The following is a 57671-nucleotide window of genomic DNA, read 5'->3' on the forward strand; positions in this document are numbered from 1 at the left end:
TGTCAGGGCGACGCTGCAGGCCGCCGCTGCGCTCGCGCCTGCCGAGCATCGATGAGCGCGTAGCAGCGGCCTGCAGGCGTCCATACGCAGACATAGGCATACATAGGTCAGTTATCTTCCGCCTGCGCCATGGCGCGAAGCAGATACACGATAGCGACGCGCTCCGCCGGATTCAGCCCTCCAAAAGTCTGCTCGCTCACCTGCTTCGCAAACGGCACGGTCTGGTCGATCAACGCCAGGCCTTCCGGCGTCGTGCGCACGAGCAGCTTGCGGCCGTCGAGCGGGTCGGGCGAGACCACGATCAGCGAACGCGCCTTCAAACGCTCGACGACTCCGCGGATGGTGGCCTGGTCGATCGCGGTCGCCTTGACGATATCGTTGAGCGAGCACGATTGCTTCTCCTTGACCGCGCATAGCGTGACGAACTGGGCCGCGGTCAGGTCGGAATCCGGTATGGCCGCCTGGAAGATGGCGACGTGGCGCTGATAAGCGCGTCGCAGCAGATGGCCGATCTGCGCGGAGAAGTGATACTCCTCGCTGTCTGCAACAACCGGCGGTGGGAAGGGCTTTTTGGACATGGGAAGAATTGTAGGGCACACGTCATATTACGCTGCGATCAGCGTGGCGCACCGTTTTCTTCAGTCCTGCCATGCCGCCCTTTTCATCATGGTCCACGCGGGTGTTCCGGGGCGTTGTGAAGCCCGCGAGGAGCCATCGCCCATACCCTTCCCTGATCCTTACCCGGGCGTCCGGTGCGTCGAAGGCTGTCCTCACGCATCTAATCGCGTTGGCGGCTTCGTTCCATCATGACGCGACCGGCCAGATCGGAAGCGAAGGTGTCGCGCCCGTCCGCGTCCGCATTGCAGCCGTTGGCGACGCACCAGTCCAAAAACACATTCGGATCGATATATGCCTGGATCACGCCAATGCCCTGGCGGACACACTGTTCACGGAAGCGCTCGACCTGATTTTTCCAGTCCATGTACGAGGCTGGCAACACCTCCCCATCGACGAACATGGCCCGGCATCGGTCGTAGTGCTCTTGCGTGTACCACGCCACGCCCAACAAACGGAACTGCGAGTTCATGGATTCCTTTTATACATGCGAGCTCGCGAGGGAGCGGGAGCGCCGGGCGCGAGTCATGCGCGAGTCATGCGCGAGTGATGCCCGAGTCATGCGCGCGGATCGACGCGAAGGCCGCCGCCAAGGATGAAACCGTATCGGCCATACCAGGGATGCACTCGACAGGACCGGATGGAGAAACAGCCGGTGGATTGGACTACCAGACTGACACCGGGCAGCCGCGCTCAGCGAAGCTTCTTAAACAAGCTGCTTGACTGCGTAGTACAAACTCCTGCCGAACCTCACGCTCATCTTCGCTTGCAGGGTCCTGAGGAACTCACTGCGGAGTATCTCCACTTCGCGGCTTGCCCGCGGAGGCAGAAGACCTACCGCCTGAATGAAGTCGTCCACCTCATGCGTACCCATGTCGTCTTCGAGCACGATCATTCGATGCCCAGGCTCCGCCGACATCTCATCCGCATCGCGAGCATCTGCCGCGCAAGGCAGTGACCGCGATGCCCCGATGTCGCCCGCCGGCATGAGCAAGACATCGGCGGCGTCGAAGTCGCACGCGCCGTTGGCGCACGCGCCCATGATCCGTACCCGCCCGGGAAACGTTGCCGACAAATCGGCGAGCCACGCCGCCGCCGGTTCGTTACCGACTCCGGCTATGAGTAACCGCGAGCTTGGAGCCTGCATCAATGCGCGAATTAATGCAGCTTGCCGGGCGATGCCGGCAGATGAAATGTCGTCACTGACCACCGCCAGCGCGAACTCGTTATCCGACACGTTCATCCTTGCGCGAGCGCGTTGTCTTACCGCGAGCGGCACCTCACCGCGGCGAGGGTCCGGTAAGACTTTGACTGCGGCCGCTCCCACTGCCCCCGCATCGAAGCGCGAATCGAACGTAAGCAAGGTCGCACGCGACGCGAGAGAACGGCGCGTACTCCATTCGCTGTCGACAGGCGACGCTTGAGGATTCTCCCGGCGCATGTCCAACGCGAACACGGAAGCGGGCCCGAACCATCGCCTTAGCGCGAACGCACATTCGGCGAACGCTTCGGCATAAGCCTCGACACCCACGAAGACATAAAGATTGCCGGCAGCGCCCGCATGACTGCCCGCATGTGCCCGTTGCACCATCGCAAGCAGGTGCGCCGAACTGATGAGCGTTGCGCTTTGCGAGCCCCCGCGCAGCTCGGCGTTGATGAATTCGACTCCCGCAAAGCTGTCGACTCCTACGCCCCGCCATAGCTGCATGGACCTGGTCAGAGGGGCGACCACCTTGATGCCAACGCTCGAAACAGAGCGAATTCCCTTTACCGAATCGCAAAGGATTTTTATCGATGCGGGATGCATCACTGGAGTTAACAAAACGATAGACGAATGCAATGCCGTCTCAAATAGTATGATGAATTATCACCAAGCTGAATGGTGGTTTAGCTCTTGATAAACAGTGTAATTAGAGGATTTCTTATTGCTTATCAATGACCAATTATTTACGATTTTTTTCTGATTATAGATACATATTCTTAACTAATTCGGACAATACATATCCTTTTTTAGACAGTCGGTAAAGGAGCTTTTCTTTGTTAGCTAGAATGTTTTTAGGGCACACACTAACGAGAAAAAAATGAACTTAGAGGTTGCAAGATCCTGGGAGAACTCGAGGCGGGTAGTCTCCATCGAGCAAGGGCATCGTCGGCATGGGCACGCGACCAACAAGCGGATCGCCATCCTGGTCTACGAGAACTGCTCTTTCGTGGAGGTCGGACTGATTGTCGAGACCTTCGACCTCGCCAATCTGGCCACTGCGACCCAGTACGGTCAGGCCCCACATTATTCGATATCCTTATTATCAAGCCGGGGAGGCCGCGTCCAGTGCTCCAACTCCATCAGCATGGACACGGACTCTGTCGACTCGTCGAATCCATCCGGATACGACGCCCTGTTCATCGCGGGAGGCGAGGGTGCATCGGCGGCGGCCAACGACGGCCGGACAACCGAGTGGCTCAAGCGCGTGTTCCAGACCGTGCGGGTGGTGCAGGCGGCGGGCAACGGCACGTTGTTGCTCAAGGGCGCTGACCTGCCCAACGCGCGCGGCATGATCATCCCGATACGGCCGTCGGGCAGGCAGCACATCCAGGGACCGGGAAACGATGTGGTGATTGACGTCAATGCCGGTTCGCCGGTCATCACTGCCCTCTCTCTCATCAAGAGCGACTTCGATTATGAAACAGCAGAGGGCATTGCCGAACGCCTCATGCCCTTTCCCGGACGCTGGCTCGAACCGCTGCTCGGCGACCCGCCCAACGCAAACGTTGCATCAACAATCAAGGAAGCGACTCGCTGGATAGAAGAACATTGCGCCCGCCCGATCACGGTCGACGACATTGCGCAGAGCGTGTCTATGGGCGAGCGCACATTTCTCCGGCATTTCAAGGCGGAAACCGGAATGCCGCCTTCCGAATACTTACTGCGTACCCGCCTTGATATTGCGTGCCGGTTATTGATCACCACGACTTTACCGATCGATAAGGTGGCGCGGCGATGCGGAATGCGCAGCGGCACCCGGCTGGCGAAAATCTTCAAGCGGCGCCTGGGTATTTCCGCCAGTGACTACCGTAACTGCGCGCGAGCCGACTTCGGCAATACCTGAATCCCCGGAGTCCAGTGCCGAGCCCCGATCGCGGGCTTCGGCACTTTTCAACCCGCTGCGCTTTTCAGCCCTGATTCCAGGGTTATTTCTTGAATACCCCGACAATGCCCGCGTGATCGACTACGAGTAGTGACGTGATCTTGTGCCGCTCCAGCAGCGCGAGCGCGTCTTCCACCCTCGTGCCGATCCGCGTGGTAACCGGGTTGCGCGACATGAACTCGCTTGCCGATTTGCTGAAGGCATCTTGTCCATGCACCTCGATCACGCGCCGTATGTCGCCATCCGTCACGAGACCATGACCTTCCCCGGTCCTGACGATCGCGATTCCCAGCTTGCTCTTCGTCATGACCGACACGACTTCCATCACCTTCGCGGCAGGGTCGATGAACGGCAACGCGTCGCTGATCATTTCATCCTCGACCATCCGCAAAAGGCGCCGGCCCAGCGACCCTCCGGGGTGAAACCGGGCGAAACTCTCGGGCCGGAAATCGCGGGCTTCCATGAGCGTGACGGCTAATGCATCGCCCATTGCGAGTGTCGCCGTGGTGGACGCGGTCGGAGCCAGCTGCAACGGGCATGCTTCGCTTTCCACCGCCACATTCAGGTGGCAATGCGCCGCGTTCGCGAGCGTCGAGCCAGGCTTGCCGGTCATCGCGATCACGGCATTGCCGTTCTGCCTGAGGAACGGCAAGAGCTGGATCACTTCATGCGTCTCGCCCGAATTCGAGATTGCGACGAACACATCGTTGTCCTTCACCATGCCCAGATCGCCGTGATAGGCCTCGCCGGGATGCATGAAGAAGGCCGGCGTGCCGGTGCTTGCCAGCGTGGCGGCAATCTTTCGACCGACGATGCCCGACTTGCCCATGCCGCAGACGATCACCCGCCCGCTCGACGCCAGGATGGTGCGCACCGCCCGCGAGTAGTCCTCGTTCAGGCGAGCCGACAGTGCGGCCACCGCGCGTGCTTCTATGTCGAAGACGCGTCCGGCGGACGCTATGAATGTGGCATCGTTCATGAATGTGCTCCGTTACCGGCAATTAGAAAGTCGGATACGCGCTTCACGTCGTCCCATGTGTCAACGCCGTGCGGGGGCGCTTCAGGCCAGGTCATCACCTTGATCGGAATGCCGAGCCAGATCGCGCGCAACTGCTCGAGCTTCTCCCATTGCTCGAGCTGGCACGAGGGCTCCCGCGCAAGCGCGCCAATCACCGAGCGGCGATACGCATAGATCCCGATATGGCGCAGGAAAGCAGGCAACGGCCATTGATCTGCCGGAACATCCCGGCAAAACGGAATGGGCGAGCGAGAGAAAAGCGCCGCGTCACCCGCTGCGTTGACGACAAGCTTCACGATGTTCGGATCGCGCAGATGCGCCGGGTCAGTGACGGACGTGGCGACGGTGGCCATGCGCAATTGCGGATCGGCGTTGCAAAACGCGATGAAGCCGGTGAGCAGCGCAGATGGCAGGAGCGGTTCATCGCCCTGTACGTTGACGACGAGATCATCGGCGTGCCAGCCGAGACGCTCCGCCACTTCCGCGCTTCGATCCGTACCTGAGCGATGTTCCGGGTCGGTCAGCAACGCCGGCACGTTGTAAGCGTCGAGCACGGCGGCGATGCGGTCATCGTCGATTGCCACGATCACGTCAGTCTGCTCATTCTCATCATCCAGCGCCTCCAGCGCGGCCCTGACACGCCGGTACACGCGCACGATCATGGGCACGCCCGCGAGTTCGATCAGCGGCTTCGCGGGCAGCCGCGTCGAGCCGTAGCGTGCGGGAATGACTACATGAATCCGCGAGCGGTCATTGCCTGACGTCATGTCGGCTCCATTCATCGATAAGAGGCGCGTAGGCGGCGTCCAGCGACAAGCCGCCCAGCGCGAGGAGATGGTCAGCCACATCGCGGGCGACACCGTGACCGCCAATGCATGGCGTGACGTAGGCCGCAGCACGCCGCACGAGCGGATGGGCATCGGCCGGTGCGCAGGAATAGCCTGCGATGGCCATGGCCCCGAGATCGATCACGTCGTCGCCGACAAACGCAATCTGCGCATCTTGCAGTGCGCGCTGCGAGCGGATGCGTTCGTAGGCGGAGCGCTTGTTGTCGCATCCGGCGACCACGACATCGAACTTCAGTTGCCGCGCGCGCAACGTCAGCGCCGGGCTCGAGCGCGCGGACACAATGCCGGTCGCAATGCCGTGCGCGCGCAGCAACGCGACGGCGACACCGTCTTTCACGTTGAACGGCTTGATGCATTCACCTTCGCCGTCCAGGTAGATCGATCCGTCCGTCAGCACGCCGTCGACATCGAACAAGACGAGCCGGATGGCCCCGCGATAGCCGCTGTTCACAGGAGACCTTCCTCGATGGGCGCGAACGACTTGACCAGGTCATCGACCGCTTTCATCTGAACCAGGAACGCTTCGAGCAGCGCGAGCGGCAATGCGCTCGGACCGTCGCAGCGCGCCTGGTCCGGGTTCTCATGCGATTCGAGAAAGAGTCCGGCCACACCCGCGGCAAGACCCGCGCGCGCCAGTTCAAACACCTGTTCGCGGCGCCCGCCAGACGCTTCGCTTCCGGCGTCGCGGCGCTGCAGGCTATGCGTGACGTCGAAGATCACGGGGCTTCCACCCGACGCTTCACGCATCGTGCGAAAGCCAAGCATGTCGACGACGAGATTGTCGTAGCCGAACGAACTGCCGCGCTCGCACAGCATGACGTTGTGATTGCCCGCCTCATGGCATTTGTTCACCACATGCCTGACCTGTGCCGGACTCATGAACTGCGGTTTCTTGATGTTGACGGCGCGTCCGGTCCGGGCGATAGCCACCACGAGATCCGTTTGCCGCGCAAGGAATGCGGGGATCTGCAGCACGTCGACCACTTCCGCCACCGGCTTCGCCTGTTCGATCTCGTGCACGTCGGTCAGCACGGGAACGCCAAAGCGCAGCTTGACCGCCTCGAAGATCCGCAAACCCTCGTCGAGACCCACGCCGCGGTATGAATGCATCGACGAACGGTTGGCCTTGTCGAACGATGCCTTGAACACAAATGGAATACCGAGGCGTTCCGTGACGTCGACATAACGCGCGCAGGCGGCCAGCGTCGAATCGAGGTCTTCGAGCACGTTGATGCCGCCGAACAACACGAACGGCGCTTGATTGGATACGGTGATGTCGTTTGAAATCACTAACGGTTGTTGACTGGCAGTCATGGCTGTTGTCCAGGTGGCTTGGCATCGGGACCCGTCGTGGTGACGGGCAGGATTGACGGGCAGATTTGACTCAAAGGCATAACGTCGAGCAGCGTACAACGCACAATGTGCATTTCGTTCACCTCACTTGCTTAAACAACCGGCCTCTTGCGTGGAGCCGCACACCAGGTTCGCGGCCGACGTCGCTTGCCATACATCGACGCAGCGTACGGTCATGGGCTGCGCACTGCCGCTGCCGAGAATCAGCACGAGGTGATCCTTGTCGAGCACGCTGAAGCCGGCGGTCTTCATCTCGGTCTCAGGCGATCCGTCACCGGCGCGCACCCAGGTCATGGGTTTGCCGACCGGCTTGCCATCGAAGAAAAATTGCGCTTTTCCCGGCTGATTGGCGTTCGCCGGAATCCACAAGAATCCGTATCGGTGATAACGGCTGAAGTCCGTGCCGGCAGGCGTGCGCATGCGCACATCGAGGTTCGCGGTCGAGCGGGCGCAATAACCCGAGGGGCAGGTATGCTGAAACACGCCGTACCAGTCATGCAACGCGCTTCCGTACAAATCGCCCGGCAATCCGAAGCGCCGCAGATCGTATTCAAAGATGTCCACTTCAATGAACCGCCGGTAACCCTGCGGCTGCCCCGGCCACTGTTCGCCGGCCAGGCCTGCGAGATGCTCGATCGCCATGCTCCAGAACGCCGGCCATCCGCGCTGCGCTGTCGAGCGCGAGGCCGCGGGGTCGAACTTGAGCTCCGCCTCCATGTACGCGCCGCCGCCAAATGCCGTGCCGATCCATCCGGGCCCGCTCAAGGCGGGTGCAGCAGTCGCCACGCCATAGTTCGCGCGGCCGCTGTCGCCGAGCGTAATGCCCTGCTCGCCCGAGTCCGGCTTTGATAGCGCAGAGCGCTCCAAAGGCGGGTAGCCAAAAAACCGTCCGCGGAACCATTGGAACTTCGCGTTGCGCTCGTCGTTCCAGTCCACGCTCACCGGGTCGAAGCGGCTGCGAAACGTGTGCGTCGTGTAGCCCGCGCTGCGTGCCTGCGCAGGCACGGTATCCGTGGTCGTCTGGGCGGAAGTTTGCACGGGCTGCGCTGCGGCGAGCGCAAACACGGGCAGGAAAGCCAGCCCGGCGCACACCCGTGCGATCATGGACATCACACCCGTTCGCTTATTTTTTTGCATCGCTTTCATACGCGTAGGCCGCATAGCGATAGGCGCCGTACTTCGATCCATAACCGTATTTCACATGCTTGAGGTTCAGGCCGTTGAACAGCACGCCGGTGGGCTCGACACCCGCCTGGGCCAGCCGTTTCACTGTCTCCGTGATTTCGCCCATCTTGGTCACCGTGGCCCAGGCGACCAGAAACACCGTGCCCGCGGCCGGCGCGAGAATGCCGGCGTCGGCGGCGACCAGCACGGGAGCCGTATCGATCACGACAATGTCATACGCTTCGGACACGTCTTTAACGAGCTTGAGCAAGCGGTCGTTGAGCAGGAGTTCAGCCGGGTTGCGCGGCTGCGCGCCCGTCGAAATGAAGTCGAGGTCCGGCACGACGCCGCGATGCACGGCCGCCTCCACGCTGGTTTGGCCCGAGATGATCTCCGACAGTCCGACACTGCGTTCGAGCCCAAAATACTGGTGCAGATAACCCTTGCGCAAGTCGGCGTCGATCAGCAGCACGCGTTTTCCGGCCGTCGTCAGCACGGTCGCGAAGTTCGCCGAGACAAATGATTTACCCACCGATGGCGCCGGTCCCGTGATCAGCACCACGTTGTTCTTTGCGTTGAACATCGTGAACTGAAGCGCGGTTCGAAGGCTGCGGAAACTCTCGATGGAGGGATCCTCCGGTGCATCCAGCGCCAGCAGCTTCACACCCGGCGACTTGGCGCGAATGCGTTTGGACAACGCCGTTTGATGCTCGCTCAACGGAATGGTGGAATACACATGCAGTCCGCTGCGCCGCTCGATTTCATTAGGATCACTGATGCCACGGAACAGCATGTTCCGGACGAACGCCACCACAACGCCCAGAAACGCGCCAGCGAGGAATGACCCGAGCACGACCAGCAGCCGTTTTGGTTTCACCGGATCTTCAGGCACGATCGCCGTGTCGACCAGGCGCACGTTGCCGGTCTTGCCCGCCTTGACCAGTTGCAACTGCTGGAAGTTGTTCAATAGCGACGTATAGAGATCCGTATTCACCTGGACTTCGAGCATCGTGCGGACAATGTCCTGCTGTGCGTCCGGAAGCAGCTTGAGCTGCGCCGCGGTGTTGTCGGTAAAACGCTGCAAGCTCGCCAGTTGTTCATCAATGGCGCGAATGGCCGGATGCGTCGGGCTGAAACGCAGCAGCAGCTCTTCGCGGCGCTGCTGCAACTCGAGCAAGCGCGTCTTGGCATCGGCGGCCTGCCCGAGTGAGAGCTTCGCTTCCTCGGTCATGTCAATCGATCCGCGACGGTCACGCATCGCGGTATAGCGCGCCTGTGCTATCTCGAGCCGCGACTTGATCTGAGGCAACTGGGTATCGAGAAACTTGAGCGACTGCGCCGCTTCCGCGGACTTGCGCTCGACGTTCTGGGCAACATACTGCGTGGCGATCGCGTTCAACAGATCCGACACGCGCCGCGCGTTCGTATCCTGCAATGCGGCGATCAGGATGCCCGACTGCTTGACCTTCTCCTGCACGTCGAGATTGTCCTGCAGGTTTTCGATGGTCTTGACCTTCGAATAACGCTTCAGGATGAACTGCGCGCCCGGGTTGCCGCGCACGCTGTTGACCAGCAGGCTCAGGTTGCCGTACGGCGAGGGAATGGTTTCGAGCCGGCCGACCTGACCCGTGAACGGCTGGTCCAGCTCGCTGCCCGACAAACGGTAATGGGTGGCATCCGCGACCGTCAGCGTGAATCGTTTGCTCTCGAGGTCCTGCGGCACATCGAAACGTTGGACGTCGATACGTTCGCCGCCCCATCCGTAACCGCCGAATCCGAGCAGCCCCGGTGTGGACAGATCGTCGTTCTTCCTTGCCAGCCAGTTGCCGATCACCGGAAAGCGCTTCGGACCCGCATCGATATAAGTCCGCAGCTTCTCGACCGCCCGCGTGACCACGAGCCGTGACGCCAGGATCTGGCTCTCGGCGGCGGCGGTCGACTTCACGTCGAAGAGGGACGATACATCGCCGAGCATGCTCTTGGCCGCCGAAGAGTCGGGACTTTCCTCGACCTGGATCATGATGTCCGTCTGATAGACGGGCTCGGTGGCGAACGCGTACAGGAGGCCGAGCGCCAGGCAGGCGCCGGTCACGAGAGCGATCAGCCAGCGGCTCTCGATCATGACATCCAGGATCGTGACGAGATCGAGATCTTCTTCTTTATCGACCGGAGGCGATGGAGGACGTGTCATTAGATTCATTCAATTGCGCCAAGGTAAGCAATGCGCCAGCAAGGAAAAAGTACCTGACGAATCAGGCCGTGAGGGCGATGCGTTGCGCCCATTCGTCGACGCCCGCTTCGATCAGCGCAAGGCATTGCTCGAAGTCGGCACGGCTGCCGCCGTAGGGATCGAAGATGTCGCGATCCTGGAACTCGCCCAGGCGAAACACCTTGCCGCGGGTCGCCCGATAGGTCTCCTGGATCACGCGCTTCTGGTCCGCATCCATGACGAGGATCATGTCGACGCCGGAGCAATGCGATGCGCTTAGCTGGACCGCGCGATGCGCTTCAATGTCGATGCCGCGCTCAAGCAGCAACTGGCGGCCCAGCGAATCTGCCGGCATGCCCGAGAGCGCGCCCAAGCCCGCCGACAGCACCTGGAACTCGGGCAGGCGCGCGCGCAGGAGGCCTGCGGCCATCGGGCTGCGGCAGATATTGCCAATGCAAACAGTCAGGATCGAACGGATCATGCGTCAGTCGCCTCGTGCCGTGCGTTGCAGGTAATAGGCGCCAGTCGTGCTGCCGACGAGCGGAGTGATGAAGCGATCCCAGCGGATCACGCCCGGTGCGTCGACGTACACCACGTCGTCACTCCTGAGCTGGAAGCTGCTCGCGAGCGACATGGCGGAGGGCGACTTGCTGTCGAGGTGATACACGACCGGCAGCGCGCCATCCACGTGGCGCCGGATCACATAGATCTCGCTCGCGTCGGCGGTGACCTGGCTCACGCCGCCGGCGTCGCCCAGTGCGTCGCTCAACGTCAGGCGGCCGTCGCTTCGGAACGGCACCGGGCTCGGCTTGCCGACTTCGCCCATCACGACCACGCGGTGTTCGAGCAACGGCGGCACGCGGATCACATCGCCATTGCGGATCGCAATGGCCGTCGTGTTCAGCCCCTTCGCGTGGAGCTCGCCCAGGTCGATGTCGTAGGTGGTCTCGCCGCGCGTCAACTGGATGCGTGACCGGTCTCCAGTCGGTGCGATACCGTCGGCCTGGTTCAGCATCTCCGCGAGCGTGGCGGGAATGTCAGTGATCGGCTTTACGCCGGGCGTACGGACTTCACCCTCCACGTACGCTTTCTGGCTGCGAAAACCGACCACTCGCACCGTGACTTGCGGATCGGTGATCACGCCGGTCAGCTTGCGGGTCACCGCGTTCTGCAGATCCTGTTCGCTGAGCCCTTCGGCACGCAGACCCTTGACGTAGGGAAACTGCAGCAGCCCGTTCTCATCGACGACATAACCCGGCACGCTTTGCGATGCCATGCCGGCGCTGCCGGGCATGGCGCCGTTGGTGCGCTCGATGTCGTAGGTCAGGTTCGGCATGACCAGTTCCGGGTGATCCCATACGATGATCGACAGCACGTCGTGCCGCCCGATCCGGTAGGGTTTCGGTTTGCCGAGCAACGGCGCATAGCGGGTATCGGCCGTGAGCTGTTCACGCTGGTCAAGCAGGTCCCGCTGGATCAGCGCGAACGTGATCGGCGTGACCACCGGGACCGAGTTCGGATCGCTCGGATCGACCGGTTTGGACGCGTCGAACTTCATGCCGGGAGCGAGCATGCAGCCGCCGAGCAACATGCAGGCAGACGACAGGACCGCGATCAGTTTCGACGACACAGCAAATTTTTTCATAGTCAACAAATTGGATGGTGCAACCGATGCACGCGGCCGATCGACCGCGCCTCGCATCGGCGATCGAACCACGTGCGCTCTATTCCGGACCAGTGGTCGCGGGCGTTGGCGGTGAGAACCACAAGTTGCGTGGGTTGCTCTCGTCCGTGAGGTCATACAGCGGGAACTGGCGCGCGAGCTTGGCTCCGCCATCGCGGGTAAGCGGCGACCAGCGGATCGCCGCGACCCCGGACGTCGAATGCGTGAACAGCGCATCGAATGGAATCGTCACGTAGATGCCTTTGTCAAAACTGCCTTCACCGAACTCGCTGCTCGACACGTTGGTCTTGGTTGCATAAGCCCCTATGCGCACGCCGTTGCGAAACACGCGGCTGATATCGAGCGTCGCGCCGCGGTCCTTCGCCAGGTACTGTCCAACGCTCAGGTCGACCTGCACGCCGTGCCAGCCGGTGTCCCAATACAGCGTCACGTTGCCGGTGGTCACCGAGTAATCGCGCAACGCAAAGTCCTGCCGGAAATCGCGCTGCCGGACCCGGTTCACATCGACGCCGAGTGCCAGCGGACTCGACCATGGCCGATACAGCCACTCGCCGCCTACACCGGCGAACATGCTCTCCAGATAGCCGCCATAGACGCTGTAGTACTGGTCGCGGCCAAGCGCGCCCACGTGCGTCAGTTGCAGCAGCGGCATGGTGAAGCGCGATGTCGTCAGGTACTCGCGAAGGTAGGTCCGCACCCGCGGCAGCGAACTCGGCGCCGTGTAGGTGAACTTGTCGTAGTTGTCGACGAGCCCCAGGTTCAGGTCACCGGCAAGCCACGTATCGCGGCGCAGGCGTGCTTCGGCATACGCGTTCAACGACAACTGGTACAGCACGAATCCATTCGGGCCGCCGAGCGTCTGCTGATACGCCGGCCCGACCGACAAGGTGAAGCGCCTTGGCTCCTGCCGGTAGATGTCCGTATACATGTCCCTGGGCGCCGGACCATCCGGCATCGCGGCAGGCGGCATCTTGAACACGGCCTGCTGCCGGTCGACAGGCGCGAGCAGGCTCGCGTGGTTGCGCACCCAGGTGTCGCGCTCGATCGCATAACCGGTCACGGCCAAGCCGCGCGACACGAGCGTCACGCGAAACGCGCGAACCTCCGGCGGTGCATCGCGGTTCAACACGGCGGCGATGCGGTCAATCTTGTCCGCGAGGTAAAACGCATCGATCTCGTCGAAAGCGACGATGAGCTGCGAACCGTCGCGATAGATGCTCTGTACCCGGAAGCCGGTTTGTTGCTCCAGGGCTTGTGCGGTTCCACGCCAGTCGGTCACAGCCACCGCGGGCGCTGCTTGCTCAATCAAGGGCTGCACAGCGGGCTGTGCGACAGGCTGCACCACGGGCTGCATCAAGGCCGGCAACGGCGTTGGATCGCTGACCTTCGGCGTGCCGATATCCGCCAGCTTGCCGTGCAGCGTGATACCCAGCATTGCCCGGTTGCCGCGTTCCAGCGCGGCGCTGACATCGATGTGGGACGACACGCGATACACCGCGCCAATGTTGAAACTCGACCGTGTCGTGAAGTGCTGGTGAAACGGTTCGTCTTGATAGTTGTTGCCGTCGTACTCGAGTTTCAGCACGAGCGGCGTCCAGGGCGTCTGGTATTGCACGCCGCCAAACAACGACATCGGTCCGCGAAAATACGCCTTGGAAAAAGTCCCCGAGTTGACCACGTTCGAGTCCGGCGCGGGACGGGTCTTGAATTTGTCGCTGATGATCGACAAGGGGTTATCGATGTTGCCGCGCGCCCCCAGGTAACCCCAGCCCAGACCAAGGCTCCAGTCGAAGTCGCCGGTGCGTTTGTTCGCCACCAGGTACTCGCCCGAAAACAGGCCCGTGCCGCCAATATCCCTCATCCCCAGCGCAACCGCCGGCCGCATCGCCGTCTCGGCTAACAACCGGACCTTGAAATCGATGCTCTTGTCCTTGTAGCTCTGCGATCCGCTCAACGACGCCGGTCCATACTTCTCCGAGCTGATGTCTGTATAGCGGAAACCAAACTCCAGCCAGTCGAGCGGCTGCAGCATCACATTCACCCGCGTGTACGGCGAGGTCGTGGAGATACCGATCGACGCTTCGCCCGCCTCGCCCATGCGGGCGGTCGGGGTCTGCAACAAGCCGATCGTGCCCCAGTCGCTTGCGGTAACGGGCAGATCGCGGTCATGAAATTGCGCCGCGGCCGGCGACAGCTCCTCGTGTGAGTCAGGCAGCGGCGCAGCATCGCGCCCTGCGTCGTCGAGTCCCGACGGGCCCTGCGTCGCAAAGAAGCTCGCAAGACGCACAGACAAGGATTCAGGCCACCCCGCCGACCTGTCCGGCGCCCAGATCCATGCGCCGGGCGCAGGCGGCTGCTGCGCCGTCCGGTTCCACAACCCGACATTCACCTTCTGCACCACGCCGTCGGGCTGCACGACCCACGCGTCGTCAGGCGCCGCATGCGGATCGCAGCTTCGGATGTAATAGCTCGCTTCCGCTTGCGCCACATGCTTTACTTTGCATAGCGAACCATCTCCACGGATCACGGTGACGCTTGACGGACGTTCGGGAATCGCCACCGCGTCGCCCGCATTCAACACCGGGTCCTCCGCAGGATTCGCCTGCAGCCAGCGCGGGTCCGCCTCCTTGAGCACCACGCGCCCCGTTGCCGGGCGCGCGGCAATCAGCGCGCTCACCCCATCCCGGTCCGGTTGCGAGGGCGCAGCCGGACCGGCCAGGTAGCGGATCTGGTCCAGCAGCGTTTGACGTGCGCCCTGTTGCAACGAACGCTCCCGGGCCGACTGCCACTGAATACCTGTGACATAGATGTCCCGTTCGCGCTGGGCAGGCAAGGCCAGTTGGCTCGCCAGCCAATCGCCCAGGCGCACAGGTGCACCGATGGTCACGGCCTGCGCTCCAAAAACATGTACCGGTGTGCATGACAGCAAACAATAAAGCGCATAACTTCTTCCGCGATCGAGCGCGTCCCTGACTCCAGTCGCCATAACGTCAGACTTCGGCCGGCCAGCGCTGCCAGCTCAGACAGAGCCGGTCATCGAGACATTGTTCGCCGTAGACGACCACCGCGTGGCCGTCCCTTTGCAATACGCCATAACGCGAATCGCGTAAGCCGATGCGTCCCTGCGTGCGCTCCGCAAACCAGCGCAAGGCCGATGCTTTCGGCCCGCTGTAGCGCGTGTTCGCGGGCATGTCGATGGGCGTCACGGTGACGACGTCGGCTTCGCCGAAGTCATAGGCCGGCATCACGTCACGGCGGCGTGCATACGATGCCGGCGCGCTGATCGAGAGCCAGTCCGGCGGCGCCGAGAGACGCACATTCAACCACTCGGTCGCCGTCCCCGTCGCACCGATCAGGCGGCCGTTCTGAATCCGCAGGACTTCGCCCGCGCCCGAGTACCACACCTCGACCGGGCCGGCCGCGTTCTGCTCCACGTTACCCAGCACGAGCAGTGCAGAGCGGCCTCTGGACGACACCTTCAGGTACTGATGTTCCTTCGCGAGAACGGTGCGATCGATCTGCGCGTCACTGTTCTGACGCACAAAGGAATAACTGTCGGAGAGCGCCCGCATCGGTTCCGAGCACGCACCCAGCAGGGTCATCGCGGCGCAGGCGAGGCAGCGTGCGAACGCCGGTGAAAACAGCCGATGCGGTGCATGGCCGCGATGGCTGTCACGACGCGAGTGGACACGGGACACGGAATCGAGCGCGCGCAAGGGTTAGCGAACCGTGCCGCTGGTTCCGGTCGTACCGGTGGTGCCGGTCGAGCCCAGCCCGTTGCCACCCCCGCCGGATACCGCCGCTACCACGAGCGCTGTCGCCACCACGCCGCCCACCACAAGCGCGGCCGTACTGATGCCACCGGCGCTCGCGGCCGCCACCGCGGCAGTGGCGCCCTCTTCGCCCTGCGCATGCGACAGCGAAGGCATGGCCAGCGCTGCTACCGTCATCAAAACAGGAAGAGCTTTCATACGTCACCTCGTCAGGGCGCGGCGCAAGCCGCATGAGAGAAGCAAGACCTGTCCCGATGCCCGGATCCAAACCGGGGCGATGGCCGACATGCTCTTGAGAAATCGATAAATATCTCAATGGCAAATCACGACAGATAAAGCTGGCTAAATTCAAGGCGGATAGTACATTTGCTGCATCGCAGTGACTGCCCGTGACTTTAAACGGCACGACTTTGACGCGAATGGGAATGCGCTATTGAATTGACATGAATGTCGTCTGATCAATAGCAGCCCCGGCTGGTTCTATTTATTGACCCGCTCCGTCAACATCGTGTTCTTTTACGCCAGACAGGTACCGTCCGCTTTTCGCCTATGTATGATGCAACGCAAAAGACGGGTGGCATGCCTCTGGTTATTTGTTCTGGTTATTTGTTTAAGGCATTGCCAGGTAATTAATATTTTGAAATTCGCGTTTCGAAGCGAATGCCGCTGCATTTCCTGATTCGCATCATCCATCGGGCGTGGCGAGGCGCTTTTTTAGCACCGTGCCAAAGACGGTGTGCGGAGCCTTGCCCGCTCTCCGGGGAAGAGCATCCAGCAGATGTAAACGATAGCACCGATTAAATAAAATGCGGTTGAAGACCAGTCACGCTATTCATTGGGGAATAACATGCAATCGGCTCGGCTTCTTGAAACGGACGTCACTACGTACCGGCTTGGATTCTTATCGCGCACAGTAGACGCCTGCATGATTCTGATTGGTGCGGCGATAGCTTTTGCGTTGCGTTTTGAGGATTTCCATTCCTGGAGCGCGCCTATTGTCATTTTGGTCGCATTCAACGCTTTAATGGTCGCGAGTTTGTTCCCGGCACTCGGATTTTATCGCACATTCCGGCGTGATTCTTTTCTCAAGACTGCAATGCGCGTGACAGCCGGCTGGACCACCGTATTCCTGCTTGGCATTGCATTCATGCTGTCCGTCCAGCAGATGTCCCTGATCTCGCGCTTGTGGTCCGGTGCATGGTTCCTGATCTCACTTGCGCTGCTGATCGCGGCGCGCACGGGAGGGTACCGGTTGTTCGGCGTCGCGCAATCACGGCGCGAGCGGGCGAGGTCCGTCGCCATAGTGGGGGCCAGCGCCTACAGCATGCGGTTGATCGAAAAACTGCAGCGCTCGGCAAGCGGCGCTCTTCAGCCCGTCTGCGTATTCGACGAACGCCCGGACGCTGCAACCTTCTCCTGCGGCTTGCCGGTCGTACGTTCGCTTGGGGCACTCGCGGAAGCGGTCAAGCATCGGGCTATCGACGAGTTATGGCTGGTGCTGACCTTCAAGGAAGAAGAGCGGATCCACGCAATCTTGCGCGAGTTCAAGCACGAGTTCCTGAATATCCGCTTCATCCCCAACGTCCACAACTTCGCGCCGTTCACTCACGCCATAGACGGAATTGTCGGTGTACCCGCGATCAACCTGCTTGCTTCGCCGCCTGCCGACCACCGTTTCGTGCCCAAGGAAATCTTCGACCGTCTGTTCGCTGCGCTGGTGCTCGTGTGCATTCTGCCGCTGATGCTGGCAATCGCGGTCGCGGTCAAGCTGTCCTCGCCGGGGCCCGTGTTTTTCAGGCAATCGCGCAAGGGCGTCAACGGCACGCCGTTCCAGATCTACAAGTTCCGGACCATGGTCGTGCATACGGAAGAGCCCGGCCAGCTCACGCAGGCGAAGCGCCGCGATCCGCGCGTGACGAACGTGGGCGCGTTCCTGCGACGCACCAGCCTGGATGAATTGCCGCAATTCCTGAACGTGTTGCGCGGCGAGATGTCGGTCGTCGGCCCTCGTCCTCATGCGCTGCAGCACGACGAACAATACAAGGATGTGGTCCACGGCTACATGTGCCGGTACCGGATCAAGCCGGGCATTACCGGGTGGGCGCAGATCAACGGCTACCGCGGTGAAACCGAGGCTATCGACAAGATGCAGGGCCGCGTCGAGCTCGACCTGAACTACATCGAGAACTGGACCTTCGGCCTCGACCTGAAGATCGTGCTCATGACGATCGTGCGCGGATTCGGGGGGCTGCATGCGTATTGACGAGATCGCATGCGAGCGGCAATCGCCCCTCCGTTGCGGGACCGAACCCACTCGCCCACACCACGCGGGCAGTCCGGCATCGCGTGTTTTTCTTGAGGCATTTCCCAGCATGAGAGTGACATGACCGTCCCAACCCGCGTTGCCCGGAAGGGTTTGATCCTGGCCGGCGGCACCGGCTCGCGCCTGCATCCGCTGACACGTTCCGTCAGCAAGCAGCTCATGCCCGTGTATGACAAGCCGATGATCTACTACCCGCTCACCACGCTCATGCTGGCGGGCATACGAGACATCCTGATCATCACCACGCCGCAGGACAGCGAATCCTTCATTCACCTGCTCGGCGATGGGTCGAGCTGGGGTCTTAACCTGTCGTATGCAGTGCAGGCGCGTCCCGAAGGACTCGCCCAGGCGTTCCTGATCGGCGAAGATTTTCTCGGCAATAGTCCGGCCGCGCTGATCCTCGGCGACAACATCTTCTATGGCACCGGTCTTTCAGTGCTGCTGCAAAACGCGTGCTCGCGCGAGGACGGCGCAAGCATCTTCGGGTACTACGTTCGCGACCCGGAACGCTACGGCGTCGTGACGCTCGATCAGCACGGCAATGCCGTCGACCTGGAAGAAAAACCCCGTCATCCGCGTAGCCACTATGCGGTGACGGGCCTCTATTTCTACGACCGCGATGTCGTGCCGATGGCGCGTGAGATCAGGCCTTCGGCACGCGGCGAACTCGAGATCACCGACCTCAACCGCGCCTACCTGGAGCGTGGCGACCTCAAGGTCGAACTGATGGGCCGCGGCTACACGTGGCTCGACACGGGGACCCATGAATCGCTGCTGGACGCGGCCAACTTCGTCCATCTGATGCAAGTGCGCCAGGGTCTGCAGATCGCCTGCCCCGAGGAGATTGCATGGCGGCTCGGGTGGATCGGCAGCGAAGACATGCAGCGTCTTGCGTCGCCACTGCTGAAGAGCGGCTACGGAAACTATCTGGTGGACTTGCTGCGTCGCGAGGTAGCGCTGTGAACCTGGTCGAAACGCGTCTTCCCGGCGTCCTGATCCTGCAGCCCAAAGTCTTCGGCGACGAGCGCGGCTTTTTCGTCGAGACCTTCCGCGAAACCTGGCTCGCCGATGCCGGCGTGAACGCCCGCTTCGTCCAGGATAACCAGTCCCGTTCGGCGCGCGGCGTCTTGCGCGGGCTCCATTACCAGCGGCGCAATCCGCAGGGCAAGCTCGTGCGCGTATCGCGCGGTGCGGTCTTCGACGTGGCTGTCGATGTCCGGCTTGGCTCGCCCTCCTTCGGCCAGTGGGTCGGCGTGACACTGGACGACGTGCGCCACGAGATGTTGTGGATACCACCCGGCTTCGCCCATGGCTTTTGCGTGATTTCTGAACAAGCGGACTTTGTCTACAAATGCACGACTTACTACGATCCCGAGACCGACGCGGGTGTTCGCTGGGACGACCCGGCCATTGGCATCGAATGGCCCGAGCTCGGCGGCGGCGCAGCGACGGCAATGTCCGCCAAGGACTTTGCGTTACCGCTGCTGCACGAGCAGGAACCGGCCAGGCTGCCGCGCTTCGGGGAGGTCGCGGCATGAGCTTGCGCGACTTCGCAGGGAGCGCCACGCGATGACGATTCTCGTAGTCGGAGCCGGCGGCCAGGTGGGCCGCGAGCTCGTGTTGCGCTCTCACGGCCGCGAACTGATCGGACTCGACCGGCAAGCGCTCGATATCACCGATCACGACGCGGTCGATCGTGCCCTGAGCGAGTACGACGCGGAGCTGGTGATCAACGCCGCCGCGTACACATCCGTCGATAAGGCGGAGAGCGATGCCGAACAGGCGTTCGCGGTGAACCGCGACGCCGTCGAGATCCTGGCTTGCGCGTCTGCGCAAGCCGGCATCCCGTTGTTCCATCTGTCCACGGACTATGTATTCGACGGCAACAGCGCGACGCCCTACGAACCGGGCGATCCGGCTTCGCCGCTCGGTGTGTATGGCCGCAGCAAATGGGCCGGCGAGCAGGCCATTCGCGCGCTGCTTCCGTCGCATCTGATCCTGCGGGTGTCGTGGGTGTTCGGCGCGCACGGCAACAACTTCGTGAAGACGATCCTGCGCCTTGCGCGCGAGCGCCGCGAACTTCGGATTGTCGGCGACCAGTACGGCGCACCCACGCACGCCGGGGCAATTGCCGAGGTGCTGCTGTCGCTCGCTGACCGGTACCTGCGGGCGCCCGGCAACCGCTCGCTGCCCTGGGGCACCTACCACTACACGGGGAGCACCGTGACCACGTGGTGCGCTCTGGCGCAGGCTACGGTCGCGCAGGCGGCGTCGCGCGGCATGCTCGACCGGCCGCCGACCGTGCGGCCGATCACCACGGCCGAATACCCGTTGCCGGCGGCCCGTCCCAGGAACTCCGCACTCGACATGCAAACGACCCGCAACCTGCTTGGCCTCGAGCCCCGGCCGTGGCAGGAAGGCCTCGCCGAAGTACTCAACTACTGGGCTGCAAACTGATGGACTATCGACCCTCTACCGTCCTCGTCACGGGCGGCGCCGGATTTATCGGCTCGAACTTCGTGCATCACCTGCTGCGCGCCGATCCCCGCGTGCGGATCATCAATCTCGACTTGCTGACCTACGCCGGGTCGCTGGACAACTTGTCGAATCTGGCGGACCCAGGCCGCCACACGTTCGTGCACGGTGACATTTGCGACCGTCCGCTGGTGGGCCGGCTCCTGGACGAACATGGCGTTGATACCGTCGTCCACTTCGCGGCGGAAAGCCATGTCGACCGCTCGATCAGCGACCCGCGCGAGTTCGTTCGAACCAATGTGGAAGGCACCTTCACGTTGCTCGAAGCGGTCCGCGCCGCCTGGTTCAGCACCCGCACGGACGCGGCCCGCGAGCGGCGCTTTCATCACATTTCGACTGACGAAGTGTTCGGCTCCCTGGGTCCGGGCGACCCGGCCTTTGTCGAGACCACCCCTTACGCACCGAACTCGCCTTACTCGGCGAGCAAGGCCGCGTCCGATCATCTGGTACGCGCCTATTTCCACACGTACGGGCTACCGGTCGTCACGACGCATTGTTCGAACAACTACGGCCCGCGCCAGCACGCGGAGAAGTTCATTCCGACCGTGATCCGCAACTGCCTCGCCGGCACCCGTATCCCGGTTTATGGCGACGGCCAGAACGTGCGCGACTGGCTTTATGTCGATGATCATTGCGACGCGCTGCTGCGTGTGCTGACGAAGGGCAAGGCCGGCGAGACGTACAACATCGGCGGGTGCAACGAGTGGCGCAACAGCGACGTGGTCGCACTGATCTGCCGCCTGCTCGACGAACGGCTGCCCGAACGCGCGCCGCACATGCGGCTGGTCGAGTTCGTGACTGACCGCGCCGGGCACGACCGCCGCTATGCAATCGACACGGCAAAAATCAGCGATGAACTGGATTGGGGTCCTGCGGAAGACTTCGAAACGGGCATCGCCAAGACGATCGACTGGCAACTCGGATTGACGCTATGAAAACACTGATCACCGGCGGCGCCGGTTTTATCGGCAGCTCGCTTGCCAAAGCGCTCGTGGCGCGCGGTGACGCCGTTACCGTGCTCGACAACCTGTCCCCGCAGATTCACGGCGCAAGTCCGCACGAGTCGCCACTTCTTGGCGAGCTTCCGGCAAGCGTGCGTTTCATCAAGGGCGACGTACGCCACGCCAATGACTGGGCCGAGGCGCTCGAAGGACAAGAGGCAGTGGTGCACCTCGCCGCCGAAACCGGCACCGGCCAGTCGATGTATCAGGTCGACCGTTACGTGGAAACGAATATCCGCGGCACGTCCTTGCTGCTCGATCATCTGGCCCACCAACCGCATTCGATCCGCCGCGTGGTGGTGGCATCGTCACGCTCGATCTATGGCGAGGGTAAATATCGCGGCCCGGCCGGCGACGTTTATCCCGGCACGCGCAACGCCCGTGACATGCGTGCCGGCGCGTTCGAATGTCTGTCCGCGGATACGGGTGAACCGCTTGAGGTGGTGGCGACGGACGAAGCGTCCAAGACCCATCCGAGTTCGGTCTATGGCATCACCAAGCTGGTTCAGGAGCAACTGGTCCTGATGACATGCGGCGCCATGGGTATTGGTGCGGCGGCGCTGCGGTTCCAGAACGTATATGGACCGGGACAATCGCTTCGCAATCCCTACACAGGAATCCTTTCTATATTTTCCACGCTGCTGCTGCAGGGCAAGGACATCAATATTTTCGAAGACGGCGATGAGACGCGAGATTTTGTGTACATCGACGATGTGGTCGAGTCCATCGTCCTGACACTGGACGCGGAGCACGCGCAGCAGGTGGCTTACAACGTTGGCTCGGGCGTGGCGACGAGCGTGCTTGAGGTCGCGCAAACACTGAAACGGATCTATGGCGCTGCGGGCGAACTGAAGATCACGGGCGATTTCCGGCTGGGCGATATCCGTCACAACTTCGCCGACGTCAGCAAGATTCGCAACGAGCTCGGCTTCCAGGCAAGCGTCTCCTTCCGCGAAGGCGCCACGCGTTTTTGCGAGTGGGTCAGGAGCCAGACGATTGAAGACGCGGGTTATGAGCGCTCGGTTGCTGAAATGCGCGCCCGGGGTTTGATGAATTGAAGCATTGCCCAGGCAACGCAGAGACTGGCGCCCGTGCTTTCCAGAGAGGATCGAGACAATGAAAATCGGCATCGTGACCGTGCTGTTCAAATCGGACGACGTGATCAATGGGTTTATCGACAGCATGATCGCCCAGACCTTCGATAATTTCCATATCCTCTTCGTGGAGAACGACGTGAGCAATCTTCATTGCGAACGCGTGATCCGCGCGGAGTTGAAGACGCCGTTCACGTTCGTTCGCAACTACGAAAACACCGGCGTGGCGGCGGGCAATAACCAGGGGATCGACTTCTTCCTCGCCGACCGGTCCTACACGCACCTGCTGTTCCTGAACAACGACATCGAGGTCGGTCCGGACTTCCTGCAGAAGCATGTAGAGCTTCTCCAGCTGCACCCCGAGGTCGATGCGCTCGCGCCGAAGATGTTCTATTACAAGCCCGAGGACAAGGTCTGGTATGCCGGGGGCAAGCTGAGTTACCTGAAGGGCGGCTGCAGGCATTTCGGTCATAACAAACCCGACCGGCTGACGACGGACGAGCTGTATCGCGTGGACTACGCACCGACCTGTTCGCTGATCGTGAAGATCTGGCCGTTGCGCGACGCCGGTATCCGCATGTGGGAAGAACTGTTCGTGTACTACGACGACACCGTGTTCTGTCACGAACTCAATCAGGCCGGATTCAGGATGTATTTCACGCCGACCATTCATCTGCGGCACAAGATCAGTTCGTCCACAGGCGGCGCCAAGTCTGACTTCTCGCGCTATTTCATGACGCGCAACTGGCTGTACTGGGGGCTGAGGAGACGCAATCTTGCCGTGCTCACTTCAGCACTGGCGCTTGGCGGCTTTCACTTCGCGGCACGCAACAAGGTTGAGATCCGCGCAATGCGCGACGCCCTTCAAATGGCACGCCCGCTTGCGCAAGAGGTGCAGCAATGAGCCCGAGCGCCGCGCCGGCTTTGCGGAGACAGACATGACTTACCGATACCACATGCGCGGCAACAGCCTGATCAGGAAGCTCACGCTCGTCATGAGCGAGCGTGAGGAGGACAGGATCATCGAAGCCATGCAGACCGCGCGCAAGCCGATGGTGGTGTCGTTCCTGAACGCGCACGCATTCAACCTTGCGTGGAAGGAGAGCGATTTCAGGAGGAGCCTGGTCGAGTCCGACCTGCTGCTTCGTGACGGTATTGGCGTATCGATCCTGCTGACGCTGCTTGGCATCCGGCCGGGCCTCAACATGAACGGCACCGACCTGATTCCGAAGGTGCTGAAACGCTGTCTCGGAAGCGTCGCGCTGCTGGGCACCCGGGACCCCTACCTATCCATGGCGGCGGCGAAACTGCGTGAGGCAGGTTCGGACGTCACGATCACGCTGGACGGCTTCCAGCCGGACGCGCGCTACCTGGACGCGGTGCGAGCAAGCCGGCCCACGATCGTCATCCTGGCAATGGGTATGCCCAAGCAGGAGCGCGTGGCGCTGGCGTTAAAGGAGGCGATCACGTGGCCGTGCCTGATCGTCAATGGCGGCGCGATCCTTGACTTCATGTCGGGCCGGGTAAGCCGCGCGCCCGGCATGCTGCAGACGCTTCATCTCGAATGGCTGTTCCGCCTCGCCCGTGAGCCACGGCGTTTGTGGCGCCGGTACGTGCTCGGAAACTCGGTGTTCCTGTTTCGCTCGCTGCGAATCTGGCGCTCATTGAGACCCGAGCGCAACACCGGACGAACGCTGATCTAGCGCTGCGCTTTCGCGGTTCCCGACGACCACATGGCCGCTCGCGCCCCCACTCAACGACTCATCCGAAAGCGCATGACAAAAATCGTAACGCTGGTCTATTACCACTCAATGGCGCGTTTCTTTTGCGGCATAGAAGATGCATGGAAGCAATTCGAGCCCGATGCCGAGTTCCTGCATCTCGCGGTATTCCCCAGCGCCTGGGCTTACATGAAGGTGCATGGACGGCAAACGGCAGCGCTTTCCTGGCAGTCGTATCTGGGTGCAAGCGTCAGCACAAAGGGTATCGCCAGCGTGCCCGGACCGGAGATCGAGGCCATGATCCGGTTCCATGCATCGGACCCGAACATCAAGCCGACGCAGACAGTCGCGCTGCGGCGCCAGGCGCAAAAAATGCTGCGCGCCTGCCGCTCGATCGTGACGAAGTTCGATCCGGACATTGCGATCATCAGCGGTGATACACGGCTTCCCGCCGAGTCGCTGATTCGCGCGCTAAAGAACCGCAAGACTGTGTCGTGGTATTTCGAGCAAGGCCCATACCGCACGACGGTGCTCGATCGCCAGGGCGTCAACGCGAACTGCTCGTTTCGCCACGAGCTTGCCCGGCTCGAGGCGTCCGGGCCATCCCTGCCGCCTCGCGTAAATTCAGCCCGCTGGACCAACAAGCTCTATACGTTGCTGGACCGCGTCGCGTTCGCACAAGCACATGTCACGCGCCTGATGCCACCCGACCTCCTGCCCTACACGCTGCACAAATGTCCACAGGCACGCTATGCCAGACTGCGTTCGACGGTGCTGCTGCAGTCCGATCCGCACAAGGTCGTACTGGTCGCCATGCAGGTCCCGGAAGACGCGAACAATATTTACCACAACCCCCTCGGTCTCGACGACGTCGGCCTGCTCAAACTCGTGCTGGACAACGTGCGAGCCGGCGTGACCATCGTGGTTCGCGAGCACCCGCTGTACAGGCGAAAGTATTCGCCGGCCTTCTATGCGCTGATTGAAGCGTCGCGCAACGTGGTCCTGAGCCAGGCTTCGCTGCAGCAGGATCTCGACAGGAGCAGGACCACGATCACCGTCAATTCGCTCACCGGACTCGACGCCTTCGCGCAAGGGCATCGCGTGATCTTGCTGGGGGAGTCGTTCTACGATCATCTGCCGGGCATCGACACGCTCCGCTCCGGCGTGTCGCTAGAGACGTTGCTGACGCGAGACCAGCCGCCTTGCAGCGATAACCCTGCCTCGTTGCTTGGCCCGTTGATCGACAAACATTTCTTCAAGGGACACTTCAGCGACGTGGACTTGTCATTTACCCGCACGATCGCGCAACAGATCGCCAATGACTCGCGAGCCGCTCGATGAGCCGGATGCGGTTCACGCAGATGGCGGCGTTGATCAAGCGCAATACGATGCTCAGGCGCATTGCGTCAAGCCTGTTCTCCCGCGTGCTCGGAGCAGTCGTCAACTTCACGCTGGTGATCTATCTGGGGCGGTATCTCGGCGCGGCGCAGACCGGTCTCTACATGATCGGTTTCGGCGCTGCGACCCTGCTGTCCACACTGGCGCGTCTCGGGCTCGAACAGATCATCATCCGTGAAGGCGCTCCGCTGATCCGCGATGCCCACTGGCACGCACTGCGGCGTCTCTATCGGCGAGCGTTGTTCACGTCCCTGTGCGCGGGCGCATTGATTGCAATGGTCATGTTTGCGCTCGCCCGCGTGATTGCCGTCTACATCTTTCACAAGGCGGAACTGGCCGACGTGCTGCCATGGTTCGCGCTCTCCATCCTGCCGCTGACTTTTGCATTGATCCACGTGCCGTTCCTGCAGATCGCCAATCGTCCGGAGAGCAGCATCGCCATCCTGAGCCTATGGATACCGCTCTTCTCGCTGCCCGCGCTCTTGCTGGTTCACCCGCATTCCGGCGTGACCGGTGCTCAGATCTTTCTAGCGGCTTGCACGGTCAATGCATTGATTGCGTTTGCGCAATGGCGGCGCTTCATGGCTCATAAAAGTGCGCAGAACACGAATGCGGCGGCCTTGCCCGACCCCGCGTTGCTCGCACCCGCGATGCCGCTTCTCGTGGGCAACGTCTGCCAGATGGCGCTGCTGTGGATCGCGGTTTTTGCGGTGGGCATCGCCGCTTCGCCTGATGCCGTGGGCGCGTATTCGGTTGCGCAACGCGTTGCGTTGACGTTGTCAGGATTTCTCGTCCCGCCTATCGATGCGCTCGTCGGACCACGACTCGCGATGATGCGTGGGGACAAGTCACGCGAGGAAATCCAGTACCTGATCCAGAGCATCTCCTCGGTGCTGTTCGTCTCTGCGACGGCCGTGTTTGCCGTGATCCTGCTCTATGGCTCCGAGATCCTCAGGTTATTCGGCGGTGATTTCCGCGAAGGCTATGGTGCACTCGTCTGCCTCAGCTTCGGGCAACTCGCGATTGTCGCGAGCGGTTCAATACGCCCGCTGCTCGTGGTCTACGGCCTGGAGAAAATGATCCGGAATACGATGATGGGGGCTGCCCTCTGTTGTGTCGTGTTGTGCGTGGTGCTGATTCCGCTCATCGGTCCGTTAGGCGCCGCGATCGCGACCTCGCTCGCACTCGCCGGAGAGAAGGTAATCGAAGGACTCATTGCCCGGCGCATGCTCGGCATCTCCGTGTTTCCGTCGCCCGGCTTCTATGCGCAACACGTCAGGCTCTGGCTTGATCGCGACAGCGCACAACGGCGAGGTAGCTGAACCATGGAACTCGGCATCTGGTTCAAGGTTCGCAACCGTCTCAGCACATGCCTTCAGGGTGTGCTGCTGCCTTTCTTCTTCGCCGAATTCGGGCGTGGCGCGAGGATTCTCCGCCCGATCCGGATCAGCGGCTCCGACAATATCTCGATCGGACGGGATGCGTTCATCAATCATTTCGCATGGCTCGAAACCATCGCGTGCTTTGACAGCAAACCCGCGCTGCGGATTGAGCGCGGCGTTTATATAGGCAACAGTGCGCACATCATTGCGACGCAATCGATTGTGATCGAAGCCGATGCACTGATCGCGGACCGTGTGTATATAGCCGACTACGCTCACGGCTATAAAGATGTCCGCATGCCCGTGAAACATCAGGCGTTGACGCCCCGCGCGCCCGTCAGGATCGGGACCGGTACGTGGATTGGTGAGAATGCAGTCTTGATTGGATGCACGATCGGGCGCAACTGCGTAATCGGCGCCAACTCAGTGGTGCTCACCGATATTCCCGATTATTGCGTCGCCGTGGGAAGCCCTGCCAGGGTCATTCGCCGATGGAACCCGCAGACCGAAGAATGGATAACCGCGTGAAGATGACCGGACACCCACTCACTTCCCCCTTCATTCGACCACGCTTTTTCCGCCATGAAAATACGCTTCAATAAACGCATGCGATATTCGCTCCTGCTGCTCGCCATCCTGCTGGCAAGCGGCGGCTGGATCGTCGTCGTGCGCATGGGCAACGGGCCGCTGATCGCGGCCATCACGCTGATCCTGTTCTGCGGTTTCCTTGCCTCACCCCGCATTCCACGTGCGGTCGGGCTCATGTTTGCGCTGCTCATCGGGCTGATTTTCGTTGTGAGTTTCGTGCAGGACTGGACCGTCGACGACAAGGAGTTGTTTGTCATTCTTAAAGCGTTGATCGCGCTCTTTGCATGCATTCATTTCAAGCGCTCCGGTCTGGATTTCCGCGAGTTGTTTGTCGACGTCATGTATTACACGGCCATCGTCTCCCTGGTCCTGTATCCCCTCGCGTACGTGGCGCCCGGAATCGCCCGCTTCATAGACGGCGAATACAGCACCGTGTTCGGCCTGCTCTATGTGCGCTCGTCCGACCTCGAGCGCTTTCATCATTACCGCAACCAGGGCTTCTTCTGGGAAGCGGGCGTGTATGGCGTGATGCTGACGCTTGCGTACACGTACAACGTGCTCAAGTTCCGCAGGCGGCCAAGCGCGGTCTTCCTCCTGGCGGCTATCACCACGCAATCCATGGGCGCGCTGTCGATCCTGTTTCCGTTCGCGGGATTTTGCTACATCTACGCGCGCCAGCCAAAAGTGGCCAAGCTGCTGGCGGGGACCGTCGTCGTGCTGGTGGTCCTGGGCGTATCCGCGCCAGGTATTCTCGGCGATGCATTCTCCGTGCTCTTCGGCCGCAACGTCCAGAACGACGCCAGTATCCTGGTGCGCATCAACGACCTGACCCTGGGTCTGCGCGCAGCCTCGGACAGCCTGCTGCTTGGCAGGCCCAGCGGCGATATGGACGCGTACAACGCGCTCGCTCTGGATGAATTCGGCTACGTCAAGGTGGAGGACAGCGGCATATCCAACTCCATGACGTGGCTGGTCTACAAGTACGGGGTGCCGGTTGCGCTGATGTACTGCCTGGTGCTGTGGATTCGCGTCAGAAAGGACTTCGGCAACCTGGCGCCGCTCGTCTTCCTGGTGTTCTCCGGCTTGATGATGATCGAGCCGCTTGGCGTGTCCATCTTCGTGTTTATGTTGCTGGGGTATAGGGATGGCGTCGAGGTTGAAACGCAGATGTCAGCGCCGGTTTCCGACGCTTTGCCCGCGCCGGTTGGCAGCCGTGTCGCCGGTGCCGGTGCATGAGGGAGTCAAGTCCGCGACACTCGCGCGGGCTCTGTCGAACGTGCCTGACGGCGACGGCCATTGATGAGATCGCCAGCCACACCCGTGCGGTCGATAGCCCAGGCAATCGCCGCCAGCAAAGTGGCCTGGATGGCGAACGACAGCAACCAGTGGTTCGCATGAACGGCGTCGAGCACATGGACGACCGTCGCGTTCACCAGATAGTTGAAGCCAAGGATAGGTAGCGTATGCGTTCCGAGCCAACGCAAAAACCGGGAGTCGGGAAGCGCCATGCAGAGATGGCCCAGCATCAGCGTACCGGCGAGCGCCGCCGCAACATCGAACGTGAGTTTCACCGGAGTGGAGCCGTAGATGCTGTCCGACATATTGAGCGCATCTCCCGATCTGTTCACCAGCACAGCCCACACCATTGCGACACTGACACTTAGGATCACGCGGCGTAGCGTGGAGCCATTTTCTTGAAAATCAAACCATCGCCTTCTCCTGACGATGTGTCCGATCGCGAAGAAAAATGCTGCGGATGTTGCTATGTCAAGGTCGAACGGAATGAACGGCAAATGCGCCGCGCCCGCTATTCCGGCAATGCCAATCACCATCAGCACCGGCACCATCGCTTTGCCGATCACGCGCGCGAGGCACGCGGCGGCCGTCTCCAGGCTGAACAGGCAAAACAGGAACCACAACGGTGTCGAGAGAAAATTACCGTCGGCGCGTGGAAAGCCGACCGCGGTACCCCACGCCAACCCGAGGAATGCTGTTAGCGTGAGCCTGTGGAGCAGCAGCTTGGCGACGAATCCCAGTGCGCATACAGCGCCCATGCACCACGCGGGAATGATCAGCCGTTGGAATTTTCCATTGGCAAACGACCCAGGCGAACGCTGCGCCTTATCGACCTGGAAGAGATAGCCCGACAGGAAAAAGAACGCCGGCATATGGAAGGAATAAACATACCGGTGGACTTCTTCCGGAAGCCCTGCGGTATGTCCAAGCACCACCAGCAGAATCCCAAGGCCGCGGAACAGGTCGATTTCCGGGTTGCGTTCTGTGCTCATTCTTAGCGTTTCCTCAGGAGTGCGCAGGCTGACTGGCGAGGTTTCAAGACGATCCTTTGGCGATCGCACATGTCAACATGATCAGCAGCGCCAAAGCGGCCAGCCGACGCAGTCTCAACAAAAGGATCAGGCGCCGCGGCGTCCACTTGCCGAACCTGCGCCACTTCGCCGTGCCATATTCAATGTGCGCATAGACGCCATAAAACAACCGCATTCGAATAGCTGAGGCGAAGGAAACAGCCACATAAACGGCGATGACAACGGCCGCTAAAAACATGATCCCGGATAGCATCACACCCCCGTGCGCTGGTTGGGATTGGCAAAACATTTGCAACTGGTCTTGTTGATAACCGCACTGTGCCGGCGGCTTTGAAGGAGTCGATTGTTTCACCAGGCGCCGGTTGGCATCAGTCAAAACAAGCCGCTTTTCTGACACGAGAATTACTCGCGTAACGATTGCTGGAACAGTGCTGTCACACGGATTCAGCGTGCTTATCCCGGTACGTCAAAACCATACCTTTTTTCGCAAGTGTTTTTTATGGCGTGGACGACGCCCCTATGATTGGTCCGCTTGCACTCTCAGGGCAGGCAAAAACCTCGGAACTTGCCTGCTCATCCGCTTAGGGTGAGCAGGTTTTTTTTAAGTTCGACGCAATGATTGAGATGTCAGACCGATTCAAAATGGCGAGTCTTCTTAAAGACAACCACGGAAGGCAAGCACGGTCTCACCCCTTACCTCTCAACGCCGGATCAAGCACCGCAGCCAGCTTTTCAAACGCCGGCTCGATTTCCTTTTCCGCCACGCATCCGTACCCGATCAGCAACCCCGACATGCCCTCTGCAGGCCGCAGGAAATAACCCGACAGCGGCCGCACCACGATATTGACCGCGAGCGCCGCTTTCGCCACCTCACGGTCATCCACGCCATCGGGCAAACGCAGCACGAGATGCAGCCCGGCATCGCCACCGACAATCTGCAACGCGTCGCCATAACGCTTCCTGATCGTGTCCAGCAGGATCTGGCGACGCTGCCCATAGATCCCGCGCATGCGCCGGATATGCGATGTGAAATGCCCCTCCGCGATGAACTCGGCCAGCACCGCCTGCTGCAACAGCTGACCCTCTCGATACAACTCGGCGGAAGCGGTCGCAAAGCTCGTCGACAAGCCCTCGGGCACCACGATATAGCCAATCCTCAGCCCGGGGAAAAGCGTCTTGCCGAAGCTGCCTACGTAGATCACCTGACCCGATGTATCGAGTCCTTGCAGCGACGCGAGTGGCCGGCTGCCGTATCGGAACTCGCTGTCGTAATCATCTTCGATGATCCAGCAGCCGTTCTGCCGCGCGAACTCCAGCAGCATGCGCCGCCGCGCGAGGCTCATTACCATGCCCAGCGGATATTGATGCGACGGCGTGACCAGCATCAGCTTGGGTGGCGCGGCAAGATCATCCGCGGATGGATTGATGCCCTCTGCATCCACGGGAATGGCCTTGAGCGATAGCCCGGATACTTGCAACACGCTACGCACGCCCCAGTAGCAGGGGTCTTCGGTCCAGATGACATCGCCGGAATCGGACAGCAGGCGCACGGCAAGATCGATGGACTGATGAATCCCCGTCGTCACGATGATTTGTTCCGGCGTGCAATGCACCGAGCGCGAGGTCCGCAAATAATCGGCGAGCACCTGACGCAGCTTCGGCAGCCCGCCGCCGGGCGCATAGGTCAGCAGGTCCGGCGGCAAGCGGCGCCAATATTTGGATTGCAGGCGGCTCCAGACAGCCGCCGGGAAGCGCGAGACATCGGGTACGCCGGGCATGAACGCGCCGCCTTGCCGCTGCGACACACCCGCCCCCTGCAGCAACCGTGCGCCGCGCGCGGACAGTACACGAGGCTCCGCCGGGGGCGCATCGCGCGCCGCGGATTGCGCGCCCACGATCTCATCTGGCGCGCTGTCCGAGACGAACGTACCCTGCCCCGTCGCCGACCACACGTAGCCTTCCAGCGCGAGTTGCTCATACACCTGCGTGACCGTATTGCGGCCGAGGCCCAACTCGCTTGCGAGCAATCGCGACGACGGTACCTTGGTCCCCGCCGGCAATTCCCGCGACAGGATGGCCTGCTGCAACAGGCCATACAACTGCCGGTATATCGGTTGACCGCCTGTTCTTTCGATCCGCTGAGCCAGCCAGTCGGACAACATGCTTGCGCGCATCGCTGAAATGGCTCCTATAAAAACACGGAAATGGCTCTGATTGAAAGAGCCAAATCTTACTATAGTCGAGCTACCGCCTAAGAACCGACAAGTAACGATCAACCCTCCAAGGAGCCATGCCGTGAGCCAGACCCTGAAGAACGCCGACCTTAAAGCCCGCAAGGATGCAGCGACGCCGCGCGGCGTCGGCGTGATGTGTGATTTCTACGCTGAACGTGCCGAAAACGCCGAGCTGTGGGATGTGGAAGGCCGCCGGTTCATCGACTTCGCGGCGGGGATCGCGGTATGCAATACGGGACATCGGCATCCCAAGATTGTCGCGGCAATGCGCGCGCAACTCGAGCGCTTCACGCACACGGCATATCAGATCGTCCCTTACGAATCGTATGTTTCGCTCGCCGAGAAGATCATCGCGCGCGCACCCGGCGACTATGCAAAGAAGGCCGCGTTCTTCACGACCGGCGCGGAAGCCGTCGAAAACGCCATCAAGATCGCGCGCGCAGCAACGGGCCGGCCGGGCGTGATCGCATTCGGCGGCGGGTTCCATGGCCGCACGTTCATGGGCATGGCGCTGACGGGCAAGGTCGCGCCGTACAAGATCGGCTTCGGGCCGTTCCCGTCGGACGTATTCCATGCACCGTTCCCGAACCCGGTGCGCGGCATTACGACCGAGGATTCGCTGCGCGCGATCGAGCAACTTTTTGCGGCGGATATCGAAGCAAGACGTGTTGCCGCGATCATCTTCGAACCGGTTCAGGGCGAAGGCGGTTTCTATCAGGCGCCCGTGGAATTCGTTCGCGCGTTGCGCAAGCTCTGCGACACCCACGGCATTTTGCTGATCGCCGATGAAGTGCAAACCGGCTTCGCGCGCACCGGCAAGATGTTCGCGATGCAGCACTACGATGTGGCGCCGGACCTGATGACCATCGCCAAAAGCCTGGCGGGCGGCATGCCGTTGTCGGGCGTGGTCGGCCGTGCCGATGTGATGGACGCGGTCGCACCCGGCGGTCTTGGCGGCACGTATGCGGGCAACCCGATGGCGGTAGCGTCGGCGCATGCGGTGCTCGAGATCATCGATGAAGAGAAGCTGTGTGAGCGTGCCGTGCGGCTGGGCGACAAGCTGAAGTCGCGGTTGACGACACTTAAGGCCGACGTTCCCCAGATCGCCGATGTGCGCGGCCCCGGCGGCATGGTCGCGGTCGAATTCTGCAAACCGGGTACCAGTGAAGCCGATGCTGCTTTCGCCAAGCGCGTGCAGACCTTGGCGCTTGAACGCGGCCTGCTTTTGCTGATCTGCGGCGTGCACAGCAACGTGATCCGGTTCCTGTTTCCGCTGACCATTCAGGACGCCGTGTTCGATGAAGCGCTCGCCATTCTCGAACGTGTCCTGACAGAAGAAGTGGGTGTCGCAGCATGAGCACGCAACATTCATCGATGCAGTTGAAGGACCCGGCGCTGCTGCGTCACGAAGCGTTCATCAACGGCGAGTGGCAAGGCGCCGATGATGCCGCCACCTTTGAGGTCATCGACCCGGCGAACGGCCAGTCGCTCGGTCATGTGCCCAGGATGGGCGCGGCGGAAACGCGGCGGGCGATTGATGCGGCGAACACCGCGTGGCCACTCTGGCGCAAGAAGACCGCGAAGGAACGCGCGGCCGTGCTGCGTCGCTGGTACGAGTTGATGCTCGAACACGCCGACGATCTCGCCATGATCCTCACCCGCGAGCAAGGCAAGCCGCTCGCCGAAGCGCGGGGAGAGATCGTCTACGCGGCATCGTTTATCGAATGGTTCGCGGAGGAAGGCAAACGCGTTGCCGGTGACACGCTGGCGTCGCCCGCCGCTGACAAACGCATTGTGGTGACCAAGGAACCAATTGGCGTCTGCGCGGCGATTACGCCGTGGAATTTCCCGAGCGCGATGATCACGCGCAAGGTCGGCCCGGCGCTTGCAGCCGGTTGTTCGATCGTCGTGAAGCCCGCCGAGTCCACCCCGTTTTCCGCTTTTGCAATGGCCGTTCTGGCCGAACGCGCGGGGCTGCCCAAGGGTGTGCTTAACATCGTGACCGGCGACCCGAAGGCGATCGGCGCCGAGCTGACCGGCAATCCCATTGTCAGGAAGTTATCGTTCACGGGATCGACGCAGGTCGGCCGTCTGCTGATGGCGCAAAGCGCACCGACGGTCAAGAAAGTGTCACTGGAACTGGGCGGCAATGCGCCGTTTATCGTTTTCGACGATGCCGATATTGATGCCGCAGTGGAAGGCGCGATTGCATCGAAGTATCGCAACAGCGGGCAGACTTGCGTGTGTACGAACCGGTTCTATGTTCATGACCGGGTGTATGACGAATTTGCCGCCAAGCTGGGGGCGGCCGTTGCGAAGCTGACGGTGGGCAATGGGTTGGAAAGCGGTGTGTTGCTCGGGCCGCTGATTAACGATGCCGCCGTGCAGAAGGTCGAATCGCATATTCACGACGCGCTGGAAAAAGGCGCCCGGGTTGTGACAGGCGGCAAGCGGCATGCGCTCGGATTTGGCTTCTTTGAACCGACGGTGTTGTCGGGCGTCACTTCAGAGATGAAGATCGCCAGGGAGGAAACGTTCGGACCGCTCGCACCGTTGTTCCGGTTCTCTTCCGATGAAGAAGTGATTCGGATGGCTAACGATACCGAGTTTGGACTGGCCGCCTATTTTTATAGCCACGATATCGGGAGAGTTTGGCGGGTCGCGGAGGCGCTGGAATATGGCATGGTCGGGATTAATACCGGGCTCATTTCTAACGAGGTCGCGCCGTTTGGCGGCGTCAAGCAGTCGGGGCTCGGACGGGAAGGCTCGCGGTATGGGATCGATGACTATCTGGTGATCAAGTATTTGTGCATGGGGGTTTGAGGGCGTACGCACTTGGGGATGTGACGGAGGTTTGAGAGCGCAGCGAACGAGGTCAAGACCGAGCTGTGCGTGAAATGGGACCGTTTATAACGGTCCCATTTCGTTTGACTTCTTCGCGTTATCGCGCGAGGAGCGAACGGCGTGGCTGCTTGCGTTTCGCGGTGACCCGGTAACGCTGCGTGCTGACGACTTCTTCGATTCGTTCGGAAGCGCGAGGATATCGAGCAAGGCGAGTTGCGCGCGCTGCACTTTTAGCAAGATGCGGTGCATTTCGCGATTGTCGGACGACGCGGCCCATATATAGCGCGCAACTCGGCGAGTGTCGGCGGGGAAAAATCAAGCAGCGACATACCGTCGACCGCTGTATAAAAACACAGCGAGGGTCGAATAGCGCGACTCCGGAGCGTTCGCTTTCGGACTAATCCTATAGCCGGGAGATTTTTGGCATCGGACTGTAGTCGCCTTTAAGCGACTCTCTCTGACCAACCGCCCCTTAGAACGTCCCCGCAAAGGTCGCCCATAATTATGTTCAAGTGCATTCTAGGAGTAATGGTCGGTATAGGTCTCTTGATTTGCGCGGCTCTGGTCGCCTCAAATACAAACGACTTCCTTAAATCTTCCGTCGTTGTTTCGGGCCGGGTTGTCGAGCTTAGCCACGGTCCAAATCATCCAACAATCGCATTTGTAACTCAGAGTGGAGAACACATTAGCTTTCCAGATGGCGGATTTCTGCCCTCACTGGGCATCGACGACCAAGTGCCGGTTCGATACAAACCGGATGCACCTCTGCAAACAGCAAAGTTAGATTTTTTTGGTCCGATCTGGGGTAACGCATTAGTCCTGCTTGGCTTTGGTTTATCCAGTTTGCTTGGATCACTCCTTAATTTTTATCTGCAAAATCGTTCTGAAAAAAAGTGTAAAATAAAATGAGCCAATTTCTGAGAGAAAGTAAGTGGAAATACGATACTGGCGCGACAGGCGGAATGGGTACGGCTTTCTTAGCGGCTTCAGGCGGGACAATCAGTCTTAAAAATCCAGATAGTCAAACTCAAGAATTTTCATACGCTGGGTTTGGCCTCAGTGTCTTTTCGGTTTCCATTCCAAAAATCAAGATACCTAATATACCCATAGTGAACCGTTCGATTGGGGCGACTGGTGCCGCAGAGTCTTTTGATGGTTCTGGACTGGTTTATATGACCGATTCATTTCATGGTAATGAGCTTTCAAAATCAGACCTTCAAGGCGGCACTGTCTATTTTGATGCTGCCGCCGGACTGTTAGCCGGATATGGTGCGTCTGTGATGTTGCTAGGCATCAATACCGCATTTATAACGCCATGGCTGCTCAATCCGGGACTCGGTGCGAACCTCGCGGCAAATGCTATTCAACACGCGCCCGCTTTGTTGGTGATGCGCGGACAATCTGAAGGGCTGATCGCAAGCCTGTTCGACCTCAGCGCAATGATCGGATACCTTCATTAATAATTTATCGAAAACGGGATTTTGATGGCACAGGACATTTTTTTGAAATTAAATGGTATCGACGGGGAATCGCAAGATGCCACGCATTTGAACGAAATCGACATAGCTACGTGGACTTGGCAAATTTCACAGGACTCGGCGATGATGTCCGGGTCTGGTGGAGGTGCGGGAAGAAGCACTGTCGCAGACATTTCGTTGACGCATAAGATGGACCGATCCAGCCCGAATTTGGCTAAATACTGCTTTACGGGAAAACATATTCCCGAAGCGATCCTAACCATGCGCAAGGCGGGTGGCACCCCCTTTGAATATGCGCGGATTACCATGTCTGACGTGGTCATTAGTCACTTTGCGCCAATTGCTACCGGATTGGTCTGCCAAGAAACGTTTCGTTTATCTTTCGCGAGAATGAAATACGAATACATGCTTCAAAATGCGCTTGGCGGTAGCGGAGGGGTGGTGACCTCCCTAATAGATGTCAAGGAGAACCGCTCCTCGTAGCAAGATCACGGAGCTCCGCAAAGCGCGAAGCGTGCACTGGCGGTCAATTTCGTGCGTCCATTTTTATTTAGCCCTGCATTCGTCGTCGCTCGTTCGTCGTAGTGCTCTCAAAGCTTGCCTCAACTCAAAAGCACGTTGCTCGCCAGAGCCACCGATGAAGGCATGCTTAGTTCGCCCTGAACAATCCGTTGGAGCGGGCGACAATCGAGACCGACTTGAGGCCGAAGGTGACGATCGTGGATCGCAGCTACAAGGGCGTCGAGATCGCTCACGTGAAGATCTATCACCCTGCCAATTGTGAGCTTGGTGCGCTCGGGAGCAAGCCTCGGTGGTACATGCGGTGCGTGTGCGTCGCATGTACCGCGGGTTCAAACCTCAACTGCAACCCGCTCCGAGTTTTCCACCGCAAACGCCGTACCGAGTGCCGCATGCAACAACGCCGAATGCGCCCCACCCGCATCCAACACGATCAAACTCTCCGCAAACGCCCTCTCCAAAGAAACCCTGCCCTCGATCACCGCTTCCATCGCCACTTCCGTTGCAATAAAAACCACATCCCGGTCCTCCTGCTTTTCCGCGGTCACTTCCGGCGGCTCCGGACTGCAATCAGGATCGAACCCATTCTCCGTCGCGTGGAAAAATCCCCAGGTCCCTATTTCAATCAGCAGCACATAGAAATCCGGCAGCGCCATCAACTCGTTAACCGGCATGGACGACTCCAGCCGGCGTTGCAACGCCTTCAGCGTATCGATCGCCGCCACGCGCAACTTCACGTTGGCTAGCGGGCCATCGAAAACCTTGTCCGGCAACACGCCCGCATCGATCGCTGCCCGCGTAGCAACAGCCACCGTCAGCGATCCGGGATGATCCACGTTAAATTCAATCTTGAGGTCGCAGATAGAGCACATTGTCTTGATTCCTTTGCAAGCGTCGGACCAACGTCATGAAGCTCAAGGCGTCACGATGTTGAACCAGAAGTCGAAGTTATCCAGCCAGGAAACGAACTCACCCAGCTTCTGCGTGTTGCCCGTGATCTTCGCCTTGCCCGCAATAATCTGCTTCTGCATGGTCGTGACGCCCATCATCACGTCGTTGAGATCGGTCCGGGACATGCTCACGGATGCATCGGCCGCGTCCGATGTCTTGCCCTTCGAATAATGCAGCGCCGAATTCTCGACTCCGACCAGATAGTTTTCTTTCGTGTCGGTCATGATGAAGTTGAACGAGATCGACTTGCCCGCCGCCCGGTCTGCATTCAAGCGAACACCCTGGTAATCGAGGAACATTTCCAACGGCATCGCCTTGATCGTGTCAGGACTTTGTGAACTGCCGAACGGAACCTTGTGCACGCCGTTACGAAGTTCCATGGCGCCCGTCAGGTAGAAATTGCGCCAGCTCGAAGCTTCCGACTGGTACCCAAGCTGTTCATAAGCGTCGGCCAGCATGTGCTTGGCGGAAACGTTCTTCGGATCGGCAAACACAACGTGGTTCACGACTTCGGCAACCCAGCGGTACTCGCCCTTGTCGTAATACTTCTGCGCCTTCTGCAAGACAGCATCTGCGCCGCCCATGAACTCCACGTAACGCTTGCCATTTTCGACAGGCGGCAATCTATGGAGATTCGCGGGCACCCCGTCAAAAAAGCCCAGACGCAGGTTGTATTGCGCGACCACATCATGGAAAACTGTGCCGTAATAGCTACGGCAATACCATTGTTTTGCCAACGTATCCGGCAGCCGCAGCATCTCCCCGATCTCGAGAGGCGTGTAACCGGTATTGGCCAGGCGCATGGTCTGGTCATGCAAATAGCGGTACATGTCGCGTTGCGCCTTCAGGAACGCAATGATCCGCTCGTTGCCCCACGTCGGCCAATAATGCGACGCGAACAGGACCTGCATGTCGCTGCCGAACATATCAATCGCTGCCTGAAGGTACTTCGACCACAACAACGCGTCCCGGACCTTGGCGCCGCGCAACGTATAAAGGTTATGCAGCGTGTGAGTCGCATCCTCAGCCGCGCAAAACGCCTTGTACTTCGGAATGTAGAACATGAACTCGGACGGCGCTTCGGATTCCGGCGCCATGATGACCGTCATTTCAACGCCATCCATGGTCAGCTTCTGCCCCGTCTCGGTCGCAAAGTCGGTCGGCACAAGCAACGTGATCGCACCGATGGACGTGGTCTTGCCCAGCCCGGCGTCCACTACGCCATCAACTCCTCGGGGCAGCAAATTGCCGTACATATAAGCCGCCCGCCGGCTCATCGCGTTCCCGGCAATGACGTTTTCGCCCACCGCGGCCTCGGTGAATCCCGCCGGCGCGTAAATCTTTACCTTGCCCGCTTTTAAATCGGCTTCATCGACAATTCCCCGAATGCCACCATAATGATCCGCATGGCTGTGCGTATAAATAACGTGCGTAATCGGCCGATCGCCAAGGTGCGGTATGACCAATTGCTTCCACACAACGACAGATACATCCGCAGTCATCAAAGGATCAATAACAATCCAGCCAGACTCCCCACGGATAATGCTCATGACTGAAAGGTCATAACCCCGGACCTGCCAAATCCCATCGACCACTTCGAACAGACCGTGATTCATGTTCAGCTTGGCATTTCGCCACAAGCTGGGATTAACGGAATCCGGTGCATTATTCTCCGGGCCACCGCTGATAAACGAGAACTGCCCCAAATCCCAGGCCGCACCACCTTTCGAGCTCGGAATGATTCCGGGGCTCGGCAACGTGGCGATCAGCCCACGGCTCGCATCCTGGAAATCCTGTGTGTCATTGAAGGCCAATTCGTGCGCGTACACCGCGTTCGCTTCCAGGGTCGCCTTGGTCGGCGGCTTGGAACCAATGCCCGTGGGCATGGCAGGCGGCGTCCCTTGCGCCAACGCATCACCGGCTACCGCGCCAAGTCCCGACGCCACGCCGACAGTGACAGCACCGACTCCTCTCAAAAACTCTCTGCGTTTGGTCAGGGAAGCCGGGATTTTTTCATCAGACATAGGTCAATACCTCTAGGTTTCCAGTTGTTCTAAAACGCTGACAGCCCGATAAGAACGGGGATCAACGTGTCCTGCAGCCATTGCTTTCAATCTCATCCGCTACAATCTGAGCAATTAACTCATCGTCCGAAACATTTAGTGCCAGCTCGAATTCTGAAGTGCCACAAAATCGGCTCAATCGTTTTCGATAGAGTCAGTAATGTGAGTAACTTTACAAACGCGTGGCCAACAAGATGTCTCAAACGGCATTAATTCAGCTTGACCAATATCGGTTTTCACAGCGCTTGGGTGGAATTATCGAAAAATTTTTCCGCTTGATATTTACTGCGATTTCGCTTATGTCCCGATGCGATTGCTGATCGCCCGCAAGTGTTCGATCAACCCATAATCTATAAACTAATTGCGGAAATGTTTTAATTCTTGCAATGCTGCAGGCAACTACCTCGCCGGTCTTTGGAGGTTCATCGAGGCTCTTCCTTCCCACACTCAGCACTATGTAAAGCATTTTTGATCATTTGCATTTCGCATGCTAGACGCGCAAGAATGCGTTTTATGCATTCATCGATCTAATCGGTCGGCCGCCGCGTACCCATGGAAATTCGTCAACTGGAAGCGTTCGCCGCTGTCATGTCCGCCGGAAGCGTCACCGCCGCCGGGCGTTTGCTCGGGCGCTCGCAACCCGCGGTATCGCGCTTGATCCAGGAACTCGAAGCCGAGATAGGCTATCCGCTGTTCCAGCGTTTCGGGCCGCGCGTCGCGCCCACACGCGAGGCATCCGAGCTTTACCAGGACGTCGAACGCTCACTGACAAGCCTGCGGCAGGTGAAAGCGCGCGCCGAGCAGATCGCGCGGCAAGCGCCGCCTCCGCTCACCATTGCTGCAACCTCGGCGCTTGCCGCCGGGCTCGTGCCCCGCGCGCTGGCTTTGCTTAACGAGGACCATCCGCTTGAGTCCGTGCATTTGCGCAGCGCCGCGCCCGAGCAGGTTGTCGACGCCGTGCTGAACGGCATCGTCGATATGGGCGTCTCAAGCCTGCCGCTCGAACATCGCGGCGTGCTCGTGCACTGGATTGGCGAGGCTGCGTGTGTTGCCGCCGTGCACGCCGACGATCCGCTCGCGCGAGCACCGCGCATCGCATTGAGCGACTTCGCGAACCGTCGTCTCGTCACGATGCAGAACCCCTACCGCCTGCGGCCACGGCTCGATTCTGCATTCGTGCAAGCGGGCGTACGCACGGCCGGGGTGATCGAAACCAACTCGTCATTGAACGCCCTCGGCGCGGTGCGCGCGGGACTCGGGCTCGCCGTGCTGGAACCGGTGACCGCGCTCGGATTGCCCGTCGATGGCGTGGTGATCCGTCCATTGGATATCCGCATCGCGTTCCTGTTTGGCGTCATCACCCCCGAATTTCGTCCGCCCAGCGCTGCGACCCAGGCCGCGGCAAAAGCACTGGCGCAAGCCGCCGCCGAGATCCTGCCCGACTTCGTCCTCCACGACGCAAGCCAGCACAGCGCGATTCTTCAAGCGCTCTACGGCGAGCCCGACGACATCCTCAATCCGACCGAAGAGCCCGCCACGTGAGCCTCGACACAACAGTTCCATCGATACCCCCTACCGGCCTCGCGGCGCTCGAAGCGCGCCTCGCGGAAGACCTGTCCCTGCTCGAATTGCCCGCGCGCGAATGGGTGCCCGGCAAGACCCACAATGGCAGCGAAGTGCTGGACGTGGCTGTGATTGGCGGTGGCATGGCGGGGCTGGCAGCGTCCGCCGCGCTCAAGTTGCTGGGTGTGCGGGCAACAATCTTTGACCGCTCGCCGCAGGGACTGGAAGGCCCCTGGGCCACGACGGCCCGGATGGAAACGCTACGCTCACCGAAGCAACTGACGGGCCCTGCTTTAGGGTTGCCCGCGCTGACGTTTCGCGCGTGGTTCGAGGCTCAGTTCGGCACCGAAGCGTGGCAAGCGCTCGACAAGATCGACCGCCTTCAATGGATGCAATATCTGATCTGGTATCGCCGCGTGCTCGCGCTCGATGTCCGCAACGGCCACACCATTGAAGCCGTGACGCCCCGCGCGGATGGTCTCGTCGTATTAAGCATTCGCACGTCTGATCGTCGCTTTGAAGTTTATGCGCGACGCGTCGTGCTCGCTACCGGGCGCGACGGATTGGGTGGCCCCGCATTGCCGGGGTTTGTTGAAGGATTGCCGCGGAATCGCTGGGCGCATTCATCGGATACGACTGATTACACTCAGCTGGCCGGCAAGCGTGTGGCCGTGGTCGGCGGTGGTTCGTCTGCCATGGATAGCGCGGCCACGGCGCTCGAAGCAGGTGCGACCAGCGTCGATCTGTTGATCAGGCGAGCCGCTCTTCCGCGCGTCAACAAGGGCAAGGGAGCCGGCAATCCAGGGCTGACGCACGGCCACCAGACATTGCCTGATGAATGGAAATGGAAGATCCGCCACTACATCAATACCGTCCAGGTGCCTCCGCCGCGTGGCAGTACGCTGCGTGTATCGCGTCATGCGAACGCACGTTTTAACCTTGGGTGCCCCGTGTTATCGGTTGAAAACACGGCGAACGGTCTCTCGATCCAAACCCCCAAAGGCACCTTCGCGGCCGACTTCCTTGTGGTCTCCACGGGCTTCAAGGTCGACTGGTCGGTGCGCCCGGAATTCGCCGCATTTGCGCCGTACATCCGCACTTGGGCTGACCGTTACACGCCGCCAACCGGCGATGAAGATGCCGAACTCTCCGACTCGCCCGATGTCGGACCCGCGTTTGAATTCCTCGAAAAATCCCCCGGCGATTGCCCCGGCCTGTCGCGCATCCATTGCTTCTGCTACCCCGCGTCGCTCTCGCAAGGCGCCGTCTCCGGCGACATTCCCGCGATCAGCACAGGCGCGAAACGGCTCGCCCAAGGCTTGGCGAGCCTGCTGTACAGCGAGGACGTCGAGCAGCATTACGCAGCGCTGCAAGCGTACGCCGAACCCGAACTCTACGGCGACGAATGGCAACCGGCCGAAGCGCCGCCCCAGTACGCGGAGGACCAATGAGCGGCTGGCTCATTCGCCGAATCGCGCAAGCGGCGTTCGTCGTGCTGCTGATGACGCTGATCGTGTTCATCGGCCTGCATGCGATCGGCAACCCGATCGATATTCTCATCGGGCAGGATGTCGATCAGGTCGACCGGGCGCGCATCATCGCTCAACTCGGCCTCGACCAGCCGCTTTGGAAACAGTACCTCGCGTTCCTCGCGGGCGCCATGCACGGCGACCTCGGCAACAGTTTCGTTTATAACGAACCCGCGATCCGCCTGATCCTCCAACGCCTCCCCGCAACCCTCGAGCTCGCCGTTTCGGCGCTGCTGCTGGCGCTGGTGATTGGTATTCCGCTTGGGCTTTTCGCCGGGCTGCATCCGCGCAATCCGCTCTCGAAGATGCTGATGACAGGCAGTATTGTCGGCTTCTCGCTGCCGACATTCTGGGTCGGCCTGATGCTCATCATGTTGTTCAGCGTGAAGCTCGGCTGGCTGCCCGCCAGCGGCCGCGGCGCGACTGCGAGCCTGTTCGGTGTCCAGTGGTCGTGGCTCACGCTCGACGGCCTGCGTCACCTTATCCTGCCCGCGCTGAACCTGTCGCTCTTCAAGGTGTCGCTGGTCTTGCGCCTGGCGAGTGCCGGCGTGCGTGAAGTGATGCCGATGGAACACGTACGGTTTGCTCGCGCCAAAGGTCTTTCGCCCACGCGCGTCGTGCTCGTCCATATCCTGCGCAATACGCTGATTCCGCTTGTTACGGTCATTGGCCTGGAGTTCGGTTCGACCATCGCATTCGCTGTCGTGACCGAGACCGTATTCTCGTGGCCGGGCGCCGGCAAGCTGATACTCGACAGCATCAACGCGCTCGATCGTCCGGTGATCCTGTCGTACCTGATCGTGGTCGTCTGCATGTTCGTCTCGCTGAACCTGTTCGTCGATATCCTCTACAAGTTCCTTGATCCGCGAGTGCGGCTGGAGGGTGCACGATGAGCACGACTCCGCTGATCCCCGAAACAGGAAAGCCCGTGCGGACTGCGCTCAAACGCCGTCAGTCGCCGTGGCGTCAGCTCGTCGCTGACTTTGGCCGCTCGCCCGCGGCGATGGCTGCGTTGATCGTCGCAATCTTGCTTGTGCTGGCGGCCATCTTTGCGCCGCTGATCACGCCGCAAAATCCCTATGACCTGTTGCAACTCGATGTCCTCGATGCCCGCCTCCCCCCAGGCTCGATGAACGGCGCGGGCACGCATGCGTACTGGCTCGGCACCGACGGCCAGGGCCGCGACCTTTACTCCGCGATGCTCTACGGCCTGCGCTTAAGCCTCTCCGTAGGTCTCGGCTCGGCGGTGATCGCGGGTGTAGTAGGCACTGTGTTCGGCCTGGTCGCGGCCTATGCCGGCGGCAAGGTCGACAGCCTCATCATGCGGCTCGTGGACTTGCTGCTCGCGTTCCCGTCCATCCTCGTCGCGATGATGCTGCTCGCGTTCCTGGGCAAGAGCGTGACGAACGTCGTGCTCACGCTCGTGTTGATCGAGTGGGCGTATTACGCACGCACCGCGCGAGCGCAAGCGCTGGTCGAAGCGCGGCGCGAATATGTTGAAGCCGCGCGCAGTCTTGCGATTCCCAACTGGCGCATCGTGCTCGTTCACATCCTGCCGAACTGCCTGCCGCCGCTGATCGTGGTCGGCACGCTGCAGGTCGCGCGCGCGATCACGCTGGAAGCAACGTTGTCGTTCCTGGGGCTCGGCGTGCCGATCACAGAACCATCCCTCGGCCTGCTGATTGCCAACGGTTACCAGACCATGCTCTCGGGGGAATACTGGACCAGTGTGTATCCAGGTCTTGCGCTGCTGGCCATACTGGTATCGATCAACATGGTCGGTGACCGTCTGCGCGAATTGCTCAATCCGAGGTTCGTGAAATGAGCGACGCCGCTTTGCATGATTTCCACACCGCGGACAACACGCTTGAAGTCCGCCATTTGCGCACGCGCTTCTTCACGCGTGAAGGCGAATTGCCCGCTGTGGAAGACGTCTCGCTTACGCTCGCGCGTGGTCGCGTGCTGGGTCTGGTCGGCGAGTCGGGATCGGGGAAGTCCGTGACCGGCTTCTCTATCATGGGACTCATCGATGCCCCCGGCCGCGTAGTCGGCGGCGAGATATTGTTCAAGGGCAAAAACCTTGTCGGCTTGCCCGAAGCGCAGATGCGGCGCCTGCGCGGCAGCCGTATCGCGATGGTGTTCCAGGACCCGATGTCCACGCTCAATCCGGTGCAACGCGTGGACGCGCAGATGATCGAAGCCGTGCGCGCGCATCGCGACGTCAGCCGGAGCGCCGCGCGCGAACAGGCGAGCGAAGCGCTGGCGGCCATGGGTATTGCAAGTCCAAACGAACGGCTGCGCGCGTATCCGCACCAGTTATCGGGCGGCATGCGCCAGCGTGTGGCAATTGCGATTGCGATGCTGCACAAGCCGGACCTGATCATCGCCGATGAGCCCACTACCGCGCTCGATGTCACCATTCAGGCGCAGATCCTGTCCGAAGTGCAAACGCTCGTGCGCACGCAAGGCACGTCGCTGATCTGGATCACGCACGACTTGTCCGTAGTAGCAGGTCTCGCCGATGACATCGCCGTGATGTATGCGGGCAGGATCGTTGAACAGGGCACCGTGGATGCGGTGCTCGACCGTCCGCAGCATCCGTACACGGCGGGTCTGATCGACAGCTTGCCGAGCCTCAACACGCGCGGCAAACGACTCACGCAGATTGCAGGCATCACGCCCGATCTGCGCTCGTTGCCGCCGGGCTGTGCGTTCGCTGCGCGTTGCACACGGGCCACGGCGGTCTGCTCGACGCCTCCGGCGCTTGGGCCCTCACCGGCCGCGCAAGCGTCCGAGCATGGCACGCATCTGGTGCGTTGTTTTCATCCTGGCAGGCAAACCGATGTCCGCACGGAGACGACCGCATGAGCGAGATCAAAGCAGGCGCGCTCATTGAATTGCGCGGGGTCAGCCAGCGCTTCGGCGAACGCGACGAGAACGCCGCGACACGCTGGCTGCGTGAGCGAAACGTGCTCGCGGCGCAAGCGGTCACGCGAGCAGTCGAGCATGTCGACTTGGCGATCACACCGGGCGAAGTGGTCGGGCTGGTCGGTGAATCCGGCTGCGGAAAGTCGACGCTCGGACGCATTGTTTCGGGTCTCATCACGCCGACTGAAGGCAACGTGCTGGTGGATGGGCAGGACCGCGCGGCCATGTCGCCGGCGGCGCTGCGCGACGCACGGCTGGCAATCCAGATGATTTTCCAGGACCCGTATTCGAGCCTGAACCCCAGACGGCGTATTCGCGATATCGTCGGCGAAGCACCGCTTATTCATGGCATGGTCGAGCGCAGCGATCTCGACAACTACGTGGCGGCGCAGTTAAAACGCGCCGGCCTCGATCCGTCCCTCGCCGATCGCTATCCGCATGAGTTCAGCGGCGGCCAGCGGCAGCGCATCGGCATTGCGCGAGCGCTCGCGGTCAACCCGTCCATGCTCGTCTGCGATGAAGCGGTCGCCGCCCTTGATGTATCGATCCAGGCGCAGATCCTGAATCTCTTCATGGACTTGCGCGAGCAGCTCAATCTCACGTACCTGTTCATCAGCCACGACCTCGGCGTGGTCGAACAGTTGTCGGATCGCGTGGTGATCATGTATCTCGGGCGAGTGGTGGAGAGCGCGCCCGTCGAAGAAATATTCCGGCATCCGAACCATCCTTACACGCAGACCTTGCTGGCGGAAATTCCCCGTATAGATGCACGCAAGAAACACTTCACCGCCATTCGCGGTGAGATGCCGAGCCCGCTTGCGCCGCCTTCGGGTTGTCACTTTCATCCGCGCTGTCCGCACGCCATGCCGCGTTGCAAGACCGAAGTGCCGCGCTTGCGCGGCATTGCCATCGAGCATGCCAGCGCGTGTCACCTGAACGACGCTCACTAAATTTCAATCCAGAACACACACATAAAAAGGAATTGCATCGTGAAACGCCTGGTCCTTTCCACGCTGACCGCCGCGCTTGCCAGCGCAGCGTTTTTCAGTTCCGGCGCGTCGGCGCAGACGCTCAACATTGCGTTCGCCGATCCGCTCTCGTCGCTCGATCCGCAACTGAACAACTACGCGGGTGACCGCTCCGTCGACCTGCACTTCTGGGATCTCCTGGTCGAGAATCACAACAATGTCCTTGCGCCCGGCCTTGCGACAAGCTGGAAATCGACCGGCAACGACACGTGGGAATTCAAGCTGCGCCATGACGTCAAGTGGCAGGACGGCACGCCGTTCACCGCGGACGATGTGATCTATTCGTATCAGCGCGCCCGTAACGTGCCGGGGACCATCGCCACTTTCGCGGGGTATCTGCGGACCATCGCGACCGTCACTGCGCCTGATCCGTACACACTGATCATCAAGACCAGTTCACCGACACCGGACCTGCCTCTGAACCTGACGTCCGTTCATATTGTCAGCAAGCATGTGGGCGAGAAGTCGACGACGGAGGATTACAACTCCGGACGTGCGATGGTGGGCTCCGGGCCGTACAAGTTCGTTTCGTACACGCCGGGCGACCGCGTGGTGATGACGCGTAACGACGCTTACTGGGGCGCCAAGCCGATCTGGGACAAGGTGAACTATCGCTACGTGAGCAACGCGGCGGCACGCACGGCGGCGCTGTTGTCGGGCGACGTGGACATGATCGACAAGGTCTCCGTCTCCGACCTGCCGCGTCTCAAGCAGTCGCCCAAGGTATCCGTGTTCGCGTACCCGGGCCTGCGTGTGCTGATACTTCAGCCGAGTTTCCGCGAAGGGCCGAGCCCCGACATTACCGATAACGCCGGCAAGCCGTTGGCGAAGAACCCGCTGCTCGATGTGCGCGTGCGCCGCGCATTGTCGCTCGCGATCAATCGTCCCGCCATCACCGACCGCATCCTGCAAGGCGCGGCCACGGTCGCCAACCAGTGGATGCCGGCCAAGACCTTCGGTTATAACCCGGACGTGAAGGACATTCCCAACGACCCCGCGCAGGCGAAGAAACTGCTGGCTGAAGCGGGTTTCCCCGACGGCTTCCAGTTGACGCTGAGCGTGCCTAACGATCGCTATCCGCAGGCACCAGAAACGGCGCAGGCCGTGGCGCAATTCTGGACGCGCATTGGCGTGAAGACGAAGGTCGAGGTCATGCCGTGGGCCGTGTACGCCAGCCGCGCGAACAAGAACGAGTTTGCGGTGAGCATGATTGCGTGGGGTAACGGCACGGGAGAAGCAAGCTATGCTCTCGTCAACATCCTCGGCACCGTTGATCCGAAGACGGGTATTGGCGCATCGAACTGGGGCCGTTATAGCAGCCCGGCTGTCGACCATGCACTCGAGGCCGCCACAGCCGAGTTCGATACCGCAAAGCGCGAAGCCATCCTGCGGCAATCGGTGAAGGTGGTAAGCGACGACGTGGGGATCATTCCGCTCTTTCACTACGAGAACATCTGGGCCGCGAAGAAAGGCTTGAAAGTGAGCCCGGCGGTGAGCGACCGGACGACCGCGATGATGGTCACGCGCAGCGGCAATTGAGGTCATCATGATCGACATCACGGCTACACCTGGCGATGATCTGATCGACGTCGCGCGGCGCATCGCGGTGACCGGTGCGCGCGCGGGCGCATTGTTGACCCTTCGCACACAGACGGTTCGTGGCGGCGGCACGGTCTGGACAAGTCGCGCAGTTTTTCGCGCCGATGACCACGGCATCATCGACCTTTCGCGCGATGCGCCTGTCGAAGGCGACTATAGCGGTGTATCCGCGATGGGACTCATCTGGTCGCAGGTTCCGGTCGAAGCGGGCAAACGCGAGGTGTTTCCCGCTGATGTTTCCGACGCGTTATCGACCTGCATCGAGGTGATCGATGAACGCGGACAGGTGCTGAGCGCTACCCTGCTGATCCAGCGGCTGATGGCGCCCGGCGTACAGCGCAAGGACATGCGCGTCGACGGCTGCGTGGGCACGTTGTTCCTGCCCGCGTCACCCGGACCGCATCCCGTCGTGCTCGTGCTCAACGGATCGGGCGGCGGCATCAACGAACCGCGCGGCGCGCTTTACGCATCGCGTGGCTATGCCGCGCTCGCGCTCGGTTACTTCAAGACGCCGGGGCTGTCCGACTACATCTCCAATACGCCGCTCGAATACTTTCGCCGCGCGCTCGACTGGATCGCACGCGAGTTGCAACCGGCGTTCGGCTTCATTGCCGTAAGCGGACAATCGCGCGGCGGCGAACTCGCGTTGCTGCTCGGCGCAACGTATCCGGACCGCATCAAGGCGGTGATCGGTTATGTACCGGGCGCGGTCGTTCACAGTGCGCAGAATGCCGCCGACCCGGCGACCGGCCGCGAAGGTCCGACCTGGCTGCTCGACGGCAAGCCGCTCCCGCACCTGTGGGAAAACAACCGCACGGCCAGCTGGAAACCCTTCGACGATGGCCCGCCGCCGCATCGTCACGAACGCGCGATCCGAACCGCGTTACTCGATAAGGACTCGGTAGAGCGAGCACGGATTCACGTCGAGAATACCGATGGGCCGGTGCTGCTGCTCTCCGCTACCGACGACGGTTCGTGGCCTTCCTCCGACTACTCGCGCATGGTCGTGGAGCGGCTTGAACGCGAGAAGCATGCGTATCCGGTGCGCCATCTCGACTTCGATAACGCCGGCCACGCGATCGTTTTTCCGTACGTGCCGACGACGCAACTCGTGTATGCGCATCCCGTTTCCGGACGTATCAGCACGGGCGGCGGCGAACCCGCTGCGAACGCTCGCGCGGATGAATCTTCGTGGCGCGAAGTGCTGGCTTTTCTCGACGCGGCCGTGGATTCCCGTGCATCAAAAACCGCTGGCAACACTTTCAGGCAGGAGCATTCATGACAGACACCTACGATCTCAGCACCGATATTGTCGACCGGATTGCCGGCCTCACGCCCTGTTCGCCGGCCTATGTGACGCGACATAAACGCGATAAGGTCGCCGCCGCAACGCAGCGCAGCTACGAAGCGTTGTTCGATCCGGCACTGCCCGATTTGTCGCTGAGCGACCGCTTGCTTGTGGCGTTATATGCCTGCACGTTGTCGAATGCCCCTGCGTTAGCGACTCATTATGCGGAGCGGCTTGCTTCGATCGATGCGGACCGTGCTGCGATCGACCAGATCGCGCAGGGGTCGATCGACGCTCAGGAGCCCCGCTTGCGTGCAATGCTTGCGTTCACGCGCACGCTGATCGAAGCCCCCATAGAGGGCGACAAGGCCGCGCTCGAACGCCTGCCCGCTGCCGGCATTCCGACGCCCGCCGTGGTCGCGCTTGCGCAGTTGATCGCTTTTCTTTCTTATCAGATTCGCCTGACGGCCGGTTTGCGCGCGCTGCAGGTCTTGAATGCAACGGAGGCAGCATGAGCCGGGTAATCGAAGCGCATGGCTTCACGAATCGCGTGCTGGGATGGGACGCGTGGCTGGATGTGGTGGAACTCGCCGATGCCTCGCCCGAGCAGGTCACCGTGCTGGAAGAGAGCCATCCTAAAGCGAAGGAATCCGACTATTACCTGTTCCTTGTGCATCAGCCGGAGATCCTGCGGCAGCGCTCGGCGGCTTTCAACGCGATCATGTATGCACCGGGCGGCTTGCCGCGTGCGGAGCGGGAACTGGCGTCGACGGTCGTTTCGCGGATCAATGGCTGCGTGTATTGCGCGTCCGTGCATGCGCAGCGTTTCGAGCAACTAGCCAAACGCGACGATGTGATCGAGCAGGTTTTCAACGATCCGGCTACCGCCGGAACGTCGCCGCGCGAGAGAGCGATCGTGCTTGCGTCGATCGACCTGACGCTCACGCCGGGCCAGGTCGAGCCGGCCCAGTTACGGGCGCTGCGCGATGTGGGATTGAGCGACGATGAGATCCTCGACCTGATTCATTCCATTGCCATCTTCGCGTGGGCCAATCGTCTGATGCTCAATCTGGGCGAACCGGTTGGATGAACCGGCAGGCGTCGGCCGGGGTCGCGCTCATTCGTTTGAACAGCCGCCGCCTGAGCGCGCCAGGCGTTTCTTCCTCGCCTACAACTTCCCCTATAAACTCTCCACTAAGTCAGGTTTGCCCGGGCGTGGGACTCCTGGGTCTCCTTTAAGGCGCGGTCGTTGCTCCGTTCGAGCGCATCCTGACCAAGGCTTGATGTCATTCCTAAAAGTGTGAGGCTTTTCCCCTTGGGGTCTCATGAAACTACATCGCCCGCAGCTCCCGCGTTCCCTGCACGGCCACTCGCATGTAGCCTGGCGCGATCTTTCGTTGACGTCGGCACCCTTCGCGCTGTTTTTCATCGTGATGATCGGCTTGATCGTCTGGCTGGCGGACCCGGCTCCCCCGAGAACCATCACGATCAGCGCGGGTCCGAAGGACAGCGCACTGGTCAATACCGCCGAACAATACAAAAAAATCCTGGCGCGCAATGGCGTCACCCTCAAGGTGCTCGAATCCGATGGTTCGGTGCAGAACCTGCAACGACTCATGGACCCCAAAAGCCATGTCGATCTTGCGCTGGTCCAGGGGGGGGTGTCGGATGCCGCAGCCAGGTCGTCGCTCATGTCGCTTGGGAGCGTCTTCTACGTTCCTCTCGTGGTGTTTTATCGCGGCAAGGGACTCACGCAGTTGTCGGACCTGGAAGGCAAGCGGATTGCGATAGGCCGCGAGGGCAGCGGCACCCGCCGGCTGTCGCTCAGCCTGCTCGAGGCCAATGGCATAGCCCCGGGCGGCAGCACGCAACTCGTGCCGCTCGACGGCATGGAGGCGGCGAAGCAACTGGTGGCAGGCGACGTCGATGCGGCCATGCTCAACGGCGACTCGACCACGCGCGGGCTCATGCTCAGGCTGCTTGGCATACCGGGCGTTTCCTTCATGGATTTCGCGGAGGCAAGCGCCTATACGCGGCTCTTTCCGTATCTGGATGAAATCGACTTACCCCCGGGCGTGCTCGATCTCCGGCGAAAAATACCGCCGCAGACCTTGCATCTGATCGGCCCGACCGTCGAGATCCTCGCGCGGCAGACCTTGCACCCGGCCATATCGGATCTGGTCATTGAAGCGGCCCAGGAAGTCCACGGAATGCCGGGGCTGCTGCAAAACGCCGGGCAATTCCCCAGTCCAATCGCCCGCGAATACCCCATCAGCGAAGAAGCCACGCGCTACTACAAGTCAGGGAAAAGTTTCCTCTATCGCGTGCTGCCTTTCTGGCTCGCGAGCGTCGCAGACCGGATACTGGTACTGCTCCTGCCTGTCGCCGTGCTGCTGATCCCGGCCGTGCGGTTGATTCCTGCGTTGTATGCGTGGCGCGTGAGATCGCGGATCTATCGGTATTACGGCGCGCTGATCGCAATAGAGCGCAGCGTGCTGAACAGCTCGACGGATGAGGAGCGTCAGGCGCTCATCACGGAACTCGATCAGATCGAGGAATCACTGAACACCCTGCGGATGCCGCTCGCGCACGCTGATGCTTTTTATGTACTTCGCGAACACGTTGGATTCGTGCGTGCGCACCTGAGCGAAGCGTCGCGGCAGAAGGTGTACGGGTAGGGTTCCGGTTCGCGCCCGGAGGGGCCGGAGAACGGTCGGAGAACCGTCGGACAACGAAACGCCGCACGCTCGCCGCGCCCTAATACACAATTTCGGATTTAGAAATAGCGAATCGGTATTGGCGCGAGTCGCCCACGCCTGCCAATAATCCGATCGTGGAATTCCCTGCATTGCGGTGCTCTCGGCGAATCGGAGCCGCCACCGCAGAGCCCGATACCGGCGAACCTCCACGGACCACGCAAACACCTTCAGTCTCCATGCCGGTGGACGTAGCGAGTACCGTCCGTGCTCGCACGCACCTGCTTTATAACAATTTCGGGGCGACGATGAGCGATACACCCACCACTCCAGCATACGAAGCGCAACAGCGGCCCGACCGGTCCAGCAGCGGTCCCTTTAAAACGGAAGATTGGTGGGCCGTCTGGATCGGCCTGGCAATCATCGTGATCGCATACCTGCTATTCGCGTCGGGCACGAGCATCAAGTGGCTGGCCGTCGCGCCCGCCAAGTGGTCGAGCGGCGCCCAGGCAGCGGCCGACCTGGGACATCACCTGCCGAACTACATCGCACTCTTTATCGTTTTCGCCATTCTGTTCGGCGTCGCGGTGGCGGCGCTCGGACAGCGGATCGTCCAGTTCGTGCCGGGCTTTCTCGTTGTGTTCGTGATCTCGACGCTGATTTTCTTCGCCGGCGCGTGGACGAAATCATCGACGTACAACCTTGAACCGCCGTTGATCGCACTCGCGCTCGGCCTGATTGTCTCGAACCTGACGCGGCTTCCGGCATGGCTCACGCCGGCGTTGCGCGTCGAGTTCTATATCAAGGTCGGAATCGTGCTTCTCGGCGCTACGCTGCCCTTCACGCTGCTCGTGTGGGCCGGTCCCGTTGCAGTCGGCCAGGCGACCGTCGTTTCGCTGGTCACGTTCTTCGTCATCTTTCTGGTCGGCCGCGCGCTCGGACTCGACAAGCGTTTTGCAGCCGTGCTCGGCGTCGGCGGCGCGGTGTGCGGCGTATCGGCGGCCATCGCAATCGCGGGCGCGGTGCGGGCCAAGCGCGAACAAGCGTCGGTGGCTATTACGCTCGTGGTGGTCTGGGCAATCGTGATGGTGTTCGCACTGCCGTTCGTATCGCGTGCGCTCGGCTTGCCGACCGGCGTGGCCGGTGCGTGGATCGGGACATCGGAATTCGCGGATGCCGCCGGCATTGCCGCCGCGCAGGCATACGGCGATCTGGCGAAGCATGCCGGCAGCGCGATTGCCGGTGCGCCGGAAGCGTCGCTGCAAGCTTTCACGCTGATGAAGGTCGTCGGGCGCGACATCTGGATCGGCATCTGGGCATTCGTGCTTGCGATTGTCGCCACCACACGCTGGGATCGCGACGAACCCGGGGCCGTGAAAACGCAGACGACCGCGCGCGAAATCTGGACGCGCTTTCCCAAGTTCGTGATCGGCTTCCTGATTGCTTCGGCGCTGGTTACGTGGATCGGCAGCCATTACACGCTGGCTGAATACCGGAGCGTCGTGACGCCCGCCTTCGTCGCGCCAATCACCGCACTGCGCACCTGGGCGTTCACCTTCTGTTTTCTGAGCATCGGCTTGACGACGCGGCTCGGCAGCCTGTCCGCGACGGGTGCGAAACCTTTCATCGCTTTCACGGCGGGCGTGGCCGTGAACGTGGTGATTGGCTATCTGCTCTCGGTGCATGTGTTCGGGGCTTATTGGGCCTCTCTCGGACAATGAAGATGAACAATGCCGACAAGCTTGATCACGCTAGTGCTTTCCGCACCGTTTGCGCGGCTTGCCGGCATTGCGAACACGACCGTCACGTACTCGAAGCGATGATTCCCGGGCTGACTTCGTTCAGTTCGGGATTCGGAGCGAGTGTGGGAGAGACACGTCTTTGCCGACGGCATGATCAATTGATATCGCCGGGTGACTCGTGCATTGAATTCGAGGCCGGGCCCAAGAGTCGTGAGGCCGTCACGACTCGTTGAAACCCGTCCTTGTGTCAGGACAGGGTGAAGCGTGAAGCCGCTAGCCACACCATCGAAACGCGGCTTCGGCATGCGGACAGGTAGTTAAGGAGCGTTGACTATGCTGTGGCGAAAACAATATCCGATGGACTTCCAACCGCCACATAGGTGCCCGTAAATCGAAGCTTGCCGCTGGGTGCATCGACGGCAAAGATCGCGATTTGATCGCTGCGTTGATTTAGTGAATACAGGAACCGCCCCGATGGATCAAACTTGATCACTCGCGGATAGTCGCCGCCGGTCGGCGTTTCGCCCACACGCGTCAGGCGGCCGTCCGTGCCCACGCGAAACTGCACGATGGTGTCATGAAGACGGTTCGCCACGTAGATAAAGCGGCCATCACGTGAAAGCAGAAGCTCCGATGCGAAGCTCGTGCCCTGGTAGGCGGCTGGCAGCGTCGAGACGGATTGCAATTGCGTCAGCACGCCGCGCGCGCTGTCGTATGCGTAGCAGACCAGGGTCGACGCTTCCTCGGTGACTTCGTACAGATACCGGCCGCTCGGATGAAAGACCACATGTCGAGGTCCTGCGCCTGCAGAAGCGGCGACAAACGGTGGGTCGTTCGGCGACAACGCGCCAGTGGCCTCATCGAACTTCCAGATATAGGTGCGATCGACGCCGAGGTCGGTCGAAATCACAAATCGCCCGTCCGGCGAAGACACAATATTGTGCGCATGCGAACCGTCGTGGTCGCTGACCGCGAAGCTGCCGGGAACACCTTCTGCCGCATGTTGCGCGCCCGCCGGAGCCTGTGGCTGTTGCACGGAACAGGCGTCGCCCAGCACGCCGTCGCTTGCCACCGGAAAAACCGCGATGCTTCCGCTGTTGTAGTTCGCGACCAGCAGGAAGCGTCCGAACGGATGCAGGCTGAGATAGACCGGTCCGGCCCCTTGAGAATTGACTGTGTTGATCAGATGCAATGAACCGGTGCCGTGTTCGATTGCATAGGCGCTGACCGAACCGTTCGTGGTGCCGCTGTAGTTCTTCACCTCGCTTACGGCAAACAGGAAACGCTGTTGCGGGTCGACGACGAGGCAACTCGGATTCTCGATGCCGCGGAGCGGCTCGAGCGGATCAAGCTTGCCGGTGTTGGGGTCGACCTGGAAGCGATGAATCCCAAGGCCGTTCGGCGTGTAGGTGCCCACATAGGCGAATAGCGGCTCGCCCGTCCGCGCTTTGATCGCCGCTTGCGCGGGACGAGCCGCTGAGAGTGAACCGATGGCCGACATGGCTGCCAGCGCGCCCACGCTTTTGAGCCAGACACGTCGCGACTGCGATGCATGGACTTCGAGGTTTCGAACTTTGCTCATTGCTTGCCTCCTGGATGATGACGGACAGCACTCAGGTGAATATGAGCGCCGTGACAGAGATGACTTCCTCGCATACGGTTCAAGTCTTGAAAGTTTGATCCACCGATTCAGCACTTCACGTGAGAGCATCAGATATCGCCGCTTGATCGCGCTGTTACCACTATTCGAGTCGGCCATCGCACCGGCAATGCCTCGCTTGATGACCTTCATGCCGCGGCGAATGTCGCCATTCCGGATGTACGCTACTCCGTGTTTTCACACCGCACGATGCCCGCGGTCAGTCCGACAAGAAATTGCTACGTGTCTCCTTTGTTTTATTCCCTAATTGTGGAATATATGTTTTAATTGAAGATTATTCTAGCATGCAATGTCCGCGCGTCAACTGGACAAAAACTCTCTTTGTCAGAGGAGCAGTGCGAGTGGTTTTCTGTAACTCAATTAGCATTCCGATGTACTTATATCGTCCACTGTTTGCGCTGTTTTCCGGCATCGCGAACACGATCGTCATGCATTAGAAGCGACAAATCCCGGGCTAACTTCGTTCAGCCGGGGATTCGGTGCGAGTGTGGGAAAGACACGCTTTTGCTAACTGCGTGATCGATTGATCCCGCCGGGCGATACGTACGGCGAGTTCGAGACCGCGTGTGTGAAGGTCGTGACGGCATCACGACCCGCTGAACTACATGCTTGCCGTCAAGCCAGTGCGAAGCGGGACGATCGACGTATTGCGCGTCCACCCGCTCCATTCGCCGCACCGAGATAAGCCTCCGTCAGCACATCGAGTTGTTCAAGTTCCGAAGGTGTCCCTTGCGCCACCACACGTCCGCCTTCGAGCACATAGCCGTAAGTTGCATATCGCAAAGCCGTGGCCGCATTCTGTTCCGCCAGCAGAAAGCTCACCCCGTCCTCACGATTAAGCGTGGCGACGGTCTCGAAGATCTCTTCAACAATCTGCGGCGCAAGTCCCATTGAAGGCTCATCCAGGAGGATCACCGATGGCCGCGCCATCAACGCGCGGCCGATTGCGACCATCTGCTGCTCGCCGCCCGACGTCAACCCGGCGAGCGACTTGCGGCGCTCCTTCAGGCGCGGAAAAATTCCATAGATCCGCTCAAGGCCGGCGTCGACTTCACGCACCGACGGACGAAGAACGTACGCACCAATCCGCAAGTTCTCTTCAACCGATAAATGCGCGAAACAACGCCGCCCTTCCAGCACCTGGACGAGACCGGCCTCCGCGAGCGTCCAGGGGTTCGCACGCGTCACGTCCTTGCCGCGATACGCAATTCGCCCGGCCGTCAGCTCGCCTCGCTCGGCGCCGAGCAGCGCTGAAATAGCCTTGAGCGTAGTGGTCTTGCCCGCGCCGTTGCCGCCGAGCAGCGCGACCACAGAACCCTGCGTCAGCTTCAGCGACACCCCGCGCAATGCCGGGATGAGCCCGCCATAAG

At 60.8% G+C, this 57671-nt stretch carries 50 protein-coding genes and 1 pseudogene (2 of these 51 running past the window's edge); 30 read left to right on the forward strand and 21 right to left on the reverse strand.

The genetic code is table 11. The annotated features are described in order from the left end of the window. On the forward strand, window positions 1-55 hold the 3' end of the coding sequence (locus ACSOSP_RS21455; RefSeq protein ID WP_455312935.1) for a molybdopterin cofactor-binding domain-containing protein. 2216 nt of this gene lie to the left of the window's left edge; the window shows 55 of its 2271 coding nt (coding positions 2217-2271); its start codon lies beyond the left edge, outside the window; it ends in the stop codon at window positions 53-55. Window positions 56-107: 52 nt separating this feature from the next. On the opposite strand, the gene ACSOSP_RS21460 is transcribed toward ACSOSP_RS21455, so the two are convergent. From ACSOSP_RS21460 to ACSOSP_RS21470, 3 genes are all read right to left on the reverse strand, one after another. Beyond that, a complete protein-coding gene (locus ACSOSP_RS21460) occupies window positions 108-578 on the reverse strand; it encodes a MarR family winged helix-turn-helix transcriptional regulator (RefSeq protein ID WP_455312936.1) in 471 nt (156 codons plus the stop codon). A 200-nt stretch (window positions 579-778) separates the two neighbouring features. Then, the gene (locus ACSOSP_RS21465; RefSeq protein ID WP_455312937.1) at window positions 779-1087 is read right to left on the reverse strand and encodes a hypothetical protein; all 309 of its coding nucleotides are present in this window, start codon (window positions 1085-1087) and stop codon (window positions 779-781) included. Window positions 1088-1321: 234 nt separating this feature from the next. Beyond that, window positions 1322-2323: a hypothetical protein gene (locus tag ACSOSP_RS21470; RefSeq protein WP_455312938.1), complete on the reverse strand. Its 1002-nt coding sequence runs from the start codon at window positions 2321-2323 to the stop codon at window positions 1322-1324. Window positions 2324-2696: 373 nt separating this feature from the next. On the opposite strand from ACSOSP_RS21470, the gene ACSOSP_RS21475 reads away from it, so the two are divergent. Next, a complete protein-coding gene (locus ACSOSP_RS21475) occupies window positions 2697-3722 on the forward strand; it encodes a GlxA family transcriptional regulator (protein ID WP_455312939.1) in 1026 nt (341 codons plus the stop codon). Window positions 3723-3804: 82 nt separating this feature from the next. Here the strand turns inward: ACSOSP_RS21475 and ACSOSP_RS21480 are convergent, their stop codons facing one another. From ACSOSP_RS21480 to ACSOSP_RS21530, 11 genes are all read right to left on the reverse strand, one after another. Then, window positions 3805-4740, reverse strand: coding sequence for a KpsF/GutQ family sugar-phosphate isomerase (locus ACSOSP_RS21480; RefSeq protein ID WP_455312940.1), 936 nt, complete (start codon window positions 4738-4740; stop codon window positions 3805-3807). Then, on the reverse strand, window positions 4737-5546 hold the full coding sequence (gene kdsB / locus ACSOSP_RS21485) for a 3-deoxy-manno-octulosonate cytidylyltransferase (protein WP_455312941.1): 810 nt from the start codon (window positions 5544-5546) through the stop codon (window positions 4737-4739). The genes ACSOSP_RS21480 and kdsB overlap by 4 nt, the downstream gene beginning before the upstream one ends. Next, window positions 5530-6078, reverse strand: coding sequence for a KdsC family phosphatase (locus tag ACSOSP_RS21490; RefSeq protein WP_455312942.1), 549 nt, complete (start codon window positions 6076-6078; stop codon window positions 5530-5532). Before ACSOSP_RS21490 ends, kdsB begins: the two co-directional genes overlap by 17 nt. Next, the gene (gene kdsA, locus ACSOSP_RS21495; protein ID WP_455312943.1) at window positions 6075-6941 is read right to left on the reverse strand and encodes a 3-deoxy-8-phosphooctulonate synthase; all 867 of its coding nucleotides are present in this window, start codon (window positions 6939-6941) and stop codon (window positions 6075-6077) included. The genes ACSOSP_RS21490 and kdsA overlap by 4 nt, the downstream gene beginning before the upstream one ends. A gap of 123 nt (window positions 6942-7064) precedes the next feature. Beyond that, complete coding sequence (locus ACSOSP_RS21500; protein ID WP_455312944.1) at window positions 7065-8117, reverse strand: hypothetical protein; 1053 nt, start codon at window positions 8115-8117, stop codon at window positions 7065-7067. Then, window positions 8104-10344, reverse strand: coding sequence for a polysaccharide biosynthesis tyrosine autokinase (locus tag ACSOSP_RS21505; protein ID WP_455312945.1), 2241 nt, complete (start codon window positions 10342-10344; stop codon window positions 8104-8106). The genes ACSOSP_RS21500 and ACSOSP_RS21505 overlap by 14 nt, the downstream gene beginning before the upstream one ends. A gap of 52 nt (window positions 10345-10396) precedes the next feature. Continuing rightward, complete coding sequence (locus ACSOSP_RS21510) at window positions 10397-10834, reverse strand: low molecular weight protein-tyrosine-phosphatase (RefSeq protein ID WP_455312946.1); 438 nt, start codon at window positions 10832-10834, stop codon at window positions 10397-10399. 3 nt (window positions 10835-10837) lie between these two features. After that, the gene (locus tag ACSOSP_RS21515; RefSeq protein WP_455312947.1) at window positions 10838-11998 is read right to left on the reverse strand and encodes a polysaccharide biosynthesis/export family protein; all 1161 of its coding nucleotides are present in this window, start codon (window positions 11996-11998) and stop codon (window positions 10838-10840) included. Between the two features lie 79 nt (window positions 11999-12077). After that, window positions 12078-15023: a YjbH domain-containing protein gene (locus ACSOSP_RS21520; protein WP_455312948.1), complete on the reverse strand. Its 2946-nt coding sequence runs from the start codon at window positions 15021-15023 to the stop codon at window positions 12078-12080. Window positions 15024-15027: 4 nt separating this feature from the next. Beyond that, entirely contained in the window at window positions 15028-15735 is a 708-nt protein-coding gene (locus ACSOSP_RS21525) for a YjbF family lipoprotein (RefSeq protein ID WP_455312949.1), read from the reverse strand. Between the two features lie 21 nt (window positions 15736-15756). Next, on the reverse strand, window positions 15757-16008 hold the full coding sequence (locus ACSOSP_RS21530) for a hypothetical protein (protein ID WP_455312950.1): 252 nt from the start codon (window positions 16006-16008) through the stop codon (window positions 15757-15759). 649 nt (window positions 16009-16657) lie between these two features. On the opposite strand from ACSOSP_RS21530, the gene ACSOSP_RS21535 reads away from it, so the two are divergent. From ACSOSP_RS21535 to ACSOSP_RS21590, 12 genes are all read left to right on the forward strand, one after another. Continuing rightward, window positions 16658-18073, forward strand: a complete 1416-nt coding sequence (locus tag ACSOSP_RS21535) for an undecaprenyl-phosphate glucose phosphotransferase (RefSeq protein WP_455312951.1) — start codon at window positions 16658-16660, stop codon at window positions 18071-18073. Window positions 18074-18193: 120 nt separating this feature from the next. Beyond that, complete coding sequence (rfbA, locus tag ACSOSP_RS21540) at window positions 18194-19096, forward strand: glucose-1-phosphate thymidylyltransferase RfbA (protein WP_455312952.1); 903 nt, start codon at window positions 18194-18196, stop codon at window positions 19094-19096. Beyond that, window positions 19093-19671 carry a dTDP-4-dehydrorhamnose 3,5-epimerase gene (gene rfbC / locus ACSOSP_RS21545; protein WP_455312953.1) on the forward strand — a complete coding sequence of 193 codons (579 nt, stop codon included), beginning with the start codon at window positions 19093-19095 and terminating at the stop codon, window positions 19669-19671. Before rfbA ends, rfbC begins: the two co-directional genes overlap by 4 nt. A gap of 31 nt (window positions 19672-19702) precedes the next feature. Beyond that, window positions 19703-20590, forward strand: a complete 888-nt coding sequence (rfbD, locus tag ACSOSP_RS21550; protein WP_455312954.1) for a dTDP-4-dehydrorhamnose reductase — start codon at window positions 19703-19705, stop codon at window positions 20588-20590. After that, window positions 20590-21603 (forward strand): dTDP-glucose 4,6-dehydratase, encoded by a 1014-nt coding sequence (rfbB, locus tag ACSOSP_RS21555; protein WP_455312955.1) that lies wholly within the window; start codon window positions 20590-20592, stop codon window positions 21601-21603. Before rfbD ends, rfbB begins: the two co-directional genes overlap by 1 nt. Beyond that, window positions 21600-22727, forward strand: coding sequence for an NAD-dependent epimerase/dehydratase family protein (locus tag ACSOSP_RS21560; RefSeq protein ID WP_455312956.1), 1128 nt, complete (start codon window positions 21600-21602; stop codon window positions 22725-22727). Before rfbB ends, ACSOSP_RS21560 begins: the two co-directional genes overlap by 4 nt. A 58-nt stretch (window positions 22728-22785) precedes the next feature. Beyond that, a complete protein-coding gene (locus ACSOSP_RS21565; RefSeq protein WP_455312957.1) occupies window positions 22786-23667 on the forward strand; it encodes a glycosyltransferase family 2 protein in 882 nt (293 codons plus the stop codon). A 34-nt stretch (window positions 23668-23701) separates the two neighbouring features. Beyond that, window positions 23702-24466, forward strand: coding sequence for a WecB/TagA/CpsF family glycosyltransferase (locus ACSOSP_RS21570; RefSeq protein ID WP_455312958.1), 765 nt, complete (start codon window positions 23702-23704; stop codon window positions 24464-24466). Between the two features lie 72 nt (window positions 24467-24538). Then, window positions 24539-25825, forward strand: coding sequence for a capsular polysaccharide export protein, LipB/KpsS family (locus ACSOSP_RS21575; RefSeq protein ID WP_455312959.1), 1287 nt, complete (start codon window positions 24539-24541; stop codon window positions 25823-25825). Further along, window positions 25822-27204 (forward strand): oligosaccharide flippase family protein, encoded by a 1383-nt coding sequence (locus ACSOSP_RS21580; protein ID WP_455312960.1) that lies wholly within the window; start codon window positions 25822-25824, stop codon window positions 27202-27204. The genes ACSOSP_RS21575 and ACSOSP_RS21580 overlap by 4 nt, the downstream gene beginning before the upstream one ends. Before the next feature lie 3 nt (window positions 27205-27207). After that, window positions 27208-27792: an acyltransferase gene (locus ACSOSP_RS21585; protein WP_455312961.1), complete on the forward strand. Its 585-nt coding sequence runs from the start codon at window positions 27208-27210 to the stop codon at window positions 27790-27792. A 78-nt stretch (window positions 27793-27870) separates the two neighbouring features. Further along, on the forward strand, window positions 27871-29088 hold the full coding sequence (locus tag ACSOSP_RS21590) for a hypothetical protein (protein WP_455312962.1): 1218 nt from the start codon (window positions 27871-27873) through the stop codon (window positions 29086-29088). 5 nt (window positions 29089-29093) lie between these two features. Here ACSOSP_RS21590 and ACSOSP_RS21595 read toward each other — a convergent pair whose 3' ends face one another. From ACSOSP_RS21595 to pdxR, 3 genes are all read right to left on the reverse strand, one after another. Further along, on the reverse strand, window positions 29094-30140 hold the full coding sequence (locus tag ACSOSP_RS21595; RefSeq protein WP_455312963.1) for an acyltransferase family protein: 1047 nt from the start codon (window positions 30138-30140) through the stop codon (window positions 29094-29096). Window positions 30141-30183: 43 nt separating this feature from the next. Beyond that, window positions 30184-30576 (reverse strand): hypothetical protein, encoded by a 393-nt coding sequence (locus ACSOSP_RS21600; RefSeq protein ID WP_455312964.1) that lies wholly within the window; start codon window positions 30574-30576, stop codon window positions 30184-30186. A 289-nt stretch (window positions 30577-30865) separates the two neighbouring features. Then, window positions 30866-32353, reverse strand: a complete 1488-nt coding sequence (pdxR, locus tag ACSOSP_RS21605; protein ID WP_455312965.1) for a MocR-like pyridoxine biosynthesis transcription factor PdxR — start codon at window positions 32351-32353, stop codon at window positions 30866-30868. A 133-nt stretch (window positions 32354-32486) separates the two neighbouring features. Between pdxR and gabT the strand changes: the two genes are divergently transcribed. The 5 genes from gabT to ACSOSP_RS21630 all read left to right on the forward strand — a co-directional run bounded on the left by gabT (window position 32487) and on the right by ACSOSP_RS21630 (window position 37218). Next, window positions 32487-33770: a 4-aminobutyrate--2-oxoglutarate transaminase gene (gene gabT, locus ACSOSP_RS21610; RefSeq protein ID WP_455313746.1), complete on the forward strand. Its 1284-nt coding sequence runs from the start codon at window positions 32487-32489 to the stop codon at window positions 33768-33770. After that, a complete protein-coding gene (gabD, locus tag ACSOSP_RS21615) occupies window positions 33767-35236 on the forward strand; it encodes an NADP-dependent succinate-semialdehyde dehydrogenase (protein WP_455312966.1) in 1470 nt (489 codons plus the stop codon). Before gabT ends, gabD begins: the two co-directional genes overlap by 4 nt. A gap of 549 nt (window positions 35237-35785) precedes the next feature. After that, window positions 35786-36166 carry a DUF3592 domain-containing protein gene (locus tag ACSOSP_RS21620; RefSeq protein WP_455312967.1) on the forward strand — a complete coding sequence of 127 codons (381 nt, stop codon included), beginning with the start codon at window positions 35786-35788 and terminating at the stop codon, window positions 36164-36166. Beyond that, window positions 36163-36717, forward strand: coding sequence for a hypothetical protein (locus ACSOSP_RS21625; protein ID WP_455312968.1), 555 nt, complete (start codon window positions 36163-36165; stop codon window positions 36715-36717). The genes ACSOSP_RS21620 and ACSOSP_RS21625 overlap by 4 nt, the downstream gene beginning before the upstream one ends. Before the next feature lie 24 nt (window positions 36718-36741). Next, complete coding sequence (locus ACSOSP_RS21630; RefSeq protein WP_455312969.1) at window positions 36742-37218, forward strand: Hcp family type VI secretion system effector; 477 nt, start codon at window positions 36742-36744, stop codon at window positions 37216-37218. A 368-nt stretch (window positions 37219-37586) separates the two neighbouring features. Here ACSOSP_RS21630 and ACSOSP_RS21635 read toward each other — a convergent pair whose 3' ends face one another. Continuing rightward, on the reverse strand, window positions 37587-38126 hold the full coding sequence (locus tag ACSOSP_RS21635) for a hypothetical protein (RefSeq protein WP_455312970.1): 540 nt from the start codon (window positions 38124-38126) through the stop codon (window positions 37587-37589). A gap of 42 nt (window positions 38127-38168) precedes the next feature. After that, window positions 38169-40229, reverse strand: coding sequence for an alkyl/aryl-sulfatase (locus tag ACSOSP_RS21640; RefSeq protein ID WP_455312971.1), 2061 nt, complete (start codon window positions 40227-40229; stop codon window positions 38169-38171). Between the two features lie 591 nt (window positions 40230-40820). Between ACSOSP_RS21640 and ACSOSP_RS21645 the strand changes: the two genes are divergently transcribed. The 11 genes and pseudogenes from ACSOSP_RS21645 (at window position 40821) to ACSOSP_RS21695 (ending at window position 54620) form a co-directional block, all read left to right on the forward strand. Further along, the gene (locus tag ACSOSP_RS21645; protein WP_455312972.1) at window positions 40821-41810 is read left to right on the forward strand and encodes a LysR family transcriptional regulator; all 990 of its coding nucleotides are present in this window, start codon (window positions 40821-40823) and stop codon (window positions 41808-41810) included. Then, complete coding sequence (locus ACSOSP_RS21650; protein WP_455312973.1) at window positions 41807-43282, forward strand: NAD(P)-binding domain-containing protein; 1476 nt, start codon at window positions 41807-41809, stop codon at window positions 43280-43282. Before ACSOSP_RS21645 ends, ACSOSP_RS21650 begins: the two co-directional genes overlap by 4 nt. Beyond that, on the forward strand, window positions 43279-44253 hold the full coding sequence (locus ACSOSP_RS21655; RefSeq protein ID WP_455312974.1) for an ABC transporter permease: 975 nt from the start codon (window positions 43279-43281) through the stop codon (window positions 44251-44253). Before ACSOSP_RS21650 ends, ACSOSP_RS21655 begins: the two co-directional genes overlap by 4 nt. Beyond that, window positions 44250-45185 carry an ABC transporter permease gene (locus tag ACSOSP_RS21660; protein WP_455312975.1) on the forward strand — a complete coding sequence of 312 codons (936 nt, stop codon included), beginning with the start codon at window positions 44250-44252 and terminating at the stop codon, window positions 45183-45185. Before ACSOSP_RS21655 ends, ACSOSP_RS21660 begins: the two co-directional genes overlap by 4 nt. Further along, window positions 45182-46228: an ABC transporter ATP-binding protein gene (locus tag ACSOSP_RS21665; RefSeq protein WP_455312976.1), complete on the forward strand. Its 1047-nt coding sequence runs from the start codon at window positions 45182-45184 to the stop codon at window positions 46226-46228. The genes ACSOSP_RS21660 and ACSOSP_RS21665 overlap by 4 nt, the downstream gene beginning before the upstream one ends. Next, window positions 46225-47238, forward strand: coding sequence for an ABC transporter ATP-binding protein (locus ACSOSP_RS21670; protein ID WP_455312977.1), 1014 nt, complete (start codon window positions 46225-46227; stop codon window positions 47236-47238). Before ACSOSP_RS21665 ends, ACSOSP_RS21670 begins: the two co-directional genes overlap by 4 nt. A gap of 39 nt (window positions 47239-47277) precedes the next feature. Next, complete coding sequence (locus ACSOSP_RS21675; protein ID WP_455312978.1) at window positions 47278-48855, forward strand: ABC transporter substrate-binding protein; 1578 nt, start codon at window positions 47278-47280, stop codon at window positions 48853-48855. Window positions 48856-48862: 7 nt separating this feature from the next. After that, window positions 48863-50718, forward strand: a pseudogene (locus ACSOSP_RS21680) (acyl-CoA thioester hydrolase/BAAT C-terminal domain-containing protein). Then, window positions 50715-51293, forward strand: a complete 579-nt coding sequence (locus tag ACSOSP_RS21685; RefSeq protein ID WP_455312979.1) for a peroxidase-related enzyme — start codon at window positions 50715-50717, stop codon at window positions 51291-51293. Before ACSOSP_RS21680 ends, ACSOSP_RS21685 begins: the two are co-directional and overlap by 4 nt. 235 nt (window positions 51294-51528) lie before the next feature. Next, on the forward strand, window positions 51529-52881 hold the full coding sequence (locus ACSOSP_RS21690) for a TAXI family TRAP transporter solute-binding subunit (RefSeq protein WP_455312980.1): 1353 nt from the start codon (window positions 51529-51531) through the stop codon (window positions 52879-52881). Between the two features lie 326 nt (window positions 52882-53207). Then, window positions 53208-54620 (forward strand): YeiH family protein, encoded by a 1413-nt coding sequence (locus ACSOSP_RS21695; RefSeq protein WP_455312981.1) that lies wholly within the window; start codon window positions 53208-53210, stop codon window positions 54618-54620. Between the two features lie 352 nt (window positions 54621-54972). Here the strand turns inward: ACSOSP_RS21695 and ACSOSP_RS21700 are convergent, their stop codons facing one another. Further along, complete coding sequence (locus ACSOSP_RS21700; protein ID WP_455312982.1) at window positions 54973-56223, reverse strand: lactonase family protein; 1251 nt, start codon at window positions 56221-56223, stop codon at window positions 54973-54975. Between the two features lie 693 nt (window positions 56224-56916). Next, window positions 56917-57671 carry the 3' portion of an ABC transporter ATP-binding protein gene (locus tag ACSOSP_RS21705; protein WP_455312983.1) on the reverse strand. The gene runs 43 nt beyond the window's last position, so 755 of the gene's 798 nt are visible here — the last part of the coding sequence; its start codon lies off the right edge, out of view; its stop codon occupies window positions 56917-56919.

The organism is Caballeronia sp. KNU42 (assembly GCF_053760385.1).

Bases quoted from the DNA above. Each gene is read 5' to 3' on its own strand.
- ACSOSP_RS21505 (WP_455312945.1), bottom strand. From the start codon at position 10,344: ATGAATCTAATGACACGTCCTCCATCGCCTCCGGTCGATAAAGAAGAA.
- ACSOSP_RS21530 (WP_455312950.1), bottom strand. From the start codon at position 16,008: ATGAAAGCTCTTCCTGTTTTGATGACGGTAGCAGCGCTGGCCATGCCT.
- rfbB (WP_455312955.1), top strand. From the start codon at position 20,590: ATGGACTATCGACCCTCTACCGTCCTCGTCACGGGCGGCGCCGGATTT.
- ACSOSP_RS21565 (WP_455312957.1), top strand. From the start codon at position 22,786: ATGAAAATCGGCATCGTGACCGTGCTGTTCAAATCGGACGACGTGATC.
- ACSOSP_RS21595 (WP_455312963.1), bottom strand. From the start codon at position 30,140: ATGAGCACAGAACGCAACCCGGAAATCGACCTGTTCCGCGGCCTTGGG.
- ACSOSP_RS21635 (WP_455312970.1), bottom strand. From the start codon at position 38,126: ATGTGCTCTATCTGCGACCTCAAGATTGAATTTAACGTGGATCATCCC.
- ACSOSP_RS21695 (WP_455312981.1), top strand. From the start codon at position 53,208: ATGAGCGATACACCCACCACTCCAGCATACGAAGCGCAACAGCGGCCC.
- ACSOSP_RS21590 (WP_455312962.1), top strand. From the start codon at position 27,871: ATGCGATATTCGCTCCTGCTGCTCGCCATCCTGCTGGCAAGCGGCGGC.
- rfbD (WP_455312954.1), top strand. From the start codon at position 19,703: ATGACGATTCTCGTAGTCGGAGCCGGCGGCCAGGTGGGCCGCGAGCTC.
- ACSOSP_RS21510 (WP_455312946.1), bottom strand. From the start codon at position 10,834: ATGATCCGTTCGATCCTGACTGTTTGCATTGGCAATATCTGCCGCAGC.
- ACSOSP_RS21655 (WP_455312974.1), top strand. From the start codon at position 43,279: ATGAGCGGCTGGCTCATTCGCCGAATCGCGCAAGCGGCGTTCGTCGTG.
- ACSOSP_RS21700 (WP_455312982.1), bottom strand. From the start codon at position 56,223: ATGAGCAAAGTTCGAAACCTCGAAGTCCATGCATCGCAGTCGCGACGT.
- ACSOSP_RS21580 (WP_455312960.1), top strand. From the start codon at position 25,822: ATGAGCCGGATGCGGTTCACGCAGATGGCGGCGTTGATCAAGCGCAAT.
- ACSOSP_RS21560 (WP_455312956.1), top strand. From the start codon at position 21,600: ATGAAAACACTGATCACCGGCGGCGCCGGTTTTATCGGCAGCTCGCTT.
- ACSOSP_RS21625 (WP_455312968.1), top strand. From the start codon at position 36,163: ATGAGCCAATTTCTGAGAGAAAGTAAGTGGAAATACGATACTGGCGCG.
- ACSOSP_RS21480 (WP_455312940.1), bottom strand. From the start codon at position 4,740: ATGAACGATGCCACATTCATAGCGTCCGCCGGACGCGTCTTCGACATA.
- ACSOSP_RS21515 (WP_455312947.1), bottom strand. From the start codon at position 11,998: ATGAAAAAATTTGCTGTGTCGTCGAAACTGATCGCGGTCCTGTCGTCT.
- ACSOSP_RS21500 (WP_455312944.1), bottom strand. From the start codon at position 8,117: ATGCAAAAAAATAAGCGAACGGGTGTGATGTCCATGATCGCACGGGTG.
- kdsA (WP_455312943.1), bottom strand. From the start codon at position 6,941: ATGACTGCCAGTCAACAACCGTTAGTGATTTCAAACGACATCACCGTA.
- ACSOSP_RS21460 (WP_455312936.1), bottom strand. From the start codon at position 578: ATGTCCAAAAAGCCCTTCCCACCGCCGGTTGTTGCAGACAGCGAGGAG.
- ACSOSP_RS21465 (WP_455312937.1), bottom strand. From the start codon at position 1,087: ATGAACTCGCAGTTCCGTTTGTTGGGCGTGGCGTGGTACACGCAAGAG.
- pdxR (WP_455312965.1), bottom strand. From the start codon at position 32,353: ATGCGCGCAAGCATGTTGTCCGACTGGCTGGCTCAGCGGATCGAAAGA.
- ACSOSP_RS21630 (WP_455312969.1), top strand. From the start codon at position 36,742: ATGGCACAGGACATTTTTTTGAAATTAAATGGTATCGACGGGGAATCG.
- ACSOSP_RS21475 (WP_455312939.1), top strand. From the start codon at position 2,697: ATGAACTTAGAGGTTGCAAGATCCTGGGAGAACTCGAGGCGGGTAGTC.
- ACSOSP_RS21645 (WP_455312972.1), top strand. From the start codon at position 40,821: ATGGAAATTCGTCAACTGGAAGCGTTCGCCGCTGTCATGTCCGCCGGA.
- ACSOSP_RS21620 (WP_455312967.1), top strand. From the start codon at position 35,786: ATGGTCGGTATAGGTCTCTTGATTTGCGCGGCTCTGGTCGCCTCAAAT.
- ACSOSP_RS21685 (WP_455312979.1), top strand. From the start codon at position 50,715: ATGAGCCGGGTAATCGAAGCGCATGGCTTCACGAATCGCGTGCTGGGA.
- ACSOSP_RS21640 (WP_455312971.1), bottom strand. From the start codon at position 40,229: ATGTCTGATGAAAAAATCCCGGCTTCCCTGACCAAACGCAGAGAGTTT.
- ACSOSP_RS21660 (WP_455312975.1), top strand. From the start codon at position 44,250: ATGAGCACGACTCCGCTGATCCCCGAAACAGGAAAGCCCGTGCGGACT.
- gabD (WP_455312966.1), top strand. From the start codon at position 33,767: ATGAGCACGCAACATTCATCGATGCAGTTGAAGGACCCGGCGCTGCTG.
- ACSOSP_RS21470 (WP_455312938.1), bottom strand. From the start codon at position 2,323: ATGCAGCTATGGCGGGGCGTAGGAGTCGACAGCTTTGCGGGAGTCGAA.
- ACSOSP_RS21665 (WP_455312976.1), top strand. From the start codon at position 45,182: ATGAGCGACGCCGCTTTGCATGATTTCCACACCGCGGACAACACGCTT.
- kdsB (WP_455312941.1), bottom strand. From the start codon at position 5,546: ATGACGTCAGGCAATGACCGCTCGCGGATTCATGTAGTCATTCCCGCA.
- ACSOSP_RS21520 (WP_455312948.1), bottom strand. From the start codon at position 15,023: ATGGCGACTGGAGTCAGGGACGCGCTCGATCGCGGAAGAAGTTATGCG.
- ACSOSP_RS21570 (WP_455312958.1), top strand. From the start codon at position 23,702: ATGACTTACCGATACCACATGCGCGGCAACAGCCTGATCAGGAAGCTC.
- ACSOSP_RS21535 (WP_455312951.1), top strand. From the start codon at position 16,658: ATGCAATCGGCTCGGCTTCTTGAAACGGACGTCACTACGTACCGGCTT.
- ACSOSP_RS21585 (WP_455312961.1), top strand. From the start codon at position 27,208: ATGGAACTCGGCATCTGGTTCAAGGTTCGCAACCGTCTCAGCACATGC.
- ACSOSP_RS21690 (WP_455312980.1), top strand. From the start codon at position 51,529: ATGAAACTACATCGCCCGCAGCTCCCGCGTTCCCTGCACGGCCACTCG.
- ACSOSP_RS21670 (WP_455312977.1), top strand. From the start codon at position 46,225: ATGAGCGAGATCAAAGCAGGCGCGCTCATTGAATTGCGCGGGGTCAGC.
- ACSOSP_RS21575 (WP_455312959.1), top strand. From the start codon at position 24,539: ATGACAAAAATCGTAACGCTGGTCTATTACCACTCAATGGCGCGTTTC.
- rfbA (WP_455312952.1), top strand. From the start codon at position 18,194: ATGACCGTCCCAACCCGCGTTGCCCGGAAGGGTTTGATCCTGGCCGGC.